We start from the raw sequence: 57,671 nt of genomic DNA, 5'->3' as shown, positions 1-57,671 counted from the left end.
ATTATTATGTTTTTTGACTGCTTTACGAATTTGATTAATTTTAGCGCGCTTATCTTTGCGTTTTTCAGGCATAACAGATAATTTTGTTTGCGTTTCACGGCCAAGCTTAACTGTTTTACGTAAGTAATTTACAGTCTCTAAATCTAGCTCAGCCCAACCACCTTGTGGTAGACGTTTATCGAGCTCTAATTTACCATAACGAATACGAATAAGGCGAGAAACCTCAACGTCTTGAGACTGCCATAAACGACGAACTTCACGGTTACGCCCTTCAGTCAGCGTTACATTATACCAGCGGTTAATACCTTCGCCGCCCAGTGGTTTAATAGTAAGAAATTTTGCCATACCATCTTCAAGCTCAACCCCTTTGGTTAAATTTTTGATAGTTTCTGCTGTTACTTCACCAAATACACGTGCTGAATATTCACGCTCTACTTCGTAACTTGGGTGCATTAAGCGGTTAGCAAGCTCACCATCATTGGTGAACAACATTAAACCTGCTGTATTTATATCTAAACGACCAACAGCAATCCAACGTTCACCATCAACGCGCGGCAGGCGGTCAAATACCGTTCTACGTCCTTCAGGATCTTTACGTGTACATAACTCACCTTCAGGTTTGTTATACATAACAACGCGACAGATACGTTCAGCTTTTTCTTCAATTTTTACCGTATGGCCATCAACACGGATCTGGTCGGTTTCTTCAACACGATCACCCAGCTTTGCTACTTTACCATTAACACTGACACGATTTGCATCAATGTATTTTTCCATCTCACGTCGCGAACCTACGCCCGCTCTTGCTAAGACTTTTTGTAACTTTTCACCTTGTATACTCATTCGGATAGTTCTCTCACAGAAGGATCACTCAATAACTGGTCAATTTTACTTTGCTGCTGTTTTGGCAGTGGCGGTAAGTTATCTAAACCTGTTAACGAAAAATAATCTAAAAATTGTTTGGTTGTGGCATATAAAGCGGGCCTACCTGGCACCTCTTTATGACCAACAACATGTATCCACTCACGCTCGAGCAGACTTTTAATAATAGTTGAGCCTACGGTCACTCCACGTACTTGCTCTATCTCGCCCCGAGTTATCGGCTGACGATAAGCAATAAGCGAAAGAGTTTCTAATAGTGCACGGGAATATTTAGGCGCCCGTTCTTGCCAAAGGTTATTTAACCAAGGGGCTAAGCTGGCACACGCCTGAAATCTAAATCCACTACCGACTTCAACTAAGCGAATACCACGGGTTTGATAATGAATTTGGATCTGTTCAATCGCGAGGTTAATACGTGTCATAGACACACTTAACTCAGTTAATACGGTGTCTTTTAAATGCCGTTTACTGACTGGTTTTCCCGCAACAAAAATCGCCGCTTCAATGATCTCAACAAGCTGCTCATCACTGATTCGTTTCGTAGCCATTTTCGTAGCAGATTTTGTCACCATAGGCACCAAGACGTTGCGGTATATTCAGCGCGCTATTATGCCAGATCAATACAAAGGTTGGAAAAGTTATTCTATAAAAATGTAAAATAGCAGCGATTAAAGCGCTGCTATTGTAGATAAACGAGCTAGTGCGTTACATTTTTAATCAAATTGTCGCACCTTGATATCGTTTCACAAACTCAGTAACCACTTCACCATTACAAATCAATGAGTTTAAGTTTGCTATTTTTTCTTTCACTGGAGCCAAACCTTGCTTCAAGGCAGTAATACATAGCTGTGTTTCTGCCTGTGAGTTTTTAGCAAACACTTCAATTACTTTTTCTTGGCGAACTTTATCATCCACTTTTTTTGCAATATCACGAATATCATCACCATTACACAAAATACTTTTTGAATAACGTGATAAATACACCCCGTGCTGGGCTGCAACTTTGCGTGCTGCAGTAAATCCTTCGTTAGCACTGATTGAGCATAATTTAGATTCAATTTTATGATCAGCATTATAATAATGTGCTGCACTGGCAGTCTCAGAGAAAGCAGTCGCTGCGACGAATAATGCTAATAATTGTAGTTTCATGATTTACCTTTAAGTGGAGTTATATTGTGAGCAATTTTTGCGCATTATATAGACCGAAGTTTACAAATCAACCGAATTATCTATTTAATTTTTTATTTAAAAAAGCGTTAACAATGTTTAATCAAAATTCATACTTTGTTCAACAATTGAGCGGCTTATTATTATAAATAAGCGCATGTACCATACGCTAATTGATGGTAGAATTTGCCATAATCTGCAAAAGATAACTCTAATTAAAGGTCAAGCCATGAAAGTAATTTCATTTAACATTAACGGGCTGAGAGCTCGTCTGCACCAATTACAAGCAATCATAGATAAACATCAGCCTGATATAATCGGCTTACAAGAAATAAAAGTACATGATGAAGCTTTCCCACTCGAAGATGTTCAAAATATGGGTTACCACGTTTATTTTCATGGTCAAAAAGCACATTATGGCGTAGCTATGTTATGCAAAACTGAACCTAAGTCTGTGGTTAAAGGATTCGCAACAGATACTGATGAATCACAAAAGCGCATGATCAGCGTCACTGTTAGCCAAGAAAATGGCCGTGATCTAACCGTAATGAATGGCTATTTTCCACAAGGCGATAACATTACTCATGAAACAAAATTTCCGTATAAGCGACAGTTCTACCGTGATCTAATGACTCACTTACAAAGCCACCACAGTAACGACGAGGATGTCATTGTCATGGGCGACATCAATATTTCTCCTACTGATCTTGATATTGGCATTGGTGAGGTTAATCGCAAGCGTTGGTTAAAAACTGGCAAATGTTCATTCCAGCCTGAAGAACGTCAATGGCTTGCAACCTTGCTAGATTGGGGATTTACAGACACCTTCCGTGAACTTCACCCAGACACAAGCGAACAGTACTCTTGGTTTGATTATCGCTCTCGCGGCTTTGATGATAATCGTGGTCTACGCATTGACGTTGTCCTAGCGACTCCATCTTTGGCTGCTCGTTGTATTGACGCGGGAATTGACTATGAATTACGTGGTATTGAAAAGCCATCAGATCATGCGCCAATATGGTCAACCTTTAGTTAACGCTAATGGATAAGCTAACGACAATCCCGATAATAAGCATTGAACTTCAGGCAATTACCTGGCTTGTTATCGGCTATATTTTTTGGTCGAGTGTCAATAAGTCACACTACCAACATTTAATAACCACGCCGGCCCGTCAAACAGGCCTATTTGTCTGTGCGTTAGCATTTGCCTTATTGTGGCGAATTAAAGCCGGCATATTACCCGGTCTTGAACTGCATATTTTAGGTGTAACTGCCATAACGCTTATTTTAGGCTGGCGCTTTGCATTATTGAGCGCCACCTTAGCCAGCCTGCTGTTAACGGCTTTTAATCAAATAAGCATTGCGCAATTACCTATCCACTTATTGTTAACCGCTTACTTACCCATTTTAGTCAGTTATGGGGGATTTATACTGTGTTATAACCTATTACCACGGCATTTTTTCATTTACATTTTTGTATGCACTTTTATTTGCGCCGCTTTCGTCGCCTGCTTTAAGATTATCACTATTAGCTTATTTTATTATTTAACCGGCAATTACAATTGGTTTGAATTAAGTGAAAATTATCTCTATTTATGTGTCATTATTTGCTTTCCTGAAGCGATGTTAAACGGCATGGCTATTACCCTATTGATCATCTATCGCCCACATTGGGTAAAAACATTTTATGATAAGGATTACCTAGACTCATGAGTCTCGATTACCAATGCCCGCTCTGTCAGCAGTCACTTGAATTACAGGCCAAAGTGCTAAAGTGTATTAACAACCATAGCTTTGACACTGCAAAAGAAGGCTATGTGAATTTATTACCTGTGCAACAAAAGAACTCTAAGCAACCTGGTGATAATCTTGACATGGTACAAGCAAGACGTGCTTTTTTAAGCACTGGGCACTACCAGTTTTTACAACATGCCGTTGCACAGCGAGTTGCTCTGCAAGTACCACAACAGGTAATTGATTTAGGGTGCGGGGAGGGTTTTTATACTCATGCGATTGCCAATGCATGTACAGCACACGTTTATGGCGTCGATATATCAAAATCAGCGGTTAAATATGCTGCAAAGCGATACAGTAACTGTAATTTTAGCGTTGCATCAATCAGCCAAGCTCCATTTAATGATGGCTCAGCAGATGTATTAGTGAGTATTTTTGCCCCATTATTTGATGCTGAATTGGCTCGATTAGCAAAAGTAGACGCTACATTGGTAGTTGCAAGCCCTGGCCCTTGGCATTTAAAAGAACTCAAGCACTATATTTATCGAGACGTCAATGCGCATACACCGATTGCTGCGCCTGAAGGGTTTGAGCTTATAGAGCAAACATTGTTAGAACAACAGATAAGTTTGCCATTTAAAGATGTGAAGAACTTGATCACTATGACTCCCTTTGCTTGGAAGTTTCGCCCTGAACATTGGCAACAACTAGAACAACAAGGTGAGCAAGCTGTCACCCTGTCATTTTATGTTAGTCAATTTAAACGTGTTACAGATTCTCTCGGGTAAACGCGCGGTCCATTTTATCAAACATATCATTGAGTAAATGGGCCAACTCCGCATAACGTGGTTTGTCTTTTGGAACATGCCCTTGGTAGCCATTGGCTACCATTTTCGTATGGAGCTCTTTATACCAATGCTCCATCGCAGGCTCAAGTACAGTATCTGCACGCTTGCCTAACCACAGCAATCCCTGTAGCGGTAGAGATAAAAAAAACAACGCGATAGCGACTGCTTGAGGTAAAAAACTGCTGCCTAAATAATTAATTTGCATAAATAAAGTGAGCATTGCCAAAATCGGCATTACTGTAATTGCCAGCTCGGTGGCTTTGATCACTCTAAACTCCGTGAACAGAGGCGCTAATTCTTTACGCATAGGCCATTTTTTTGCATATTCACGACCAGTTTGGACTTGTGACATCACACTTTTTTGCATCATGACTCCTAGGTGTCGCTGGTATATTTATTAATGTTACCGCAATGAGTGTATCATATTCACGGTAACATTCCTGTGTAAAATCCCTTCCACCTTTTTCGTCCAAAACGTGTTTTTGATCATGGTTTAAACTTACCTTAAAACAATTAATGAGTTAAAATAAGCGCACGTTAAGTCAACTAGACTTTAGTATAGTCATTACAGATATCCATAGCAATTTATCGACCAATGACTCTTTTACTTTAATCACTATGCTCGAGTACTTGGTTATATAACAACTAAGCTTAATGCGCAATTGTCAAAAAATGGGATCCTGTTATGTCTTCGCAATCATCACCTCATCATGTTCTTGTACTGAACTGTGGAAGTTCGAGTTTAAAATTCGCTATTTTAGATGCCACCACATCTGAAGAAATCATTTCAGGTCTTGCTGAACGCCTAGGCTCATCGTCGCCATCTGTGAAATACAAGTACCTTGGCAAAAAACAACTGATTGAACTTGCGCCTAATCAAGCTCACAGTGCAGCAATCGATACCTTAGTTAGCCTTATCAACGAACACCATTTAGCTGAAAACCTTATTGCAGTAGGTCATCGCGTGGTTCACGGCGGCGAGCACTTTACTAAATCGGTACTGATTGACGATGATGTAATTAAAGGAATCACCCAAGCCGCTACGCTTGCGCCATTACATGGGCACGCTAATTTATTAGGCATTGCTGCGGCGCAAGCATCATTCAAGGGACTACCGCAAGTTGCTGTGTTTGATACCGCGTTTCATCAAACCATGGGCAATGTTGCCTATTTATATGCCCTTCCTTATAAACTTTATACTGATTATGGTGTTAGACGTTACGGCTTTCATGGTACCAGCCATTATTATGTTGCAGGTCAAACAGCAGCCCTTTTAAACCAGCCTATTGAGCAAAGTAATTTTATCAGCGCTCACTTAGGTAATGGCTGCTCTGTGTGTGCAATTAAAAATGGCAAAAGTGTTGATACCAGCATGGGCTTAACTCCACTAGAAGGCTTAATGATGGGCACCCGCAGCGGAGATATTGATCCGGGTTTATTTAACTTTTTAACCACCCAACTTAACTACGATGCACAACAAATTGATGATTTATTAAACCAGCAAAGCGGCTTACTGGGTATCAGTGAACTTTCTAATGACTGTCGCACGATAGAAGAAGCTGCTGTCGCAGGAAATGAAAAAGCCATTTTAGCATTGGAGATGTTTTGCTATCGTTTAGCAAAACAAATAGCCGCATTTATGGTGCCATTGCAACGCCTTGATGCGTTAATTTTTACCGGTGGTATTGGTGAAAACTCCGATATTATTCGTGATAAAGTAATAACACAGCTGAGCTATCTTGGCCTTGATTGCGACAGTACAGCCAACCTTGCAGCCCGATTTGGCACACAAGGGGTTATCAGCAGTAATAATGCAAAAACAAAAGCAGTAGTAATGCCAACAAATGAAGAGTGGGTCATTGCTCTTGATGCCGCCTCAATTGCACAGGAGTTATAATTATGGCACGTCGAATTATGCTAGTACCTATCTCTACTGGGGTTGGTTTAACATCGGTCTCAGTCGGGTTAGTGCGTGCGTTAGAACAAAAAGCGGTAAAAGTTAATTTTTTCAAGCCCATAGCCCAGCCTCGCTCAGGTGAAACGGGCCCTGAAAAATCAACACAAATTGTCACCCAAGGCTCACCTATTACACCCCCTACTCCTTTTGCACTAAATTATGCAGAGCAAATGATCGGGGATGGTAAAGGTGATGATTTACTTGAAGAAATTGTTGAGCGCTTTGAAAATGCCATAGGCAACGATGTAGTCGCAATTATCGAAGGTATGGTCCCTACTCGCCGCCAACCTTATGCAGGTAGAGTAAACCGCGAAATAGCACAAACTCTCGGCGCTGACATTGTGTTTGTGCTCACTCCTGGTAATGACAGTAACGATCAAATTGAAGACCGCCTAGAAATTGCAGCCGGGTATTATGGCAGTGTTGACCATGCCCGCGTATTAGGCTGTATTTTTAATAAAGTAAATGCACCACTGGATGATGAAGGCAGAGCACGCGCCGATCTCGTGGAAGCACATAAACCCGACGAGCTTGACAATGAGCTCAATCGCTTAGCATCTTTACCTATTTTTAGAAAACATCCGTTTATGTTGCTTGGCTCGATCCCATGGGATTTTGAGCTGGTTGCGCCGCGTGTTAAAGATTTATGTGCGTATTTAAAAGCTGACGTGATCAACGAAGGTGATATGGCTCACCGTCGTCTACGCCGAGTAACATTTTGTGCCAGAACAGTGTCAAATATCTTAAATCATTTTACCCCAGGCGCACTGCTGGTGACCCCAGGCGATCGTTCAGATGTGTTAGTTGCGGCCTGTTTATCAGCCATGAATGGCACTAAATTAGGAGCTATCTTATTAACTGGTGGTTTTAAACCTGAGCCACGGATCATGACCTTGTGCGAACAAGCGATGGCCACCGGCCTGCCAATCCTCAGTACAGATGCTGACACCTGGCGTACTTCATTGCTACTGCATAACTTTAATATGGAAGTACCGTGCGATGACGTACAACGAATTGATAAAGTAAAGCATCATAATGCCAGCCATATTGATTCTGACTGGTTAGATACGCTTGCTAAAAGTGTCGGCAAAACTCGTAAAATGTCGCCTCCAGCATTTCGTTATTTACTCACGGATAAAGCCCGCCAAGCCGCAAAAACTATTGTGTTGCCTGAAGGCAATGAGCCTCGCACAATAAAAGCCGCCGCTATTTGCGGTCAACGTGGTATTGCGAAGACCATTCTATTGGGCGATCGAGAAGAAATTGAACGTATCGCTATACAACAAGGTGTTGAGCTAAACGAAAATGTAACCATTATCGAACCTCTTGATGTGATCAACGACTATGTTGCGCCTATGGTTGAAATTCGTAAAAGCAAAGGCCTGACTGAAGTGGTTGCCCTTGAACAGCTCCAAGACAACGTTGTGCTTGGCACTATGATGTTAGAGCGTGGTCAAGTTGATGGTCTGGTTTCGGGTGCAGTAAATACAACTGCCAACACCATTCGTCCGCCGCTGCAATTAATAAAAACCGCACCAGGGTCATCATTAGTCTCGTCGGTGTTTTTTATGTTGCTGCCTGATCAAGTACTGGTATACGGAGATTGTGCCATAAATCCTGATCCAACCGCTGAGCAATTAGCCGATATTGCCATTCAATCCGCAGACTCAGCCGCCGCATTTGGTATTGAGCCACGAGTAGCGATGATAAGCTACAGCACCGGCACGTCAGGCACTGGGGCTGATGTAGAAAAAGTCCGTCTGGCAACAAAGTTAGCGCAACAAAAACGCCCTGATCTGATCATCGATGGCCCTTTACAATATGATGCGGCGATTATGGAAAATGTCGCACTTAAAAAAGCACCAAATAGCCCAGTGGCTGGTAAAGCGACGGTGTTTATATTTCCAGACTTAAATACCGGTAATACCACTTATAAAGCGGTGCAACGAAGTGCTGATTTGATAAGTATCGGCCCAATGTTGCAAGGTATGCGCAAACCCGTCAATGACTTAAGCCGCGGTGCTTTGGTTGATGATATTGTCTATACCATTGCGCTGACTGCTATCCAAGCGGCACAAGCCGAAAACATTTAACACCATGGGTAAAGTGATTGCATGATGATCACTTTACCCTGTGCATTTCTTTAGCTAATAATAATTATAAATAAAATAAATAACTTAGCGTTGTTATACCTCCCTATTCCCAACCTTATCCACAGAAATTGTGGACAACATTGCTCTTTTATTTAAGTAAGATAATCTATACTATTGATCAGTATACACAGATGGGAAGTCTCACAATTAAAAAAGGGGTAGCAATGTCTAAGCAAACGTTACAACTGCATAGTACGGCCTTTACCATTCATAGCCTTGATGTTGATAGCGAGATCCCCGCTGCTTTATTCAAACAATCAATGTTTATTATCGCCAAAACCAATGATGAGTTATCTATTGTTTGCCCTAGCCAGTTCGCCATTGAAAGCCTTGATGCTGAGCACGATTGGCGCGCGTTAGAAGTGATCGGTCCACTTGGTTTTTCCTTAACCGGAATAATGGCAAATATTTCTGGAGTTTTAGCCAGAGCTAATATCTCTATTTTTGCTATTTCAACCTACGACACCGATTACGTTTTAGTAAAACAACAGCGTATTAAAGATGCCATCAGCGCGTTAAAAAAAGATGGCTATCAGTTTCTCAATGAGCCCAAATTAACATAATGAAATACACGGATATTAGTTATTTACCACAACGTCAGTTAGCGGCTAACAGTATTGCAATTTGTAGCCCTTTTAGTGGTAAAGTTGCCCCATTAAGCGAGCACCCAGAACCCTTCTTTAGCTACGGCACACTTGGCCCAGGGATAATGGTTGCCCTGAGCAATCATAAAATATTAGCGCCCTTTGATGGTACATTAATGCAAGTAAAAAATGCCGGTACTGAATTTATTTTACAAGCCAACAATGGCTTAAAAGTGCTTCTAAATTTATATTTAGACCAACAGCAACACATTAAACACACTCATATAGCCCAACTCAACGGCAGTAAAATAACCAAAGGGCAACGGCTCGCTTATTTTGATCTTAGAGATCTCAATAGCCCCTTACTTGCCAGCCTTATTTTACTTAACGGGCATCAACTTAAACCAATACATTATTCTTTATCTCAGGTTACAGCTGGGGTAGATACTCTTTTAACACTAACTAAGAAGTAATTAATATGACGACTCTTTACGGCATTAGTAACTGCGACACTATAAAAAAAGCCAAAAAATATTTAACCGATAACAATATTGACTTTAATTTTCATGATTACCGTAAAGACGGCATAAGCCTTGATATGATCACTGAGTTTGCAACGCACATCGACTGGCAAGATCTGGTCAATAAACGTGGCACAACCTATCGCCAATTATCAGATGAGCAAAAACAGAACCTTGATAAAGACACTGCCTTGGCAATTTTGGTAGCACAACCGGCAATGATCAAGCGCCCAGTGCTTATTCACAACAACAGCTATCATTTAGGTTTTAAACCAGCGCAATACGATGAGATTTTTGCATCATGAATCATCCCGTCATCGAACTTGCGCAAGCCTTAATACAGCGTCGCTCAGTCACCCCTGAAGATGCAGATTGCCAAACTATAATGAATGAGCGATTGGCACAGCTTGGTTTTAATATTGAATCACTATTTTTTACTGACACCCAAAATACATGGGCGCGTAAAGGCGACAGCTCACCGCACTTTTGCTTTGCAGGTCACACTGATGTAGTACCAACTGGACCAGAAAAGAACTGGCAGCACCCGCCTTTCTCTGGCTTTCTAGCCGATGGCATGTTGCATGGCCGTGGTGCGGCTGATATGAAAGGCTCTTTAGCTGCCATGGTGGTAGCAACCGAGCGATTTGTAACTAAACACCCCGATCATAAAGGCTCAATTTCTTTTTTAATTACCTCTGATGAAGAAGGCCCTTTTATCAACGGCACCACGCGAGTAATCGATACGCTGGAAGCCCGAGGTGAAAAAATAGATATGTGTTTGGTTGGCGAGCCTTCATCGCGTGATGTACTGGGTGATGTCGTTAAAAATGGCCGCCGAGGCTCACTGACTGGCTTTTTAACTGTCAAAGGCATACAAGGTCATGTGGCTTATCCGCAACTTGCTCTAAACCCGATTCATATTGCAGCGCCAATGCTTGCCCAGTTGACTCAAACGGTATGGGACAACGGCAATGAATTTTTCCCTGCTACTAGTTTTCAGATTTCAAATATTAATGGCGGTACGGGAGCTGGCAATGTGATCCCAGGCGAGCTTGAAGTGCAATTTAATTTTCGCTTTAGTACCGAAGTAACTCATCAGCAACTCCAGCAACGAGTTAACGACATTCTGGCTGAATATGATTTTGCATACGAGCTGAGTTGGATTGTTAACGGTCAGCCATTTATCACCGAAGGCGGCCCGCTTATTGATGCGACGGTTGCAGCCATCAAATCAATAACTGGCTTAAATACCGCACTTGAAACCACTGGCGGTACTTCAGATGGACGTTTTATAGCACAAACCGGCGCTAAGGTTATTGAACTTGGACCACGTAACGACACCATTCATAAAGTGAATGAGTGCGTTAATTGTGATGATCTCATTGCACTTGCTGATATTTACGAGCAAATTCTAGAGCAACTTTTAACATGATCCCTGCTAAGCTCACATCGCAACAGTTGGCTGAGTGTGCCTGTGGTAAAGACGAGCTGCTGCTTGTTGATTATCAAGCTCATAAACTGCATAAAGACATTATTGATGACTTTATGCAGTTGCAAAATGCAGCTCGCGATGCAGGCTTTGCTCTGACTATTGCATCAAGCTTTCGTAACTTTGAACGTCAAGCATTGATTTGGAATGCTAAATTTAATGGTCATCGACCTGTGCTCAATAAGCAGCAACAGCCCGTTGATTTAGCCTCCATGACAGACATTGAAAAATGCCATGCCATTATGCTTTATTCAGCCCTACCGGGAACCAGTCGCCATCACTTTGGTACTGATCTGGATATTTTTGACCAAGCCAGTGTTTCTGATGACTATCAGCTGCAGTTAGAGCCGCACGAATACCAAGACAATGGCCCTTTTGCAGCGCTGACCAAGTGGCTTGATAGTCATATAGAAAAGTATGGCTTTTATCGCCCTTATCAACATGATTTAGGCGGCGTTGCGCCTGAACCTTGGCATATTAGCCACATAGTGCAATCTGACATTTTACTACAACATCAGAGTTTAACCGTATTAGCTAATACTATAAATAACAGTCAGCTTGCCGGCAAAGCAGCTATTTTGGCGAATTTGCCGCAACTGTATCAGCGTTACGTGCTGAATGTCAGCCCTGCGGTTGTTTAGCCAGTAAAAAAACCAGCACAGCGCCAAGAATAACGGCGCTGGCAATAACAAACTGAATGCTTAGTTCTTCCGCTAAAAATAACATCCCTGCCAGTGCAGCTATCACTGGCACACAAAGCTGAACCACTGCGGCTTGACTGCTTTTTAATAAGGGTACGGCAACATACCAAACACTATAGCCAATACCCGACGCAAGAGCACCTGATGCACATGCAAGCGCGATCCCCTGCCAACTGATCCCCGATAAATAACCAAAACCCACGATCAACAATATCGGTAATGCAAATAAACTACGCACAAAATTAAACGTTGTGGTTTTCAGTGGGGATAGGCACACTTTTCCGCGAATACTGTATATCCCCCACGCAATACCGCTAATCGTCATTAATAATGCAGGGCTCATTGACGGCATCGTTGCCGATGGCAGCATTAAATACACAAAACCAATGACAGCGATAATAAATGCACACCACTGTACAGTTGTGAGTCGCTCCTTGTTGAAAATCCCCCAGCCAATCATAGTTAATTGAACAGCTGAAAATAAAATCAACGCGCCAGTTCCAGTGTCCAATTCTACATAGGCAATTGAAAAACATAACGCATAAACCAGTAAGCTAACACTGCTGCGCCAACTACCACGTTCATGCTCTGTATTATTAAGATTGTTACCTTCCCTAGCTAAAGACTCTGTTGGTACTGCTTGTATAAGGAAAATAAATCCTAAACACAATGCGCCACTGAATAGCCGCAAAGCTGTGAAATTCCATGGATCAATGTAATTTTGTGCTAATGCCATACGACATAAAAGAGAATTAGCTGCAAATGCCACTAGGGCGAGTACCGTAAACAATGTTGCTTTCAAAGTGATCCTTAGTTTTAATATTGCTAAGCATTAAACCCTATGAGGTGAGTTATTCTGTCGTTTAGTAGTCGGCAAGAACTCGAGCCATTAATTAATCAACATAATAAGAAAATCAGCTACCTGTTTGCCTGAAGTATCTATTTATACAGGATTGCCATAATAGCGCAAAGCTTACCTATTGTTTTGATCATTCGAATGTATCGTGCAACAACTCAGTGACCAATGATCGCGTAACTATTTCTTATAAACACGGTGATTGCTACGCTTTTTTACATTGTTTAACATCTCCTCTGGATTAGATTATGCTAATCTGTATTAACGCTTATAAAAGGAGTGCCATGTGCAACGCAGTGTTATTTTTGGCTTTTGTGTCATGCTAAGTGGATGCAGCACCATTGGGTTTAGTGATCTGTTTTCAGATTACGCTACCCAAATGACGCCTGTACGCCAAGCTATTAAGACCAACAATATCGACCAAGCCCAACAGCTTTTGCCGACTAATGGGCAGTCACATAGTAACTACTTGCTCAATCAATTAGAGCAGGCCCGTTTAAGCAATTTAAATAATCAAAATGAGGCTGCAAAACCACAGTACGAAGCGGTATATCAGCAAATGGAAATAAAACGCCAAGCAGCAAAAATACAAGTAAGCGCAGGGCTTGAACAAAGTAACGCCCTTTTAACCAATGATTCAGTCATTAGCTATACGCCAGCGGCTTATGAAATGAGTATGCTGCACAGTTACCAAGCACTTAATTATATATATCAACATAATATCGAAGGCGCATTAGTCGAAGTTCGCCGTGCAAATAAAGTACAAACAGATGCGTTAACGGCTAATCAAGACGACATAGATGCTAGCGTAAAAGCAGCACAAAAACATTACCCAAGTATGGATGAGGTGATCAAAAACGTAAAAAATGGCTATCAAAATGCGTTTACATTTTATCTGTCAGGTTTGCTCTATCAAAGTAATAAGCAATACGATGATGCATATATAGATTATAAAAAGGCATTAGAGATCAATCCTGAAAATACCTATTTGCAGCAGGTTGTGCTGCAATTAGCAAAACAGCAAGGGTTTGATCAAGATTTTTCCGAGTATAAAAAACGCTTTGCTGAATTACCAAAACAAGTCGCCAACAGCGGTGACGTTGTGGTCTTGATCGAACAAGGTTTAGTGCCAGAAAAAGATGAATTTGTGTTGCGTCTGCCTATTTATACATCCGGTGGTGATGCCCGTTTTTATAGCTTAGCGATGCCCGTTTATAAAGATAGAGCTTATATACCAGCGGTTAGTGATATTAGTATCGGAACACAGATTTTACCTTTGAGTCCATTGGTAAGAATAGAAGCGTTAGCGGCTAAAACACTTGAAGAGCAAACACCTGCAAGAGTATCGAGGCAAATATTGCGGTTAGTCGCTAAAGAAAAAGTACGGGCAGAGCTGGCTAGAAGTGGCGGCGATGTGGGTAATATACTCGCTAATCTATACAACCTAGCCTCTGAGCAAGCAGATACCCGCAGTTGGTTAACTTTACCTAATCAAATAAGTGTTGCGCGCACCCAGTTAACAGCAGGAGACCATGTTTTAAAACTTGCCAATCAGAAAGACATAAACTTTACGGTTAGTAAGCAAGGGTTAACCTTGATTTATCTAACCTCTATTAACAACTATTTTAATTCCCATGTAGTGCAACTTTAGGAGCTATCATGAAATATTTAGTGCCATTATTAACGGTCTGTCTACTTGCTGCCTGTACCAGTAGACCGACTACATCAGGTATAAGTGTTGAACAAGCTTCAGCGCAATACCAACAACAGCTAAAAGTCGATAATCCTGCACTAGGTAAAAAGCTGGCCATTAGTGATGTAAAGACTCGTCAAACGAATCAATTAACTGATGTCGTTGTCACACTTTCGAGTCAGTATAAAAAATCACAATATTTACAGTATCAATTTACCTGGTATGACGGCGATGGTTTTGTGATCAAAGGCAATCATTCTCCTTGGCAATCATTGACTTTATTTGGTTTTGCTAACGTGCAACTGCCAGGCCTTGCACCTACATCTGATGCGGTTACATTTTCATTAGCGGTACGCGAAGTATCGACACAAGCACAAGAATTTAAAGATTAAAGGACACCATTATGAATACAGTAAACACAACTAAAAAACCAACGCTTAAAACACTCTCGGGTTTTGCGTTGTTAGGTTTGAGTGCGCTTGCCCTCAGTGGCTGTGCCAATAAAGCCGTAGTCAGCTACGGAGACGCACAAGCTGTAGAAACAACTGATATTAACTTCGGTTCAACTGACTTACAAAAAGTCGCCAGCCAAATGACGGATTCACTGCTGGCATCACCTGTGGTCGGCACATTAACAGCTAATACTCGACCAATCGTATTTGTTGAACGTATAAAAAACAAAACCAGTGAACACATTGATACTGAATCAATTACCGATTCAATTTCAACACAATTATTGCGCAGTGGTAAATTTCGTTTTGTTGATATGGGTCGCGTAGAAGCCGCTCGAGAACAATTGAACTTTCAAAATGATGATGCCCTAGTAGACCCAACTAAAGCGATTGCATTTGGCCAACAAGTTGGCGCGCAGTATATGCTTTATGGCAACCTGTCGAGCATCGTAAAATCGAATGCTGATAAAGCCGACGTATACTATAAATTCACAATGCGCTTAATGGATTTAAAAAGTGGCTTAGTAGAATGGGCGGACGAAACAGAAATTCGTAAAACCCGCGAAAAATCAACCTTTGGCTGGTAATTCAGCTGAGGAGGTAAATGATGAATAAACTCATACTTGGGCTGTGTACAGCCCTGCTCATCAGTAATCCAAGCTTTGCCGCATACGAACGCAATAAAGCCGTTCCTGTCCAGCAAGTACTATTTGGCAGTGTTCAATCTGTACGTAATATTACCGAGCAAGAACTTGTTCAAGACAAAAATAGTGGCTGGAAAACCTTTGGCGGTGCATTACTTGGTGGCGTTATTGGTAACCAATTTGGCGGCGGCAGTGGTCGCACCGCAGCGACTATTCTAGGCTCGGTCATCGGTGGCAGTGTGGCGAACAACAGGCAACAAAGCAGCCATTATAATCAATACCACTTAGTCGAGTTAATGATCAAAGTTGAAAACGGTGAACAATTTATGGTGGTACAAGACAAAGACAATCAAATGATATTTAGAACTGGCGACAGCGTGCGCTTAGTATATTTATCAGATAATACAGTCCGCGTTGATAAAGCCTATTAAGCTATTACATTAAACTAAAAAGCGAGCAGTATTAATGCTCGCTTTTTAGTATTTATAACTTTATTACTACGTTAGCTTTGTCTGTAATCGCTGAAAAAGCGTTGCATCTTACTCATAGCAGTCGTTAAATCATCTTTGTTAGGTAAAAATACCAATCTGAAATGATCTGGATTTGGCCAGTTAAATGCTCTTCCGTGAACCAGTAAGATCTTTTCTGCTTTGAGTAAATCTAAAATCATTTTTTCATCATTTTTGATATTAAAACGCTCAGTATCTACTTTGGCAAATGCGTACAATGCTCCTTTTGGTTTTGCACACGAAATACCTTCTATCGCATTTAAACCACGCCATGCAATATCACGTTGTTCGTATAAACGCCCACCGGGATTTATTAAATCATCAATCGACTGTACGCCACCTAATGCTTGCTGGATCGCATATTGTGCCGGCACATTGGCACATAAACGCATAGAGGCTAAAATATCTAAACCTTTACGTAAATCATCCATCAATGCAGTACGGCCACTTAACACCATCCACCCCATACGCAAACCTGCTGCGCGATAGGTTTTTGCTAAGCCATTAAAAGTAATGATCGGCACATCATCACACAGTGCACCAATGGAGCTGTGCGTGATCCCATCGTATAAAATCTTCTCATAGATTTCATCACTCAATAACAATAATTTATGTTCACGTGCAATATCAATTAACTGCTGTAAAAGTGCGTCGTCATATACTGCACCCGTCGGATTATTAGGGTTGATCAGCACTAATGCTTTAGTTTTTGACGTGATTTTACTGCGAATATCAGCAATATCAGGGAACCAATCTTGCTCTTCATCACATAGGTAATGGACTGGATTACCACCCGCAAGTTTGACTGAAGCGGTCCACAATGGATAATCAGGTGCTGGGATCAACACCTCATCATCATTATTCAGCAAAGCTTGGGTCGTCATTTGAATTAATTCACTGACCCCATTACCAATATAAATATTATCGACGTCTAGGTTATATAAACCACGTTGTTGGTAGTGCTGATAAATAGCCACACGGGCTGAGTAGAGGCCTTTGGAGTCACAATAACCTTGGGCTGAATACAAGTTTCGAATAATATCGCGGTGCATATCTTCAGGCATATCAAACCCAAATGCCGCAGGATTACCAATATTCAATTTTAAAACTTTTTGGCCTTCATCTTCCATTTTGCGAGCCTGAACTAACACCGGCCCACGAATGTCATAACAAACGCCTTGTAATTTATGACTCTTTTTAATTTCTGACATTTTTACCTCTACTAGTGGAACAGCTAGATTAACCTAGTAGAGGGGCTAAATACCAGTGGATTTAATACCTCAAAACTGAAATAAATTCACGTCTGGGTATAGCTAACTAACGGCTTTGTAACCAATCAGTTAACTTAGCTGCTGATCCGGCAACTTGGTTGTCAAGCTGCTGAGCTGCCGCAAGCGCCTGAGAAACATCATTATTATTTAAGCTTTGTTCAATTTCTCTGGCCACCTGAGATAGACTGCTAGCACCAAACTGCGCGGCATTTGATTTTAAACTATGAGCATGGCGACTTGCGACTTGGATATCACTATGTATTGTAGCCAATACTTCAGAGCCTAATCGTTCAAATTCAGCACAACAAAAAGTCAGCGTATCGCTAAATTGCTCGCCTAATAACGATTCCATACTTTCCAATGCACTTTCATCAATGACTATTGTGTTCATTATTTATCCTTTTGTATTTAGCAACACTAAACCAGTAACTTATACTATTTTTATACTTTATCGTTCTATAGAAAAAAAACCAACTAATTGTCTCATTAAGCGTATAATTAGCGGGTTTTTCAACTTATTGCTATTAAACAAGATTCTTTTATGTCCCGTTCTTTGTGTGTTAATTGTAAATTTAGTCTACAAACGTGTCTTTGTGAAGATTTGTCGATACTGGAAAATAAACTCAAAGTTATAATTTTGCAGCACCCTAGCGAAGTAAAAATCACTAAAAACACCGCCCGTTTACTCACACTGTGCCTAACGCAATACGACATCATGGTAGGAGAAACGCAGGCTGATTTTGCACAACTAAACACACTACCCGTTGCCACAACTGCCTTACTCTACCCTGATGATAATGCCATCCTACTGGATGATGAAAGTACCGCAGCACAACAATTTAAAAGCCAGTTAAGTCATCTAATTGTACTCGATGGCACCTGGAAAAAAGCATTTAAGATCATGCAGCTTACCCCAGCCCTTGCGGCTTTTAAAAAGGTCAGCTTTACGACGATCCCACAAAACCGATATCGTATTCGCAAAGCTCCCCGTGCAGATAGCCTCTCCACATTAGAAGCGGTTGCACATAGTTTAGCCTTGATTGAACATATTAACCCTGAGCCTTTATATCAGGCACTGGAAGCGCTCAACAGCAAACAAACCCAGTTTATGCCTGAGCATGTTAAAGCGCGTTATCAAGCCAAATGAGTGCCAGCAATCGCTTAAAGCGCGGGTTTTACCGCCAAGGACCGGATTACCGATTTGATGACCAAGTTGACTTTAGTGATATCCGCGATACATTTGGTTTTCGTACTATGGTGGTGGGTAAATGGGTCACCAAAGAAGAACGCTTTATTAGTGCTAATTTAATTTACGACGCACTAGCCGATTTAGCGCAAATACTGCAAGTGCCGCCGAAGACCATTGGTCTGAGGGGGAAACTCAATTTTGCTTTTGGCCATGGCGGTCAACAACACGTCCAAGCACATTATAATAGCCGTACTCGAACTCTTGCGCTGGCAAAAAATGCAGGTGGTGGCGCGCTGGCGCATGAATGGTTTCATGCGTTTGATCATCACATAACTAAGCACATATTTCCCCAGCATTCGCCACAGCATTTTGCCTCTAAACTTTGGCTGGAGCACACGATTGAGCAAAGTCACCCACTAAACTTAGCATTAAATAAGTTTTACCAAGGAGTATTTCTAGAGCCAACCGGTCAACACGCTAATCAATATGTTTTAGACTGTATAGAATTTGATAAACAACAGCAGCAGTTTTATATGAGTATGCCTGAAGAGCTAGCTGCGCGTAGTTTTGAAGCATGTATTGCTTGTAATGAGCAGATCGTTAATCACTTTTTAGTCTCCGGGCTCAATAGCTCAGCACTTATTTATCCTAAACACGATAGCTTGAAAATTTGTAATCACGCACTTAATAATTATTTTTCCCAATTAGGTCAACGACTTTTTCAAGATCATTAACAAATACAGTGGTGGTTTCAAGATTTTCTTCAAGCCACTGCATGTAATCGTCAAACGGCAATGGTCGTGAAAAAAAGTATCCCTGACCAACTTCACAGCCATAGCTTTGTAATTTAGCCATACTTTGGCTGTCTTCTATCCCTTCAGCCACTACGTATGAACCCAGTGATTTGGCAATATCACAGGTAGCACGACAAATTGTTTGATCATTTTTAGAGTATTCAATATTCATTACAAATTGCTTATCTATTTTTATTTCATCAAAGCCCATTTTGCTCAAATACGCGAGTGACGAATACCCCGTGCCAAAGTCATCAATTGCTATTTTAACGCCAATTAAACGGTAATCATTCAGGGCATTTTTTATATCAACCCCCTCAAAGAGTGTTGCCGATTCCGTTAGTTCTAACATTACATTAGCCGGGTTGAGTTGATGCTCATTCAACAACGTTATAAATAACACGGGTAAATCTTTACGCAGCAAATCTTTAGCCGAAATATTGATAGATACAATATGCTCAGGCAATAATACAATCATTTTCTTTTGATATTGCAGTGCTTGCGTAATAACCCATTCGGTTAAATCTGAAATTATCCCTGATGATTCAGCAATAGGGATAAATAAATCAGGGGGAACATTACCCAATTGTGGATGCTCCCAACGTAATAAAGCTTCCGCGCCGTACACTTTACCGGTGTTTAGATATATCTGTGGTTGAAAAAATAAACTAAGCTGATCGCATTCAATGGCTTCTTTTAGAGCTGATGCAATCGCAATGCGCCGTTGCGATAACGTCACATTCTCTATATTAAACATATGCCAGCGTTCACCATGAAGGGGTTTAACCGCCAGTGCTTGCAGCCCTCGCTGGACTAGTTGTAATGAGGTACTGGCATGTAAGGGATAATTTGCTACACCGATTTCAACTTTATCAATTAAGTGAATGCGTTGATGAGTGAGACCCTCAGCAAAAACGCTATTGATCACACATACAAACTGCTCTACTTGGCTTAATTCTAACTTGCCGACTATTACAACCCCATAGGTGCTGTCATCTAACCTGGCAATACAACGGCTATGCTGATGGTTAGCTTCAACACACAGTACATTCATTGACGCTAATTGCTGGGCTAATTTGCCCATGGTTAATTTTATCTGCTCATTTACATGTTCATAGCCAAAATTTGCTCGAGCATTAATCAGTACAGCAGGCCTAAATAACAGTAAAGAATGCTCTGTTGATAATTTCACCTGACTATCAAGACGCTCTATTAGTAACTGTTTATTAGGTAGTTTTGTATCATCGTCGTGAGTGAGGCTGTAGCTATATTGCATAACACACTTACGCTCGTGAATGAGTAACACCATCACAAAAGTAATTACATTTAGCACCAGTAACATATCATTAAGTTGCTGTATCTGTGCACCAGCCACCAGCGTTGCTTGCCAACATAAAGTTTGTAAAGCCACTGCAAACCAAACCAGTACAAACTTAAATTGCATCGCTTTTTTGGTATTACTAAGCCAATAAAAAAATAAATAACTCAGCACCACCAACATAGAACCCAAACACACGGTCACTACAGCAAACTGCACTGATTGCTTCGTAAAACAGCTAAATAGTGCTGCAACACAAAATAAGCTTATATAAACTGTTAACTTATCTTGTCGAGCGTTTAAAAGATTTTGCGACTGTAAATAATGAATAAAGTAAAAGTTGACCACCCCTAAGGCTATAACTTGAAATGAAAACTGTAACTTTGTGTACCATAAAGACGCAAATTCAATATTAAAGTAATTCAACACCCCTTTTGCTATTAAAAACTCACTTAATACACACACTAGGTAAGCAAGTAAATAAAGCGATTTTGCTTGATGAGATAAACCATATACAGTGCCAACAACGGCAAGACACAGCAGTAATAGCCCGGTAATTAAAAAGAAATTTCGCAGTTTCTTGTTTATCAAATTGGCAAATTCATTACCAGTTGCAAGGCCAATGCTCAGCCTGTCATCTTCACTATGGCGAGCGTAAATTACAGCCCAACGAGCCTCACCTTTAGGTAACAGTGCGTGTGGCAGTACTTTATCAACATAACGGTATGCATCATTTTTTACTTCAACTAACGGGTTGAAACTCTCATCAAGAATATAAAAATTAAGCTGCGCTAAATGGGAGTTGTCTGCATAAATCACCTCAACTTTTGATTGCGACCGTTTATTTAAATCAACAATAAACCAATAACCTTGCTCTGCCTTGATACGAACATGTGATAAATCTGTTTTTGAATCGGTAGTTACAACTTGTTCTAGTAAAGGTTTGGTAGTTTGAAAGGGCGTATTTGCTGGCACTAACCAGCCACTGGCAGGCACTTCATCAGCCATGACAGACGCTGTAGCAGTAATGCTTAACAGTATTAAAAAAATCTTTATACAATATGCTCGCGCTAATATGCTTGCCTGATCCACTGTCACTCCATGTGCATTGAACAAATAGTAAATTATAAAAAGATAATTAAAGTATGGAGGTATTAAATGAAATAGCCAGTAAATAACCTGAACCGTGGATAATATATCAATAAAATGCTTAAGCAGTGTTTATGGTAATAAAATCGAGTGAGTGTATTTCCAAGCAATAAAAAAGGCCTATCAAGTGATAAGCCTTTATTTTAAAACTATATTTTAATTAGTTACTATCATCACTAATACGACTTGCAACTGCGCTGGTTTGATCTTTATATTTGGCATCTTTGCGTGTATTGTACGGATTTTCAGCAGGACCTGACATGGTCTCAAAGCTCATAGCGCCGATTTTCATCATAGGTCGTAATGCCAACGGCAATTTACCGGAGTTATAAAACTCTAACACGATATTACCAGACCAACCGGGATCAATCCGATGGGCCGTCACATGCACCATTAAACCTAGACGTGCCAAAGATGAACGGCCGTCAAGCCAGCCAACGATATCTGCCGGCAACGTGACTTTTTCATAGGTCATCGCAAGGGCTAATTCACCTGGGTGTAAAAAGAATGCATCGCCCTCTTTTAACACGATTTCATCGCTCATTATTGATTCCATTGCTTTATTAAGCTGATCTTTTGGACCACTTAAATCAACATAAGCTGCTGTATGATCTTGAAATACACGAAACTTATTACCTAAACGTAAATCTGCCGTTACCCCAGAAATCATTTCATCGGTCGGACTTGGCTCAATAATAATACGCTGTTGGGCAATATATTCTTTAATATGGGTATCTGATAATCTCATTAGTTAATCATCCGTAATCACAATTGCGACTGAATTATGATGGGGTTGTTGATAGTAAAGCATACTGGCAATCAGCCGCGCAGCGTCAGCATAAGTTTCACTCACCGCAGCCTGATTATCCATGGCGATTAATTTGCCTTGCTCTGAGTATTCGCGAATATCAATCGCCAAAGGAATTTGCGACAACACTGGCACACCATGACGCAGAGCTAATTTTATTGCGCCATCCTTACCAAATACATGGTTTGGTTCGCCGCAGTGTGAGCACAAAAAATGACTCATATTTTCAATCAAGCCCAATACTGGCACATTCACTTTATTAAACATGGCAATGCCTTTTTGCGCATCAGCAAGTGCTAAATCTTGCGGAGTCGTCACAATCACCGTGCCACTGGCAGGTACTTTCTGACTCATAGTAAGTTGAATATCCCCAGTTCCTGGTGGCATATCTACAATCAGGTAATCAAGCTCACCCCATGCAGTTTCATTTAACAGTTGCGTTAATGCGCCCGACGCCATCGGTCCGCGCCAAACTGTGGCATCATCACTAGGCACTAAAAAGCCAATTGATTGTGCTTTGATGCCATTAGCGTCAAATGGTAGCAATTGCTTGTCATTTTTAGCCGTGGGTGTTGCTCCTTCAAGGCCTAGCAACATTGGAATAGACGGGCCATAAATATCCGCATCTAAAACTCCCACTTTTGCGCCTTCAGCTTTGAGTGCACCCGCTAAATTTACCGCGGTGGTTGATTTACCCACACCACCTTTGCCTGATGCAATCAACACAATATGTTTTATCGCTTTGAACTTACATGCTTCAGTCAGCTCAATGCTTGCGTTAATTGTCACTGCTTGATTAAGTTGTTGGCTTACAAACGCTGCTACCTTTGGCATTTCAGATAACGCAGCAAATGGCAGCGTTAAATGAAGCAATATTGATTTATCATTTTTTGATTCAATGCTTTTAATGAATTTTTCATCAATGCCGACAGCAAAAGCGGCACTGCGATACCCTGCTAAGGCAGTAAGAATCGGTTGTTTTTGCACCGATTTAGAGGAGAATAGTTTCGACAATCCAAACATAACAATAAAATAGTGTTTCTTTGATGAAAATTGCCTCGGAATTATGTAACATTCAGGGCATTAACACCAGTCAATTAATGAAAATCGGCCAACCACGAAGGTGTTTCCTTTAGGTTTGCTGATAATATTATGATTTTCATCCGTTCCTTAACAGGAACCGTCAATTCGGAATGATTATGGCACAGCGAAAGATCCTCATTACCAGTGCATTACCTTATGCCAACGGCCCAACACATTTAGGCCATTTATTGGAATATATTCAGACTGATATCTGGTCACGTTTTCAAAAACTACAAGGCCACGAAGCTTATTATGTTTGCGCCGACGATGCCCATGGCACGCCAATTATGCTCAATGCACAAAAGCAAGGGATCACGCCGGAAGAAATGGTAAAAAATGTCAGCATTGAACGTCAACGTGACTTTGCAGACTTCAATATTAAATTTGATAACTACCACAGCACACACAGCCAAGAAAACAAAGAATTCAGCGAGCTTATTTATAATCGCTTAAACGATGCCGGTCATATCAAAAAGCATACTATTTCACAGTTATTTGACCCTGAAAAAGGCATTTTCTTACCCGATCGCTTTGTAACTGGTACGTGCCCAACTTGTAAGTCTGAAGACCAAAATGGCGACAGCTGTGACGCATGTGGCGCAACATATAGCCCAACAGAGCTTATCAACCCGCGCTCTGTGATGTCAGGTGCTGAGCCAGTACTTAAAGACTCTGAGCATTACTTTTTTGACCTGCCAGCATTTGAAGGCATGTTAAAAGAGTGGCTTCACTCCGGCACTATTCAGCAAGAAATGGCCAACAAACTAGACGAATGGTTTGCCGATGGCCTGCAACAATGGGATATCAGCCGCGATGCGCCCTACTTTGGCTTTGAAATCCCTGGTGCGCCTGGTAAATATTTTTATGTCTGGCTTGATGCGCCAATTGGTTACATGGCCAGCTTTAAAAACTTATGCGACAAACAAGGCATCGACTTTGATGCATTTTGGCAAGAAGGCTCTGACGCTGAGCTTTACCACTTTATCGGTAAAGATATCATCTACTTTCACAGCTTATTTTGGCCAGCAATGCTTGAAGGCGCAAAATTCAGAAAGCCAACCAATGTATTCGCGCATGGTTTTGTAACGGTTAATGGCGCTAAAATGTCTAAATCGAAAGGCACGTTTATTAAAGCGCGTACATATTTAGACAACCTCGACCCTGAGTTTTTACGTTATTACTACGCTGCTAAACTTAACAGCGGCATCACCGATCTTGACTTAAACTTAGAAGACTTTGCACTACGTGTAAATTCAGACTTAGTTGGTAAAGTGGTTAACATTGCCAGCCGTTGCGCCGGTTTTATTACTAAAAAGTTTGACGGTAAATTAAGTGACACTGTCATGGAGCCGCAATTATTAGCTGAATTCCAAGCAGCTACCGATACCGTTGCTCAGCACTATGAAAACCGTGATTATAGCCGTGCTATTCGTGAAATAATGGCGCTTGCTGATAAAGCAAACCAATTTATTGATACCTCAGCACCATGGGTATTGATCAAAGACGAAACGAAACAAGAACAAGCTCACCAAGTGTGTTCGCTTGGGCTTAACTTATTCCGCGTGCTAATGACTTACTTAAAACCAGTATTACCGGGTATGGCGGCAAACGTAGAAGACTTCTTAAATGATGATCTATCTTGGCAAGGCGCGCAAACTGCGCTTGTTAGCCACCCGATCAATAAATTTAAACCGTTAATGCAACGTGTAGAAATGGATAAAGTAAATAAAATGGTCGAAGAATCAAAAGAAAGCTTACTCGCTGCAAAAGACAAAATCGATCCAAACAGCCCTTTGGCAAAAGAGCCTATTGCAGCTGAAATCGAATTTGACGATTTTGCCAAAGTAGATTTACGTGTAGCGAAAATAGCCAAAGCAGAGCACGTTGAAGGCGCTGATAAGCTACTTAAACTAACGCTCGACTTAGGCGGCGAAACACGCCAAGTATTTGCAGGTATTAAATCAGCCTACGCCCCTGAAGACATTGAAGGCAAACTTACGGTTATGGTTGCCAACCTGAAGCCTCGCAAGATGCGCTTTGGCATGTCAGAAGGCATGGTACTGGCAGCAGGCCCTGGCGGTAAAGAAATCTATATTTTAAACCCAGACGACGGCTCAGAGCCAGGTATGCGTGTAATGTAATTCGACTTTAACTAGTTAACACTAAAAAAAAGCCCTTGTTTTAAACAACGGCTTTTTTAATTGCCACAACAAATTGTTTTTCCAGCCAATTTTGCAACACATTCAGCGTCAGAAAAAACGAAAGGACGCAATAACAATCTATTTGATTCTATTTCCTGCTGCATACTTTACCTAATTGTAGTTCTTAAGCTAGACATTACAAAATTTAGCATGAGTGCCTATGTAATTAAAATTACTTGCCTTTTATAATTTTAAAAAGAAGCTGACCTCCAAGCCTGCGCTCAAAACATAAATGAGTTTATTATTTGCGGGTAACCATTTCCATGGCTATTATCAAATAATGCAGCATAAGAATAATTAAATTTAGGAGTGCATGTGAAAATATTGTCCATCGACGATAACCCTCAAAATAGAAATATCATGGAAATGGTGCTATCTAAGCAATATGACATTACTTCATCTGATGGGAGTGAACCCATCTTAGCTTTGATGGAAGAGCATCAGCCACAGTTAGTACTGATGGATATCTTACTTAGTAATGACTTCACGGGTTACGATTTAGTTAAAGAGATAAAGGAATGTGGTGCGTACGACGAGTGTGAAATTATATTTATCTCAGCCTTAACATCGAGTGAAGACAAACTCGCCGCTTATGGATATGGAGGCGATGACTATATTGCTAAGCCAGTCGATTTCAAAGAACTTTGTGAAAAATTAAAACGTGTTGAGCTGCGTATTTCAGAGCGTAACAACTTAAAAGAAATGTTCGAAGTAGCTTCATCTACCGCTTTCACATCGATGCAACAGGCAAGTGAACTTGGAGAGTTAGTAACATTTTTTACCGACAATCTTGAAGTAACGGATCTGAATACCTTATTTAGCAACATCCAACGCTATTTTACCAATGTAGGCGCGAGCTGTTGTGTAGAGTTTCGAGTAGCAAAGCAATATCACCAATTTCCACAACACACTATTACTGGCTTAGAAAAAGAAATTCTTGAGTTAGGCCGAGGAGCCAAGCGAATAGTGCCATTTAGTTCCAATTTATTATTTAACTCGCCTACTTGCTCAATGATAGTAAAAGGGATCAATGCAAGAGATGAAGACTTACTTGGCCGTCTTCGCGATAACTTTGCTATCTTACTTACCATTGTAGAAAGTAGAATAGATTTTATTGAAGAACAATTAGAAAAAAGCAATATACGGCAAAGCGCATTAAATAACCTTAAAAGTCAACTTGCTGAAGATTTTGGCACGATAAAAAAGTTATGTTTAGATCAAGATAAACAAATAAGAATACTCGTTAATGATTTATCTCAAGCGGTGCAATCAAAAATGATTATCTTAGGATTGGATGAAGAACAAGAATCGGAGCTGATGGGGTTAGTAGATGAGACAAAAGAAGTTGTTGAAGAAACATTGGTACTATCTTTCACTCTAGAAGATAAACTTCAAGCTATAACAAAACGCCTTAAAGCTGTTAAATAAGCCAAGCGTTTGAAGTCATTTCTGATGCGTTTATTATACCTTCTTTATCGGTAATTCACTTATTTTATAGACTCGAAAAGGTCCCATACAAAAAGTGATTAAGCCATCATTTTTCTGAGGAGCTCGGTAATTCACAGTAATATAAGCCTCATTTATCGTATCAGTCTTAATTGTAAAGGTTGATACTTTATAATCAACTAGCTCATGATTGCTTTCAAAAGCATATGGTTCAGAAATAATTGTAGGAACATACAAGGTTACCCTATCAATTTCACCTAGAGAGATTACAGCTCTTACAGCCTCAGCAACACCATAATTAACAGGGTAATAAACCGTTATTTCTGATAAATCAGCGAAGTTATCTTGAGTTATAAACGCCAATACTTTCTTTATTTCGCTTTTTTTATCACAAGAAAAAGTTGATATTGAAGTAAATAAAAATAACAAAACTAAAAGTTTCACTGAGCTTCCTTAAAGGTATAACAATTTTATCTACGACATTTATCTTTTTACAAACAGAAAAACATCCATATATTACAATGCATTTATCTTAGCTATCAAACAAATACCTGTAAACAACGAGTTAACTTTACCTCATTTTTTATAAATGCAGCAATATACAAAAATGCTAGAGATCAGTAACATCTGACAAAATCATAAACACTATTTTTATATACAGTTTATTGTTAGGTGAGAGTCAACAACGCTAAATTTAATCGCTAAGCTATTTTAAGTTTTAGCGCTGTTATTTTTTGCACTACTATCTTTTATCAGTGCTATCCTTTACCAGACTATAACAGCGCTTACTATTACTGTAATTCTTTTAGAAGCCTGTTTTTACGTGGTAAATAATAGTCATCGTAATCCAGTGAAACTATCACTCGCTTTGCCCTTCCGAGCAATTCAGCTCTTGGTACTAAGCCTATTACTCGTGAATCAGCACTGTTATCACGGTTATCCCCCATTGCTAAATACATATCTGTAGGGATGATAAGTGGATCAAAATTTTGCATATAAGAGCGCTGCTTAGCGAGTTTTACGGTATGTTTTATGCCATGCAAATTCTCTATTTCCACTCGGTTTATGGCGGTTTCAGCTACAGTTTCGTAATCAAGCTTTTCACCATTAATAATAAGTTGATTATTAACTAAAGCAACAGTGTCGCCCGGTACACCTATCACTCTTTTTATTAGGCGATTTTGTGCCGCAACAGAATCAAATACAATAATATCGCCGGCCTCTGGCTCGGCTAGTTTAACCAGCGAAATTTTAGTAAAAGGCACTCGTAGGTCATACGCCATTTTATCTGTCAATATACGGTCGCCCTCAACAATGGTTGGCTGCATTGAACCTGTGGGTACTTCGTACCAGTCAGCCACTGCACTTCTAAAAACACACATCAGCGAGATAAATACTATTAATGAGCGGTTATTTTTCCATATTTTGTAAATGTATTTCACAGTTTTGTTCCATAAGTTAGTATGTTATTTAATAGACAAAGCAGATATTTATCAGTTCAATCAACTTTGTAACAAGGCGTGTATTACTTTTATTAATTAAGGCTAATAAACTAATACCAGTCGTTTTTCGTAGTGATTTTTTAGTTCTTTTGATGGATACTATTTGGAAACAAATAATAATAACTTCGCATATATGGAAATTACACAAGACAGACCAGCGCAAGCTAGCAAAGCTAAGTTTTGCTTAGACTTACTGCCAGGTAAATTAATCGACATTCAGTTCACCAACCCATTAAGTGTCAGATTTAAACTCTCTTTAGTTGGCTATGAAGCTGGTAAGTATTTAATTTTAAAGTACCCTGTGCAAGCAAAAAAAAGCCAATATGCTGATGTGTTGAAAGAAGGCAATGGCGCAATTGTACGCTATATAGTCGAAGGTGAACGTGGGGAGTGCGTCGCTTTTTCGACCACTATATTAGCTATTTCTTTTCGACCAGAAAAGTTACTTTACCTTGCTTACCCTAAGAATATTGAGAGTAGGCAACTGCGTGAAGTCAGCCGTTTACAAACCCATATACCAGCAAAGATTAGCATTAATAAATCGCATACTTATGACAGTGAAAATCTATTGCAAGGTTTGATCATCGATATTTCACCGACTGGTTGTCGCTTTACTGTGCATGTTAATTCAGGGTTTTTAGCGCTTAAAAAACGCCCCGTGTTTGTGCATGTTCTATCGCCTATCGACAACAGTGCCGTAGTGATCAGTGCGCATGTGCGCAACAATCAAATGCAGGGAGATCGTTTAAGTGTGGGCATCGAGTTTGCCGCACATGAACAACAAAAAATGCAAAACTTATTGGCCGCTTACACGATAGACATTGCTTAATAATTGCATGCTTAACAAATGAGAGTAACTAAATGTACTCTCATTGATAGCTCGTTATTGGTTTTTCAACTGCTGCTTAGCTTTTTCAAGCTCACCTTCACCAATACCAAGTGAATCAGCGGCTTCTTTGATTAAATGAGGCTGAGTCATTACTAAGCCCATTAGTGCTTGTAACTTCTCTGGTGGAATACCGAGTTGCTGCACAAGTGCCATTGCCATCATTGGGTTTTGAGTAAATGCTTGAAAAAGTTCGTGTACTTTTTCATCGCTAACATTGTGCTCTTTTAATGTTGCTATAATTGGGTTCATGTTTTTGCCTTAAATCGCTTTATAGTTGCCCATAGTTATATGGGCAAATATTGGTTTTTAAACTACTGAACTAATAATACAACTTTTCCGGCATTTTCGTTTCGTTCAAGAATCGCGTGAGCCTCACCAGCGTCTTGCCAAGGCAACGTTTTATAAATATTAAAATCAAACTGTTGATTTGCTATTTCGTCATAAAATTTTGCTACAAACTCATCGCGTAGTTGGCGTTTAAACGCTTGACTGCGATTGCGCAGTGTTGAGCCATGAAATGAAATCCGCTTTTGTAACAAGAGTGCAAAATCTACTTCTGCGAAGCGACCATCTAAAAATGCCAGCATAATTATTTGGCAATCCATTGCAGCGATTGCTGCATTTTTACTTAAATAGCGCCCAGATACCGGATCAACAATCACGTTCGCCGTTAAACCATGGTTTTGCATGTAAGCAACAAAATCGTCGGTTTTGTAGTTGATTACATGATCGGCACCAAGCGCTTTGGCATGTTCGCACTTTTCATCGCTACCTGCGGTAATAACAACCGTTGCCCCAATACGTTTAGCCATTTGTATAGCTGCCCCACCCACGCCACTTGCGCCTGCATGGATCAGTGCTGTTTGCCCTGCTTGTAATTTACCAAGTTGAAATAACGCACCAAACGCGGTTAAGTATACTTCGCTGATCGCTGCACCTTGCGCCATAGTTAAATCACTTGGTAAAGCCATTAATTGTGCTGCATCGACCGCCACATATTCGCTATATGCACCGCCTGCACACAAAGTAAATACCGCTTTATTAAGCCAGCTTTGATCAACCTCGGTGCCAAGCTCAATCACAGTGCCTGCACATTCAAGCCCTAGAATGGGGCTGTCGCCCTGTGGCGCTGGATACTTACCTTGACGTTGCATACAATCAGCGCGGTTCACGCCGATAGCAGCAACTTTAATTAACACTTCATTAGTTTTTAATTGCGGTTTAGCGGTGTCGCTTAATGTTAAATGCTGATCTTGATGAGAAATAAATTGCATTGCAGCTCCTGAATTGATGAGTTAATCGATTTTACGCCACACTTCGGCTTCAACTAACTTACCATTTTCTGTTAAAGAATGATGCCACAAATCTCCTTCAATTTTGTAATCAAAAGCCATGGTTTTGCCAAGCAACGATTCAATGTTACCGTAAACAAAAGTCTCTACAAATTGTTGGTTTTTTAAGGTGTACTGCCCGCCACCTGCATAATGAAACTGGCCATTTTTTTGGGTGATGTAATTAAAATGAGTGGCGGTTATTAGTTTAACTGAGGTCAACTCTGGCGCTTTGGCAGTCACAAACCCTTGTTCAACTGCATATTTCCCTTCCACAAACTCCCAACTACCTAATAGCGGGTTAGCTAAAACCAGCGGTGAGGTGATGAGTAAACTTGCTAATAATAGAGATTTCATGATTTTCCTTGGTTTTTGTTTTATGAAACTTTACCTTTTTACACGCCCAAAATTAATCAGACTTATGGGTAATAACCCCCGGCTAAAATCGCCAACTTTGTTTGTATGGATACACATCAGCCAATTGCCCAGCATTGATATCAGCTTGGCACTGCAGCCAAAAATCAGGACTAAATAAGTCTTGATGTTGCTGGCAAAAATGACTAAATGCTTGCTGATCAGCACTAAAAAACACTTTAAACTGACTCGGGAATACATCATTTTCGGCAACATCAAAGTAGCTTTCGCTGCTTAGTTCATCAAAACTATTTTCACTGCTCGGTAAGTCTCTAAAGTTACAATCCGTTAATGGGCAAATTTCATCATAATCATAAAATACCACGCGCCCCCAACGGGTCACACCAAAGTTTTTCATCAACATATCACCGGGGAAAATATTAGCCCCGGCTAACTCTTTAATCGCCTTGCCGTAATCAAGCATTACATTATTCAGTTGTTTATCGTCACATTGATTGATGTATAAATTAAGTGGTGTCATTTTGCGCTCAACGTATACATGCTTAAGCACTAAGGCTTTATTTGCAATAGCCATACTTGAGCCGATACTCGCTCGCATATGGGTAAGCAATTCATCGCTAAAACGATTTAAATCAAATGCTAAATAGCGAAATTCATGAGTGTCGACTAAACGGCCGACTCTATCCGCTTGTTTTACAAAGTCGTATTTTGCCATCACCTGTGCTTTGGTTGATGTTTTAGGCGCGCTAAATTTATCTTTTATTACCTTATAAACATAATCTGAGCCAGCAGTGGTAAATACTAGCATTACCATGCCTGGCGTGCCGGGGGCAATAATGTACTTATCATCTATTGGACTATTGTTGGTGGTGTCGACCTTATAGCGATAAAACTCTGTTTTGGCATGTTTAATAAAGCCAATGGCATTGAATAATTCAAATCGTTGCTTATGTGGCATTAGCACTGATAAGTAATCTACGTAGCGCGCGGGTTGGTCGGTATCAACCATAAAGTAGGTGCGAGCAAAGCCGAATAATAAACTCAGTTGATCTGCACCCATCATCACCGCATCAAGCTTTAAACCGCTTTGGGTATGTAAAATAGCGACAGCAAAGGGCATGTTATCGCCATTTTTAGCGATACAACGACCTATTAAGTAGCAGGCTTTATTTCTAAAAAACAGTGAATTAGCGTATTCAATATAGCCATCGTTTAAATTCATCAGCTCATACACTTGACGACATTGCTGCTGCGCACCTAACGCCAAAGTACGCTGCAAAATATCAACATCATGAGCTAAATCTGTAAATCCAACCCGAAAAGCTTGTCGATAAATAAGTTGCTCCACCGCCTGGCTAAAGCCATTTTGCAATGAAATACGACTTACTAAATTATCAAATGGCCGAGATTTAGCGCGGTATTTGGCTTTTAAAACAAATAAGTGCACGGTGCGAATTTTTTTATCATCCCAAATCGAGCCAAAAGTTGAATTAAAAAATGTATGCGCAATCGGTTGGTTTTCATGATCTTGCACCATTTGGCCATAAATATGCTTTGCCTGCTGCCACAGTCGCGGATCGTTGAGCTCTTTAAATGCAATGACTCGCACCGCTTCACTAACATTTTTAACTTGCCTTTCATATACTTGTAAACGCTCACGCATTGCCGATTGTACATTTTGCCATTGCCGTTGCTCAAAACGACTTTGTGCACCTAAGGTAATATTTAAAAACTCAGCAAACATCGCTTCAAAGCCTGCGAATACGGCACGCGCTAATTTGGTCGCAATGACTTGCTCAATTGCGTTGCTAGTTTGAGTCGATAACGTATTTGCTGTTTTTAGCTCTAGCATATTTCTATCACTTATGATGACTATGTCTATTTAGTGGTTTACACACCTTAGCAAGCACGCTTTAATTTAGATAATTAATACAGCGAATGAATAAGATTGATCAAATGAATATAAGAAATGTCGATCTCAACTTGCTTGTGTACTTAAATGTACTGATAGATGAGCGAAATGTCTCGAAAGCGGCAAATAAATTAGCATTAACCCAACCTGCAATGAGTAATGCACTAAAACGTTTACGTGATTTATTTGACGATCCGCTCCTAGTTCGTGCCGCAGGCTCTATGACTCCTACTGCAAAAGCGCTGAGTTTAAAACCTGAAATAGAAGCGCTGTTAAAAATGGCTGAGGCAATAACCCAACCCAGTGATATGTTTGATCCAACCACTGGCGAACTCACCTTTAGAATTATGGCGAATGATTATTTAGAATCAACGCTAGTCGCGCCTTTTATTACCCAGCAACTCAATAAACATCCAGGACTTAATTTTGATGTGCTTAGCCCCAGCGATGTTAGCCTGCAAGATATGGAAAAGGGCAGCATTGACTTAGCCATCAATCGCTTCAACGGCCTACCACGGTCTTTTCATCAGGCCAGTGTCTGGCGCGATAACTATTGCTGTTTAATGCATCCAGCTAACCCATACTTAAAACAGCCTGATCTAGAGCAATACTTAGCGTCAGAGCATATTTGGGTAAATCGTGCAGGCTGGGGGGCTGAAGCTGCCGTCACGAATAAATCAGGTAGCCAAAAGCTGGGATGGGTAGACGAAGCTCTTTGGCAGCTTGAACAAACCCGTCATATTCGGGTGTTTACTCGTCATTACATGGTGGCAAGTTTGCTATGCCAATCGCCACAACTGATCGCCACACTACCAAGACGACAAGCAATGCTGCTAACTAAACATACCGAGTTAGTGATTAGTCCTGTGCCGTTTCAAATTGTCCCAATTGAAGTAAAAATGCTATGGAGCCCATTACTGCATCATGCCAGCCCACACCAATGGTTACGCCGCGAACTGCAAGCGTTCGCTAATACGATTGCTGATCGCTAGAAAGCTCTAATTAAAATGGAGCTCTCTCGTTATTATTGATTAAATCAATATCAGTTATTGAAAACAACAATTTCATAAATAGTGTGCTTAGGGCTACAGTGAAGTCATACCAAATGAGTTAACCACTAACACTGAGAGACAACATTATGATGCAAACTACAGCAAGCTTCACCCAACAAGACGGATTATTTATCGACGGCCATTTACATGCGTTCATCGAACAACAACTTTGTAAGCAAACCACCCTTGAGTGTAATGATGTTTACCAAGCATTGGCGACTCTGGTTGATGAATTTGGCTGTCAATGTCGTAAAAACAAACATTTTGACAATGACAGTTTAGATGTACAAACGTTATTGCATGCGTATCAAGTTGAGCATAATCACCCGCATTGTCATGTTGATGCACAAACAACAACTGCGGTATTAGATGAATATTGCTGTCAGGTGCCAGCTATTATTGTTGTTGCTTTAATGGATACATTAAGCGGTACACCAAGCGATGAACACAATGCAAAAGCAATTTATCAACGTGCTGCAACACTGACTAATCGCCCTTGCATGTATCGTGCAAAGCTCTACAACGCCAATGCAGCGTAGCTCATGAAACTTTTAAACGCTCGATTATCCTTTGTGTAAAATCACTGCAACTGAGGATGGTCGAGTTTTGCTGCTCTGCCTGTAAATCAAAGGTCACTTCACCGGCTATGAATGTCTGTTGCAAAGCCAGCTCTATACTGTTGGCCGCTTCGTGCCAATTCATAAACCGTAGCATCATCACCGCACTTAAAATACTACTGGTAGGATTTGCACTATCTTGTCCAGCAATACGCTCAAACGTGCCATGAGTTGGTTCAAAAAAAGCCACTTCATTATTTAAATTTGCTGCGGGCATAATACCAATACCACCCACTTGTGCAGTCAACATATCTGCTAGATAATCGCCATTTTGGTTGGTTGTTACCACTACATCAAATTGCTCAGGATTCATTAACGCTTGCTGGAGCATGTTATCTGCAATCACTTCTTTAATAACTAACGGTGCCAAGCCCTCACGTGGTATTTCTAGCCAACGGCCATTACTGTGTGGTATTGCTGAGAACTCAGTTTGCGCCACGGCAAACCCCCAACGCTTAAACGCACCATCAGTAAATTTAAGTACATTGCCTTTATGCACAACCGTTACCGAGTCACTATTTTGTTCAAGCGCATACGCTATTGCATAGCGCACTAGCCGCTCTGACCCTTCTTTAGAAATATTTTTAATGCCAATACCACATTGTTGATCAAAGCGCAGACGGGTTACGCCCATTTCTTGGCATAAAAAATCCAGCATTTTTTCGGCTTCGACACTGCCAGCTTGCCATTCAATTCCAGAGTACACATCTTCAGAGCTATCGCGGATCACAACAATATTGGTATTTTCAGGTTTTTTTAACGGTGACGGTAATGCGCAATAGCCTTTAATCGGCCGCATATTTACAAATAAATCCATTTCATGACGAAGAGCAACATTGAGTGAACGAAAACCTCCGCCAATCGGCGTGGTTAAAGGCCCTTTAATCGCTATTTTAAATTGCCGAACCGCATGAATCGTCTCTTGCGGAAACCAATCCCCATCATATAGCTGCGCAGCTTTTTCACCGTTAAAGACTTCCATCCAGTGAATTTTTCGCACTCCTTGATAACATAACTGCACAGCATGGTTCACAATGTCACGCATACAAGGGGAGATATCCTGCCCTACTCCATCACCATCAATATAAGCAATGATCGGCTGCGCCGGAATATGCCACACGCCTTTATTATCAATGCTAATTTGTTCACCCTGAGGTGGGATTTCAATGTGTTGATAACCCATAACCTGCCATATTTTTATTATAAAATATCATATAAACATTAAACCATGGTTGGCAGTGAGTGTCGTGGTTTTAGCATCTATACTTATCATTCAACAATAAAATAGTGAACGGATTTTATGCTTTACTCGGTCTTTTGTGAGCAATTAAAAACCATTAAGTACCAGATATGAAACTGTTTAATCGAATTTTATTCGTTACTTGTTTAGCGAGTACATCTGTTTTCGCAGCCCAGCTTGATCCTCAAGGATTAACCGAGCTGTCAAAAAGCAAGCAGCAGATAATACTGCAATGGCTGAATTTTAGTCTTGAGCAAACTCAGGCAACTTTAGGCCCACTGCCATACTCTAATTTACCCATTTATTTACACCCTCGGTATATTGCATTTGAACCCGTGCCTTGGGGAAGTGTGCGCCGTGGTGATCCAGATGGCATAGAGTTACATTTTGATCGCTTTGCCAGTTTTACACAATTACGCGATGACTGGACCCTCTACCATGAAATGGCACACCTTTACTTACCGTTACTACCCTATTCGGGCTTCTGGTTAAGTGAAGGATTTGCAACCTATATGCAAAATATAATAATGCGTGATAGTAAAGTGATCACTAGGAAGCAATTTATACAACGACTATCTGCAGGGCTTGAACGCGGACGTCAGCAAACTCGAACAAAGCAACAGCCATTAAGTGAACTTGCCGACGATATGTGGCAACAAGGTGCACAACAAAGAGTTTATTGGAGTGGTAGCGCATTTTTTATTGAAGCAGAGCTGGCTTTACAGCAACAAGGACAAAGCTTGACACAATTAATAAAACGCTATCGCGAGTGTTGTTATAGCTCAAAAACAACAGCAAAAAAACTGATCACAACATTTGATCAGCTTTCACGCAGCGCCATTTTTTCAACCTTATATGCCCGTTATACACAGCGTACTGATTTTCCGGACATTACCCGTGAGCAGCTTATTTTACTGAGGTGAGTGACATAAAATATCATCAATTTCATCAAACACTTGATAAACTAAATGGCTATCTAACATCACGCTATCGGCTTTAAGGGCTTTGTCTAACTTGATTGCATGTTGGTACAATGTTTCGCACTCAAACATTCCAGCAGTTCCTTTTAGCATATGAACACTTTGTGCAAACCCTGTCATATCGCCATCTGTATATTGCTTGGTTATTGTTTCTCGCTGCTTTTTAAGCCCTTCTATGTACACCTGTTTAAGCACCTCAAATTCATGCTCTGGCAATTTTACATCTTCAAGCATTTCGATATCTAAATAACTAGCAATTTTATGACTAAATTCACTGCGGTCAATTGGTTTGCCTATATGATCAATAAACCCTTGTTTTAGATAGCGATCAACTTCATGCTTCATAGTATTTGCTGTAAGGGCAACAATGGGTGTAGTTAATCCTGTTGCCTGCATAATATGAATCGCTTGTTCACCATCCATTACTGGCATTTGAATATCTAATAAAATCAAATCAAATTGATGATCTAGGGTAGCTTGCACTGCATCTTTGCCATTTTCTACCGCAGTAACCGTTAACCCCATTCGCTCTAAAATACGTTTGATCAGTTCACGGTTTTCAGGATGATCTTCCGCTACCAGCACTTCACCCACGAGATTTCGCTGATCTTGACTTGGCAGCTCTTTTTCTTTGCTTATAGAGATCTCATCAAAACTATTGATCCAACGCACTCGTTCAGGCATATATAGCGCGATATTGAGGCTAAACTCACTGCCACTGCCAACATGGGAATGAGCGGTGATATTACCATCTAACTTTTCGGCTAAACTTTTTGAAATATTTAAACCGAGTCCTGTACCGCCATATTTACGTGAGATCGATGAGTCAGCCTGATAAAACGGCGTGAACAAGTCTTGTTGCTCAGCCTCTGTCATCCCAATGCCGGTGTCTTTAACTTTAATGATAAGCTGCTCTTTAGTGCAACTCACCACTAATTGAATATGCCCTACCGTGGTAAATTTTAATGCATTAGCTGTTAAGTTTAACAATATTTGTCGTAATCGGGTTGGATCAGAAATAATCCAATCAGGCAGTGGGAATTGGTAATCAACTTTAAATTTAAGACCTTTATCACGAATTTGTTTGCCTAATAGCGATTCTATATGCGCAATGGTTGCAAATAAGTCAGTCTCGACTAAATCAATTTCAAGGCGATTGGCCTCTATTTTTGACATATCAAGTATGTCGTTTATGAGTCCTAAAACATGGCGGCTGTTTTGTAAAATAACCCGAATACCATGATTTCGTTCGTGAGGCTTAATATCGCCTAAAATAATACCATCTGCGTAGCCTATAATAGAGGTCATTGGCGTACGTATTTCATGACTCATATTTGCTAAAAAACGGCTCTTAGCTTCACTGGCATCAGTGAGTTCTGACGCCAATTGTTGTAACTCCTGCGTACGCAATTGCACTTTTTGCTCGAGGTTTTTAGTAAGCTCAACATTCTCATCATGTAAAATACTAAATTTATTTGCCACTGCAAACGCGAGTAACATCGCATCTAAGGCGGTGCCAATCAAACCTAATAGGTACAAATCGATTGCAATCGGCGTCAGTACACCTAAATTAGTTAAATTTCCCACCATATTAGGAATTGCCATCGCTAGGTAAGCAAAGACAAAGTATCGCGCGGGTTTAAAACCACTCATCCAACTGCGAACCCCTATATACATGCCTAAGCATAAGGTGCACCCCGTTACTATTGTTGCCCAAATAAACCCAAAACCTGGCCACATAGCAGCGAAAGGCAAACCTGCGGTTGCCACCACAGCTAATATAATTGATGCTTTGGCTAATTGTGGAAAACTGTCTTTTAGCTTAAGCAAATTATTGAAAAATAATATGTTAGTTAATGGTATTAAAACAAACCCTAGCCAATGAAAATGGGCATTATAAAAACCAAATAGTTGATCTGGAATATGGAAAAACTGGCTCCAGGCAAATACCCAGCATGCTGTAAATAAGGCGTAATAAAGGTGGGTTACATCCCGTGCGCCAAAATATATTAATAAGTTATACAAACCCAGCGCAATGCCTACTCCAAAGCACAACATCATCACCATATTTTCGATGGTGACCTGAGTAAAGAAGTCTGCATAGGGTTTTAATACCAGTTTAGGAGGAGTGTAAAAGTAGTCACTTTCATACTTGGTGATCAAAAAGTAACGCTTGCCTGGTGTAAGGGCTATTTTATTGCCGTAATGAAAAGCAAATTCGTTTTTTTCAATCCCCCCTGTTACGTAACGCGCGGCCTCAGATGTGGGATCGGCCATATCATATACACGTGTTTCAATACGCGATACTAAGGTGTTGTAAGGGAACAACACTAATTCAGCTAGCTGAGTCTGATTTTCAAGTTCGACAACTAACCAATAACTTCCGCCATAATATGTGGTACTTGTTTGTGGTTTTTTATTGTCAAGCCACGTCGCAATCTGAGTACTGTTATCAGGAAACCCTTCATAACTTGCCGCTAATAAGGTACCAACTTGAAACAAATTTATATCTTGTTGTTGCTCTGTATAAACAAACACATCCGCTGACTGTGTTGCACGCACTTCGCAGACATATATTGTTAGCAAGCCTAAAAAGACTACATAGCAAAAACCTTGTATTGCTTTTAACAGCATACAATACGCCTCAGTTTAATGACAAAAAGATTAGAACTGATAACTGATATCCAAACCATAGCGGCGACCTTCCCCTTTAAAATCTTCCAACATGCCAAGGAAAGAGCTCAAATCAAACTTCAAATTACTGTACTCACTGGCAAATAAATTTTTGCCCCACAGTACAAAACCTAGGTTATCTAATTGATAACGAATATTACCATTGACTAAACTGTAACCATCTTGCATAGCATACGGATTTTGGTTTTGATCAAAATAATAGTCTGATTGATAATCCACTAGTAATTGTGTTGTTAAGGGATTACCAGCAAGCTCTAAACGATATTCTACGCCTGCACTCACATTCCACTTTGATGTAAATGGCAGCCGATTATGAGTCAAACTGTTACCCAAAGGATCAACAAATTCTTCAAATTCCGCATGGGGAATGTAACCCATCGCAAAACGCATTGAAAGTGCTTTAGTCGCTTGATAATCGAGTTCAGCTTCAAGGCCATAGATCACTGAATCACCAACGTTCTCTAATAATTGCACGGGTGGCTTTTGTGGTGAGTCTGATGGTTGGTTCATAAACACTTGCTGATCATTATAATCATAATAAAAAGCAGCCCAATTAAACCGCACACCTTGCTCAGGCCACCATGATTTAGTACCAATTTCATGCGCATTGAGACGCTCTTTGCCATAGTCAGCTAATTCGGCTTGCTCAGGGGAAGATAAAAACCCGCCATTATAACCCCCACTTTTAATCCCATTTGCAAAACGGTAATAGCCATGGGTTGTATCGTTAATAAGATAGTTCACAGCAAACTGACCAGAAAAACCATTATCGGATTGCTCGCCTTGCACATGATAAAATGGCACTAAAACCCCTGCTAAATCACTCGGATCAACTACCATATTTAATTGTGCCACTGAGTCATAATCAAGTGACTCATAGGAATAACGTAGTCCAACACTTAGCAACCAATCTGAATTAAGTTGATAGTCTAACTGGCTGAAAGCGGCAATATTTTGCGTGTCAATTTGGTTATCATAGAAGAAGGTTGCGGTTAAGTCGGTGGCTAATATACCGCGATAATCTCTTAAAATATCGTTAATATTATCTTGTTTGATTGATTCATCTGCGTAATATAAACCACTGGTTAAAGTATGTTTGTTCCATTGCGTTTGCAAGCGTAACTCTTGGCTAAATAAGTGAGTATCTAAACCTAGATTTCCTTCGCATAATCGCGCTGGTGAGCCATCACAATTAAATGCATGATCGCGCTCTAATTGATTATAACTACTAATCGAAATAATTTCGTTAAACTCATTTAATTGCCAATTAATATGTGCACTAAACCCTTTACCATCCGTTTTATGCGGAGAATCGTTATTCACTTTAACCGTGTAAAAGTCGTCACTGGCATCATTGAAGCCAAAGTTATCATAGCAATTTGTCGAACCAGCTTCGCTAGGACTACATAACTGACCTGTTAATGGATCCGCCACTACACCGATATTACCGACAGGCTGCACAATACCCTGCCAATCTTCGAGGTGCGCTTGTAACAATACCTGTACAGTATCAAAATCACTTAATAGTGATAACCGTGCATTGGTTTGTTGCATTCCAGCGGTAGGTGATTGTGCAAAAGTATTGCTGGTTGAATAGTCATAGTCTTGATGATTTAAAGCAACACGAAACGCGCTGTTATCACTTAATTGATTGTTATACATAGCATCAATACTAAACGCGTTATTATTTGCTATACCCGCTGTTAAATACCCCGACTCGTTAAATTCAGGGCGTTTAGTGCGAATTAAAATTGCTCCGCCAGTTGAATTACGGCCAAATAAAGTCCCCTGCGGACCACGCAAAATATCCACTTGCTCAATATCAAAGAAGTTAACGATCTGATTACTTGCAGATCCTACGGCAATGTCGTCTACATAAATAGCCACAGGCGAGGTGTTCGCCGTATTGTAGTCAACTAAACCAACCCCTCGGATATTTACCGCCGGTGGCGTGCCTTCAGCCGCATTTTGGCTGATTTTTAAATTAGGCGCGAATACCGATAACTCTGTTGAATCTTTATAATGTTGGTTTTTAAGGCTGTCACCTTTGACCTGACTAATGGCAATACTAACATCTTCTATTGCCTGCGCACGTTTTTGTGCATACACCTCAATGACTTCGAGGCTATGACTTGAGGCACTCAAATCATCATTATTTGCCTGTGCAGTCACAGATAAAACGAGGCTCGACGAGCACAGCAGCAATATATGATTTGAAAGAGAATAACGTTGGCTTTTCATTAGATGTGAACCTTAATACCGACAATGTAAAGATATTGTAATTATTTACGATTATAGACTAATTTATTGATTAAAGTCGCCAAGTTATCCATTAATTAGCTAGTTTTACAGCGCTTCAAAGGCATTTTCACCACTGATCTGCTGCGGATACCCACACAGTGCCCGTGCTGTTTGCATTCCAGCCATAACCGCCGCTTCAACACAACCTGCATTAACTCCTGTTTTGATCCAATCTCCGGTAATAAATAAATTACTAAATTGCGTGCCATCAGTTGCTAAACGATATTGACTGGAACCTGAAACCGACAGCACATAACGCTCACTTGGATCAACATTCACTCGCCAGTACTGTTGATCTAAGCGCGCTGATTCTGGCACGTCATCTTGTGTATATAAAATGGACCAATCAAAGTCATTATCGTTATAAGCTAACGGCCATAATGGCTGCATATTAGTTGTTAATAGTTGTGTTAAGTTAGTTTTTACTTGTGCTTTTGCCCGTGCGGGGAAACCATGATCACTCTGTGGTGGGTACTCTTGACAAGGAAATGCACTACAAAAATAGGCAATATTCTGCGGACTATTGCTTGCAGGCCACTGCTCTTTATCAATTAAGTTTTGCATTGCAGCCCAAGTATCAAACGGTTCGCTAAAACCACTCAAAATAGGCCCTTCTTCACTTGGCGGCATATATTGCCAACCTAACTGTTGATCTGTTTTATTTAACCAAATCTGACTGGCTTGTGTTGCTACCGAAAGAACATTTTTAGCCTGAGCAGCAAAGTTGTCGTCTATTGCTAATAATTGTGGGCAAACATGCTCTAATGAAGCAACTGAGACCCCAAGGATCAACCGGTCAAAATCATCTTTAAACTGCAGTGTTTTAGTTGGTAGTTGTGCGCCAAAATGTGCTTGGTAACAGCTGGGCCAATCACTCCAAAATGATTCTAAATTAATATTATTCTGCTTTAGTAACAGGGCCTGCTCGTGGTTTATCTGCTGATAAAGAGGCTCACTTGGCCAGCAAGCTAAGTTTTTCACATCAATTAATGGCTGATACTCTGATGAGTTATTTAAACTCACTTGCTGTTGTAATAACACAGAAGCAACACATTTTTGGCCACTTTCATCAATCCCAGGTGTAAGTTGCTGCAGTTGATGGAAGAACTCAAAGTTGACGCCTCTTTGTTTTAATAGTTCATACAATGGCGCAAAAATAACATCGCCCATTCCCGCCTGCATTTTCCACATTACCCCACCGCGATAACATAATGCGATTCTAAGCATGGCAAGTGCAGCAACTCCAGCTTCTACACTTGGTTTTTTAAAATCACCTTGTGGGTAGGCAAACACTAAATCATAAAAACCACGCACGGGCGCAGAATCGACACTGTATTGTTTATTCGCACCATTTTTTAATAACCATTGACGAAAATCATACTTGTTAATAACCCCAAAACCATCGCGATAAACTTTATCTTTAATCAATCCAACCAGCATCGCTATCGCTAAATCGGCACAAATATAAATACGCCTCAACTCTGCATTGTCATCCAGTAACTCGGTTAACTCTTGGTTAATCCAGCGTTTTAGTTTTCTGACAATATACCAAATCACTAAACTATCTTTCTTCTCAGAAATTTGTGGCTGCAGTGTGTTGTTACTTTGCACAAAGCTATTTAATTTATCGACAAGTAAGCTAGGTGTTGAAGTGATTTCTTGATTGAGATTTTGTATATCGTTGGTAAACGTTTGCCATGCCTCACTGCCATCAGAAACCAAGGTCTGAATTTGTTTATGAAAATGGCGTAGTAGGTATCTATCTCGTGGTTTTTTTGTCGTTAATTGTGTGCTCTTAGCTTGGACTCTGGCGGCCAGTTCAAATTGTGGTATCCATTCTTTCAGCCATGCAAGGGTCATTTTCACAAAGTCCCATACAGTAATATCTAAACTCCCATTCGCAGGATTGCCAGGTAAAACAGGAAACTCTATAGGCCACGTTTGCCACTGATCATCAATGTGCTCTTCAAGGGCAATAAAACTATGCGGTTTAAGTGCTTGTTGCCAAGTACTTAGTGCACTCGTTGGTGGTCGCTGTAGCTTGTCGTATACAGTTTCAATGGTTTTAAAGCTATTAACATAGGCACCAAACCAGACATGTAAACCATGCTCTTCTATGCGCTGCCCCATAACAGCATTACGGCCACTGGCTCCTTTTCCTCCTAAACGCCAACCTTGTTGGTACACTGTAATATGTCTTTTTTGCTGCCAATTAGGTTGTTCAGTCAGGTATAAAGCAGCCGTCATTGCGGCAACACCACCGCCTATAATAACTATTTTTTCTTGCTCCATAATGGATCCTTACTTAGGGAGTATTTGTGTAGCTTGAAGTTGGTCAAAATCCATCTTGATATAAAACGGCAAATACACAGCTTGCGCTCCTAGCTGTAAACCAAACATTTGCGCTAAAGGAAAACTATCTAGTTGCTGTAAATGTAGCTGATAAGCACCACTGAGTAGCTTAAATTGATGGATTTTCTTTATTTCTGAAGGAGAGTGCATAACCGCTTGAAAAACAGCCTTATCGCCTTGCCCGTCAGGAAATTGCTTAAATAGTATTTGATCCATCTGTGGATTCACAAAACCCTGTAACAGCTGCTTTAATAGCGAAAAATCAATACCAATATGATCCCCATCAAACAAATTGGCGACATGCTCGCCAAAGTCCTCTAATACAGATAATAAGCCATCGCTTTGCGTCTTGACGTTTTTGGTGACTGAAAATAAATGCTGTGATTGTAATTTTGACGTTGGCGAAAAATGCTTAAAACAATCCAGTGAAACTGAAAAGTCGGTTATATCAATTACCGAACTGGGCATCTGGTAATCACATAAATATTTATTGTAACCCCATGTTTCTCTGCCGTTTATTAATGCATAAACATTATTTACGCAAATAAACGCCGGATACCAATAAAGATGAGTGATATCTTCATCATTGCCTTGCTTTTCTACCTTTGCAACTGGCAACCAAATAATAATATCAGTCTCTTGCATCCAACCGTGCTCACTAAAAGGCGGCGTTAATGAGGCAATTTTTTCTATGTCGGTAAAGGTTAATAATGCATATTCGCCTATGCCTTTAAAATATAACTCATCCGTTGCAACAATATTAAGCGTTGTATCGATATACTGTTGAACTTTATCCTGATCTATTTTTGCAAAAAAACCATACATATTTGCATTAGTCATTCGACATGGTGGCTTTGCAACAGGGTTTGATAAAAAGTGACTATAAGGAGGTAGTTGTACGGTCATGATTTATAATTATTTTATTGGATAAAAAAATAAGTATAGCCAAGATTTTTTACAAGGTAGTAATTTCAGTTAATTATTTTCAGTGAGCAAGTATTGGCTATATTGTTGATAACCAAAGCTATCGAAGCCTTTTGACAAGGGATTCATAAACCCATGACCGTAGTCTGCACGCTGGCATTGCACTTTGATTTGCTGCTCTAAACAAGCGAGCACAGGATGAATATCAAAGTGCACTTCTTGCTTCGCAAAAATAAACTCGCAGGCCACGCTGGCAGACAAATCTAAATAATGACGAACTTGATTTGGATAAAATGCCACTAATCTTTTTATCTGTGAATTTTTCACAGTTGCTTGGCTTCGCCACGCAGCGGCTCCACCAGCACTAAAACCGATTACCGTAGTTGGTTTAGTTACTCTACTAAGAATGGTATTAAGCTTGTTGAAATAGTTATCGTGACCACACTCAGTGATAAATAAATCATACTGTAATTGCTCATCAATCACTGGCTGCAATTGCCCATCGTACGGATCGACAATTATGCTTTTAGCGTTAAATTGCCGTGCAAAGTGACTCAAATGAGCGGTTTTACCAAAAATATCACTAACGATAATGTATTCCATAGCCAAATCTTATTATTTACAGTTAAATTACCGCACAACAGTTAAAATACCGCTAAACGCCTTTTTCAGATTAGCTAATTAAAATACAGCAGTTAAAATACAATGGCTAGAATAAAGTTAAAATAATGCTTGCGTAAATAAAATTACTGGGGTAAATTGTCCTCTTGGTCCTAAAAAAGCCTCGCGGTTAACCTCTTTACCCTGATCCAGTAATCCCCGCAAAACGTATATTATAGAGCTAAGTTATTGTACGGCGAGAACCCCAATTCAGACTACGGCATATTTTTAAATAGTCGCATAAATGTCATAAAGATCGTCAACACTGTAATGAAGCTAAACACAACACGGTCTATCTAATTGTGCTTTGAAAGCTAATAAAGAAATTAGCGCACATTAAAGATAACAAGAAAAAAGTGAGTTTTATTATGTCTTATAGTTACAACGGATCTATGATCCAAATCGCACATCCAGTGCAATCAATTTCAGTAAATAAACAACGTGTTATTTTTTCTGATACGCAAGGTTTAAAAAATGCCTTGTTCACTAAAGCAAGTGACGCACGTCAATTTGTTAAATGGTTAAAAGCCAATTAATCGATACTGATTTGCTTCCTCGCAATTTAAATGACGCCAGCTAATGCTGGCGTTTTGCTTTTTTTAAGCTAACTATTCAACAGCTGCTACACTTAGTATATTAATAATTTATCTGTGGTTGAATTAATGCATTATGCCTTTCGTTATGCTTTTTTATCATTGTTAATTAGCACTCCTTTGCATGCTAAAACAATTGATTGGATAGTCACTGACTTTGCCCCTTATTATATTTTTAACGATCAATACGCAGGAACAGGCCGCGATGAAGGTGTTATCGCCTTATTAGAACAACAGCTTCCTAGCTATACATTCAACCGTACTATTTTTCCATCAAGTCGCACAATACAGGAGCTGTCTAACCCAAATCATACTTACTGCATGCTCTCGCTATACCAAAGCCCGCACCGCAAACAACACATCAGCTTTAGTGAACAGACTTCGACGGTTGGCTTATCGCCTTCTATTGCTATTCCCCAAGAGCTTGTGCAACATCTCAAGCTTGAAACAAGTACACCTGTATCATTGAAAACCCTACTCAATCAATACCAACTTGCACTGGGGATTTCTATGAGCCGATCATACGGTAATGCTATTGATGCAGTAATTAATAATAGTGCCGACGCATCCATAATTATTCGACCTGGTCGCGATACCCTTGCCAGTTTGACTTACATGTTAAAGAAAAAGCGCATTGATATTTTATTGGGCTACCCAAGCGAGCATTACTATTTAGCAAAATCGATGGGGTTTGAAGATCAGTTAATGCAATTGCCTCTGACTGAAGCTCCCGATCTGAGTTATGGCTATATTGGCTGTACTAATACCGAGCAAGGTATCGCACAAGTTGAAGTGCTTAATGCAGCACTGAAAGAAATAAAACAACAACCAGCCTACCATGAAGTGTTATTACGTTGGTTACCAGATAATTTAAAACCGTTACTAGAGCAACGTTTACAAGCAAACAAAAACGCCCCAACTGAGTGAGGCGTTTATCAATATTAGCATATTTATTTAACCTGAATTCAGGTTAGGTTTTACTTACGCACACCTTCAATATATAAACCAATATCAACATGTGTAGATGCAGGACCTAGGTTGTAATCAATACCAAAATCAGCAAGCTTTAAACTGGTTTCACCTTCAAAGCCAACTCGGTAACCACCCCATGGATCTTTACCTTCACCAATTTTATCGATTTCAAAGGTAATCGTTTTTGTTACACCATGAAGGGTAAACTCACCTGTTACATCAGCTTCATCACCCTCTTCATCAAACTTAATTGACGTACTTTTGAAGGTCGCTGTTGGAAACTTATCAACATTTAAAAACTCTTTACCACGTAAATGCTTATCACGTTCAGCATGGTTCGAATCGATACTTTTAGTATCAATATTAACCATGATCTGTGATGCATCTGGGTTAGCTGCATCGTAGCTAAAGCCGCCGTCAAAAGTATTAAAACGACCGTGTAACCAGCTATAACCTAGATGCTTAATTTTAAAATTTACAAATGCATGGGCACCTTGAGTGTCAATAACATAATCTGCAGCGTGTGCAGTATTAGCACCAAACAATGTTGCTGCTACTGCAGCTGAAAGTAATATTTTTTTCATTTATTAATCATCCTTTTGTGGTTTTATCATTCTAACTAAGGTTTTATCTTTATCGATAAAGTGATGTTTTAACGCCCCAAGAGCATGTAAAACCACTAATCCTATGAGGCTACACGCCACATAGTAGTGAACTTTACCTGCAATATCTGCTTGATTAGCTACTGAAAAATCAATTGCGGGAATACTAAATAAGGTAAACACCTCAATTGCACGACCATCCGCAGTAGAAATCAAATACCCTGAAATCACAATGACGCTAAGCAGTAAATATAAAAATATATGTACTGTATGCGCTACATTATTTAACGCTTTACTGCTGCCCGCTACTGGCTCAGGCTGCGTGCCCAATGCACGCCAAGCAAATCTAAAAATTAATAAAGCAACTAAGGTGATCCCTACGCTTTTATGTAAATCCAAAGAACCTTTATACCAACTATCGTAATAAGTAAGTTCAACCATGTACAAGCCAAGGCCAAATAAGCCAATCACCATTACCGCCATTAACCAATGTAATAAAATGGCAACCACACCGTACGAAGATTTTGTATTTTTAAGCATGTGTTATTAATTCCATTATCGAATGACATCAGAATAGCGCGTACCTGGATAGAAGAAAATAGCTAATAACAAACAAGTTATGTGCGTATATGCACAAGTAAGATTAAATTTAGCAAGTTAGCAAGTTAGCAAGTTAGCAAGTTAGCAAGTTAGCAAGTTAGCAAGTTAGCAAGTTAGCAAGTTAGCAAGTTAGCAAGTTAGCAAGTTAGCAAGTTAGCAAGTTAGCAAGTTAGCAAGTTAGCAAGTTAGCAAGTTAGCAAGTTAGCAAGTTAATCAATGATAAACATCATCACCCTAATAATTGTTTAATTATTTTCAACCAAACCGATATAAATTTGTGTTGTAGGATCGACTTGCAAGCAAGTGATAAGGTTTTCTTTGATGAGCTCTAGCATAGCAATAAAGCTAACCACTACACCACTGCGGCCTTCGTCAAGAGTGAATAAGTCAGTGAAAGGAAGTTGCGTGCCGACTGTCGATAACTTTTGCAAAATTAAACTCATTCTTTCGCGAGTTGATAAAGCTTCAGCGGTTATTTGATGATGCTCAAAAGTTTTAGCTCGCGCCATCACATCACTGAGCGCAAATAGTAAATCTTTTAAATCAACATCCGGTAACAATTGAGCATGCTCGCTCTGCTCAGGCACTAATGCGTGGGCAATAAAAATATCACGGCCAACACGTGGAATATCATCAAGGTTCTGCGCAGCTAGCTTAAATTGTTCATACTCTTGTAAACGACGAATTAATTCAGCCCGTGGATCTTCTTCTTCCTCAAGCTCTTCATGTTTTGGCAGTAATAGTCGTGATTTTATTTGTGCAAGTAATGCCGCCATCACCAAATATTCACCAGCAAGCTCCAATTGAAACTCGGTCATCATTTCAACATAACGGACGTATTGTTCAGTAATGCTAAAAATCGACAATTCCAGAATATCTAACTTATGTTTTTTTATTAAATATAGTAATAAATCAAGTGGCCCTTCAAAGGTTTCTAAAATTACTTCTAGAGCGTCTGGCGGAATATACAAATCTTCCGGGGTATTCATTACTTCTTTGCCATGCAAAAAAGCCAGCGGCAACTTTTGTTGCGCCGGCTCTCGTATTTGAGCTACATCATCAGTATGTAGTTCGTTCATGGTTTATCGGCGTAGTTATTCAAATGGAGCTGTATCGCCACAGCCTACACGCAGCACCTCAACTGTATCTTCTGACAGGTCGATCACTGTGGTTGCTTGCTCAGCTAAATAGCCGCCATGAATAATTAAATCAACTTGATTACCTATGCGATCACGTATCTCGTCCGGATCAGACTCAGTAAACTGCTCACCGGGTAAAATTAATGAACACGACATCAATGGCTCACCTAACTCGGCTAGCAATGCGCAGGTAATTGGATGTTCTATTACACGAATACCAATGGTTTTTTTCTTGTCGTTTAACAAACGTTTTGGTACTTCTTTAGTGCCTTTAAAGATAAACGTATAAGGCCCGGGTGTATTGTTTTTAATTAATCTAAATAGTTGGTTATCTACTCGCGCATAAGTAGAAAGCTCAGATAGATCACGACATACTAAGGTAAAGTTATGGTGTTTTTCAATACCACGGATGCGCTCAATACGCTCTTTTGCTTGTTTGTTACCTAAATTACAGCCTATTGCATAGCCTGAATCGGTTGGGTATACCACCACTCCACCTTGTTTGATAATGTCGACCGCTTGATTAATTAAGCGTGGTTGTGGATTATCTGGATGAATATGAAAAAAATCACTCATTTAGTTCTCCTGTTTGCCCTTCCCAAGTTTGCCAAACGCCTTGGCAATCTTTTGGCAAATATAAGTTTTTTCCTAATTCTAGCCAACTAGTAGGAAAATGAAAATCAGATCCTTGCGAACACAGTAAATCGTATTCACGGCTCAATTCGCCTAAAAACTGTCGCTCAGTCGGTGCTTGTTGTGGTTGTGCAACTTCCATTGCATCGCCACCGGCATCTTTAAACTGACTCAATAATTTGCGCAGCCATTTATTTGACATTTGATAACGCCCAGGGTGGGCAATCACAGCAACGCCACCTGCGGCATGAATGGCGGCAATGGCGGTTTGCATATCACACCAATCGCTTGGTACGTAACCCGTTTTAGCGCGGCCAAGGTATTTTTTAAACACCCCAGGAATTGTGGTTGCAACGCCACGAGCAATAAGTGCTCTTGCATAATGTGCACGGGTAATTTGTGCATCTGCGGCAAGCTCTTGCGCTTGTTGATAAATGCCATCAAAGCCATTTTTCTCTAAACGACGACCAATCTCGACAGCTCTATCAGCACGTTTTTGCTGTTGGATAGTCAATAAGCTGGTCAGTGTTGACTCGTCAATATCTACGTTTAATGCCACGATGTGGATCTCAAAACTTTCCCACTTAGTGGAAATTTCAACCCCTGATATCAAGGTTAATGGTAGAGATTCGCTTTCTATATATGCTTGTGCAGGTTTAACCGCAGCAGTGGTGTCGTGATCAGTGATCGCAAACACATCTATATTTTTTTCAACTGCACGCAATAATAATTGCTCAACAGTTAATTGCCCGTCAGAATGTGTGGTATGACTGTGTAAATCGTATTTTATCAAAAGAGAAGACTGCTCATATTAAATGTGCGAAAGTTGTTATTAAGTATAACAAAATTTTTTAATAAATTGTTTTAAATAAATACTTGACACTAACGCCGTTGATACGGTTTACTGTAGTCACTTGAGACACATATAGAACTACTAACAATGATCAATTCAATCCAAAACACTATCTGGTGGTGGCACTCGTAAATTATCGGGTGACGAATTGTCGTGTCTAACACATTCTAAACCCGCTTATTGCGGGTTTTTTTATATTTAAATTTTAGGGTAACAAACATGAATAACGTAGCAACTTTTACACATCATTGGTGGTGGCGCCTGGTATAGCGGGACGGTAATGGTCTATCTGAAACATAGGTATCGTTATTCAAACCCCGCATAGCTTAGCTTGCGGGGTTTTATTTTTTTGAGGGAATGAGGTTTGATTTTTAGTCATATAACAACAACGCCAGGTGAAGTTACTAGCATCACCGAAGTGCGAGAATATATACATAGCCCATTGGCACTATATGGATTGCTTGATAAAAATAATTCATTACTCTTAGAGTCAGCAGAAATTGATTCTAAAGACAGTGTCAAAAGTTTAATTTTGGTAGATTGTGCACTAAAAATAATCTGCACAGGTAAAACAGTCACAGTAACGGCGCAATCTAATAATGGTCAGCAATTACTGCCTTATTTACAAACTAAATTAGAAAACTGCCATACTCAATTAAACAAGCAAACTCTCAGCATCGAATATCAAGGTATCGATCATAATATTGATGAAGCCTCAAAGCTGATTGCCGATAATGCTTTTAGTGCCTTGCGCTGTTGTATAAATAGTATCAGCAGCACCACAAACAATCCATTTTCGTTATTTTTAGGCGGTGTGTTTGCTTACGACATGGTAGCCAACTTTGAACAACTGAGTGATGTACCAGATGGAGAAAATAGCTGTCCTGATTACGTATTTTATTTAGCTGAAACCTTAGTGGTAATTGATCACCAAGCTAAAACCACTGAGCTGATTGGTAACGTTTTTAATGGCCCTGATGTGCATGCAAACTGTTTTGAAGTGGGTAAAAAGCTCGAACGTTTAAATACCTTATGCGACCAAGCCGATAGCTATAGTGCGCAGCAAAGTGCTGGCAGCAGTGACGTCAGTGTTGATATTAGTGACGAGCTCTATTGCCAACAGGTCAATAGTTTGAAAAAACACATTGTCGATGGCGATATTTTTCAAGTTGTGCCATCGCGTACCTTCTCGTTAGCTTGCGCTAACCCATTACATGCCTACAGCCAACTAAAAAAACAAAATCCAAGCCCGTACATGTTTTATATGCGCGACAGTGAATTTGCGTTATTTGGTGCCTCTCCTGAGTCAGCTTTAAAGTTTTGTGCTACATCACAACAAGTTGAAGTATATCCAATTGCAGGAACTCGCCCGCGAGGAAAGTTTGCTAATGGCCAAATTAATCCTGATTTGGACAGTCGTATTGAACTGGAACTGCGCAACGATCAAAAAGAGCGTGCTGAGCATTTAATGTTGGTTGATTTAGCACGAAATGACGTAGCTCGTATCAGTGTCCCGGGAACTCGCCACGCAAAAGAGCTATTAAAGGTCGACCGTTATTCGCAAGTAATGCATTTAGTGTCACGCGTTGTTGGCACATTAAAACCTCAGCTGGATGCCCTACACGCTTACCAAGCCTGTATGAACATGGGCACTTTAGTTGGTGCGCCTAAAGTCAGCGCGGCAGAGTTGGTAAGGCAAACTGAAGGTAAGCGCCGTGGTAGTTACGGTGGTGCGGTAGGTTATTTAACCGGTGACGGCGCCATGGACAGTTGCATTGTTATTCGCTCGGCCTTTGTTAAAAATAATACCGCGTATGTACAAGCCGGTGCCGGAGTTGTGTTTGACTCAGACCCTCAATCTGAAGCTAATGAGACTCGTGCTAAAGCACAAGCGGTTATTACAGCCATTCAATCGACGTACCAAGGACACTAAAATGAGTGAAAACATCAACAACTTAACGGACTTAAAAATCTACTTTTTAGATAATTTTGATTCATTTAGTTATAACTTAGTCGATGAACTTTCTATGTTAGGCAGCGATTTAGTGGTATATCGTAACAACATAGACGCGCAGGTGATTTATGACAAAATGTGTGCGGAAACTAAACCAGTGATCTTAGTACTGTCGCCGGGTCCAGGCACCCCCTCTGCGGCGGGCTGTTTAATGGCATTGATTGAACTATGCAAAGGCCGTTTTCCAATGTTGGGGATTTGCCTTGGTCAACAAGCACTAACACAAAGTTATGGCGGTATTATTGGCCATGCTGGAGAAACCGTACATGGTAAATCATCAATCATTGAGCTTAGTGAGCACCCAGTATTTGCAGGTATGGGAGAACGTATGCCTGTGGCACGTTATCATTCACTGATGGCCACGAAAGTACCCGACAGTGTTGCAGTGATAGCCCACTATGAGTCAATACCGATGGCAATTTATCATCGTGACGATAAAGCCCTTGGCTATCAATTTCATCCTGAGTCTATTTTGACGCCCAATGGCGCCGCGCTACTTCAACAAAGTATGCAATTTTTAGCCAGTGCACAGCAGTAGAGGATAGTATGTCAGTAAACCAACAATCAGCCAGTGAGGCGAGCATTGGCTCAATGATTGATGTGTTATTAACGCAAACATCATTAAGCTTTAGTCAAAGCCAACAGTTATTTGATGCCATTATGCAAGGCAAAGTAAATGACATCGAACTGGCAGCCATCTTAGTGGCACTGAAAATAAAAGGTGAAGTAAGCGACGAAATCGCAGGAGCTGCCGCATCGATGCGTGCTAATGCGATACCTTTTATTACTCACTTAACAAACCTTGTCGATAGTTGTGGCACTGGCGGCGATGGCTCAAACACTATTAATATTAGCACCACCGCCGCCATCGTTGCTGCAGCTTGCGGTATAAATATGGTCAAACACGGTAATCGCAGTGTTTCGAGTAACTCCGGCTCCGCTGATTTACTCAAAGCATTGGGCATCAATATAGACATGAACCCAGCACACGCGGCGCAGTGTTTAGAGCAAACCGGCTTTACATTCTTGTTTGCTCCGCATTATCACAGCGGCGTACGCCATGCTATGGGTGTGCGAACGACCTTAAAAACCCGTACTATTTTTAATATTTTAGGGCCATTGGCAAATCCAGCAGCACCGGATGTGCAATTATTGGGGGTATATGATGAAAGTTTATGCTTAGCGATGGCACACACCTTAAAAACGTTAGGTACACCGCGCGCAATGGTCGTTCATGGCTCGGGTACCGATGAAATAGCCTTGCACGGTGAAACGACCGTCGCAGAGCTTAACAACGGAAAAATCAGCCAGTACACACTTACCCCTGCTGATTTTGGTCTTGCAAACTATTCACTTGAACAACTTGCCGGTGAAGGGCCAGAATATAACGCCAAGGCTAGCATGGCTATTTTAGCTGGTAACGGCACCGACGCGCACAATGCGGCCATTATTGTTAACGTTGCTGCGTTGCTTTATTTAACCAATAAAGCCGACGATTTTAAAAGTGCCGCAATGCAAGTTAAAGAGGTTTTACAAAGCGGCCGTGCATTGAATACCTTAAATGCCATTGTCATAAGCAGTAATAAAGAATACGCAAACTCCGAGGTAAGTAATGGCTAATGTATTAGACAAAATAGTTGCAGATAAAAAAATAGAGCTCATTGAACGCAAATCCAAGCGCCCTCTTGAGAGCTTTAAGCATCAAGCAATACCCACAAATCGTGATTTTTATAAAGCCCTTGCAGCGCCTGGCACTCAGTTTATTTTGGAATGCAAAAAGGCCTCGCCGTCAAAAGGCCTTATTCGAGAGCCGTTTGATTTAGCCGAGATCACCCGTGTTTATAAAAACTACGCTAGCTGCATCAGTGTGTTAACCGATGAAAAATATTTTCAGGGTAGTTTTGATTATCTCGAATTTGTGCGCAGTCAAGTAGAGCAACCATTGATCTGTAAAGATTTCTTTATTGATGAATACCAAATTTATTTGGCCCGTATTTATGGCGGCGATGCTATTTTATTAATGTTGTCAGTACTCGATGATACGCAATATCAATCGCTTGAAAAAGTTGCAAAAAGCCTAAACATGGCAATCCTCACCGAAGTGAGTAACGAAGCTGAAGTACATCGAGCCCTGGCACTCAATGCGCAAATTATTGGTATTAATAACCGTGATTTACGTGATTTGAGCACAAACTTAGCTACCACAGAGGCACTAAGAAAGCTTATTCCTGATAACAAAGTGGTTATTTCAGAATCAGGTATTTACACACACCAAGATGTAAAACGCTTGGCCCCGTTATGTAATGGCTTTTTAATCGGTAGTTCACTAATGGCTGAGCGTGATTTAGAGCGCGCTTGTCGAAGCGTAATTTTAGGTGAAAACAAAGTTTGTGGCTTAACCCGTAGCCAAGATGCCATTGCCGCTTATGAAAGTGGTGCCGTTTATGGGGGGCTAATTTTTGCACCTAAATCCCCTCGTTTTGTTGATTTAGATTGTGCAAAACAAGTTATGCAAAGTGCCCCGCTTGCCTATGTAGGCGTATTTGTAAACGCAACAATCGCAGACGTTGTCAATCATGCTCAGAGCTTAAAGCTTGCAGCAGTGCAATTACATGGCCAAGAAGATGCAGTCTATATTAACGAACTGCGTCCTTTGCTACCAAGTAATTGTCAGATTTGGAAGGCGCAAGCTGTGAAGGATAGCTTGCCAACACCTGTCAATGGCGCTGATCGCCACTTATACGATACTCACAGCGATACGCAAGCCGGCGGTACCGGTAAGACCTTTGATTGGGCAATACTCAAAGAGACTAAGCAGCCATTTATGCTTGCTGGTGGCTTAAATCCAGAAAATATTCAAGGTGCATTATATCAAGGTGCGCATGGACTCGACCTAAATTCAGGGGTTGAGCAAAGCGCCGGTAAAAAATGCCCAAACAAATTAAATGATGCATTTATTAGCATCCGTAAATATTGAGGTTAATATGAATAATCCAGCTTATTTCGGCGAATTTGGCGGCATGTTTGTCCCAGAATTGCTAGTACCAGCACTTAAACAACTCGAAAACGAATTTAATAAATCGCAAACAGATCCGGCTTTTCAAGCTGAACTGGAAAAGTTACTTAATGAATATGCAGGCCGTCCTACGCCGCTGACATTAACGCGTAACTTAATTAAAAACCCAAAAGTAAAATTATACTTAAAGCGTGAAGATTTACTGCACGGTGGCGCGCACAAAACGAATCAGGTGTTAGGCCAAGCACTATTAACTCAACGCATGGGTAAAAAACAAGTTATTGCTGAAACAGGCGCAGGCCAACACGGCGTTGCAACGGCACTTGCGTGTGCATTACTTGGTTTAAAATGCCGTATTTATATGGGCGCTAAAGACGTGGCACGCCAACAACCAAACGTATTTAGAATGAAACTAATGGGCGCTGAAGTGATCCCGGTTACTGCAGGCTCTGGCACATTAAAAGATGCCGTAAACGAAGCGCTTCGTGATTGGTCAGCAAATTATAAAGAAGCGCATTACTTACTTGGTACTGCTGCAGGTCCTCACCCATTCCCTACCATCGTTCGTGAGTTCCAAAAAGTGATTGGTGAAGAAGCGAAACAACAAGTATTAAAAGCTGAAGGTCGCCTACCTGATGCGGTGCTTGCTTGTGTAGGCGGTGGCTCTAACGCCATTGGTATGTTTACAGATTTTATTGACGAGCCAAGTGTAAAACTCATTGGCGTAGAGCCCGCTGGCAAAGGGCTTGATACCCACGAGCACGGTGCAACAATCTGTAAAGGAACTAAAGGTATTTTGCACGGTACTTATACATATATAATGCAAAATGATGATGGTCAGATTGAGGAATCATATTCTGTCTCAGCGGGTCTTGATTACCCAGCTGTTGGCCCACAACATGCGTTTTTACATGAAACTGGCCGTGCGCAATATGTGGGTATTACAGATACCGAAGCATTAGAAGCATTCC

Annotated in this window: 56 protein-coding genes (2 of these 56 running past the window's edge); 29 read left to right on the top strand and 27 right to left on the bottom strand. The window is 40.4% G+C overall.

The window, feature by feature from the left end:
- The 3 genes from rluB to PSR9079_RS07845 form a co-directional block, all read right to left on the bottom strand.
- Positions 1-843, bottom strand: the 5' portion of a protein-coding gene (gene rluB / locus PSR9079_RS07855; protein ID WP_145233749.1) for a 23S rRNA pseudouridine(2605) synthase RluB. It extends 27 nt beyond the left edge of the window; 843 of the gene's 870 nt are visible here — the first part of the coding sequence; it begins with the start codon at positions 841-843; its stop codon lies beyond the left edge, outside the window.
- The gene (scpB, locus tag PSR9079_RS07850; protein WP_149981032.1) at positions 840-1,430 is read right to left on the bottom strand and encodes an SMC-Scp complex subunit ScpB; all 591 of its coding nucleotides are present in this window, start codon (positions 1,428-1,430) and stop codon (positions 840-842) included. The genes rluB and scpB overlap by 4 nt, the downstream gene beginning before the upstream one ends.
- 169 nt (positions 1,431-1,599) lie before the next feature.
- Positions 1,600-2,031: an exonuclease III gene (locus PSR9079_RS07845; protein ID WP_145233745.1), complete on the bottom strand. Its 432-nt coding sequence runs from the start codon at positions 2,029-2,031 to the stop codon at positions 1,600-1,602.
- A 247-nt stretch (positions 2,032-2,278) separates the two neighbouring features.
- Between PSR9079_RS07845 and xthA the strand changes: the two genes are divergently transcribed.
- Genes xthA through rlmA form a run of 3 tightly spaced genes read left to right on the top strand, consistent with a single transcriptional unit; the run spans position 2,279 to position 4,571 of the window.
- Complete coding sequence (xthA, locus tag PSR9079_RS07840; RefSeq protein ID WP_149981031.1) at positions 2,279-3,085, top strand: exodeoxyribonuclease III; 807 nt, start codon at positions 2,279-2,281, stop codon at positions 3,083-3,085.
- A 29-nt stretch (positions 3,086-3,114) separates the two neighbouring features.
- Positions 3,115-3,762: an energy-coupling factor ABC transporter permease gene (locus PSR9079_RS07835; protein ID WP_149981189.1), complete on the top strand. Its 648-nt coding sequence runs from the start codon at positions 3,115-3,117 to the stop codon at positions 3,760-3,762.
- Entirely contained in the window at positions 3,759-4,571 is an 813-nt protein-coding gene (gene rlmA / locus PSR9079_RS07830; RefSeq protein WP_149981030.1) for a 23S rRNA (guanine(745)-N(1))-methyltransferase, read from the top strand. Before PSR9079_RS07835 ends, rlmA begins: the two co-directional genes overlap by 4 nt.
- On the opposite strand, the gene yfbV is transcribed toward rlmA, so the two are convergent.
- The gene (yfbV, locus tag PSR9079_RS07825; RefSeq protein WP_145234096.1) at positions 4,552-4,998 is read right to left on the bottom strand and encodes a terminus macrodomain insulation protein YfbV; all 447 of its coding nucleotides are present in this window, start codon (positions 4,996-4,998) and stop codon (positions 4,552-4,554) included. The genes rlmA and yfbV overlap by 20 nt on opposite strands.
- Before the next feature lie 318 nt (positions 4,999-5,316).
- Here yfbV and PSR9079_RS07820 point away from each other — a divergent pair, with 318 nt between their 5' ends.
- The 7 genes from PSR9079_RS07820 (at position 5,317) to PSR9079_RS07790 (ending at position 11,976) form a co-directional block, all read left to right on the top strand.
- Positions 5,317-6,528, top strand: a complete 1,212-nt coding sequence (locus PSR9079_RS07820) for an acetate kinase (RefSeq protein WP_149981029.1) — start codon at positions 5,317-5,319, stop codon at positions 6,526-6,528.
- A 2-nt stretch (positions 6,529-6,530) separates the two neighbouring features.
- Positions 6,531-8,681 carry a phosphate acetyltransferase gene (gene pta / locus PSR9079_RS07815; RefSeq protein WP_149981028.1) on the top strand — a complete coding sequence of 717 codons (2,151 nt, stop codon included), beginning with the start codon at positions 6,531-6,533 and terminating at the stop codon, positions 8,679-8,681.
- A 224-nt stretch (positions 8,682-8,905) separates the two neighbouring features.
- On the top strand, positions 8,906-9,304 hold the full coding sequence (locus tag PSR9079_RS07810) for an ACT domain-containing protein (RefSeq protein ID WP_145233734.1): 399 nt from the start codon (positions 8,906-8,908) through the stop codon (positions 9,302-9,304).
- Entirely contained in the window at positions 9,304-9,798 is a 495-nt protein-coding gene (locus PSR9079_RS07805) for a PTS sugar transporter subunit IIA (RefSeq protein ID WP_145233732.1), read from the top strand. The genes PSR9079_RS07810 and PSR9079_RS07805 overlap by 1 nt, the downstream gene beginning before the upstream one ends.
- Before the next feature lie 5 nt (positions 9,799-9,803).
- Positions 9,804-10,151 (top strand): ArsC family reductase, encoded by a 348-nt coding sequence (locus tag PSR9079_RS07800; RefSeq protein ID WP_149981027.1) that lies wholly within the window; start codon positions 9,804-9,806, stop codon positions 10,149-10,151.
- On the top strand, positions 10,148-11,278 hold the full coding sequence (gene dapE, locus PSR9079_RS07795; RefSeq protein WP_149981026.1) for a succinyl-diaminopimelate desuccinylase: 1,131 nt from the start codon (positions 10,148-10,150) through the stop codon (positions 11,276-11,278). The genes PSR9079_RS07800 and dapE overlap by 4 nt, the downstream gene beginning before the upstream one ends.
- A complete protein-coding gene (locus PSR9079_RS07790; protein ID WP_149981025.1) occupies positions 11,275-11,976 on the top strand; it encodes a M15 family metallopeptidase in 702 nt (233 codons plus the stop codon). The genes dapE and PSR9079_RS07790 overlap by 4 nt, the downstream gene beginning before the upstream one ends.
- Here the strand turns inward: PSR9079_RS07790 and PSR9079_RS07785 are convergent.
- Positions 11,957-12,838 carry a DMT family transporter gene (locus tag PSR9079_RS07785; protein ID WP_149981024.1) on the bottom strand — a complete coding sequence of 294 codons (882 nt, stop codon included), beginning with the start codon at positions 12,836-12,838 and terminating at the stop codon, positions 11,957-11,959. The genes PSR9079_RS07790 and PSR9079_RS07785 overlap by 20 nt on opposite strands.
- A 340-nt stretch (positions 12,839-13,178) precedes the next feature.
- Between PSR9079_RS07785 and PSR9079_RS07780 the strand changes: the two genes are divergently transcribed.
- From PSR9079_RS07780 to PSR9079_RS07765, 4 genes are read left to right on the top strand one after another with little or no spacing between them, the layout of a single operon-like run.
- Positions 13,179-14,543: a COG3014 family protein gene (locus tag PSR9079_RS07780; protein WP_149981023.1), complete on the top strand. Its 1,365-nt coding sequence runs from the start codon at positions 13,179-13,181 to the stop codon at positions 14,541-14,543.
- 8 nt (positions 14,544-14,551) lie between these two features.
- Positions 14,552-14,977: a YcfL family putative periplasmic lipoprotein gene (locus PSR9079_RS07775; RefSeq protein ID WP_145233718.1), complete on the top strand. Its 426-nt coding sequence runs from the start codon at positions 14,552-14,554 to the stop codon at positions 14,975-14,977.
- Between the two features lie 11 nt (positions 14,978-14,988).
- Positions 14,989-15,624, top strand: a complete 636-nt coding sequence (gene lpoB, locus PSR9079_RS07770) for a penicillin-binding protein activator LpoB (protein ID WP_145233716.1) — start codon at positions 14,989-14,991, stop codon at positions 15,622-15,624.
- Positions 15,625-15,644: 20 nt separating this feature from the next.
- A complete protein-coding gene (locus tag PSR9079_RS07765) occupies positions 15,645-16,112 on the top strand; it encodes an outer membrane lipoprotein (protein WP_149981188.1) in 468 nt (155 codons plus the stop codon).
- A gap of 71 nt (positions 16,113-16,183) precedes the next feature.
- On the opposite strand, the gene PSR9079_RS07760 is transcribed toward PSR9079_RS07765, so the two are convergent.
- Both PSR9079_RS07760 and PSR9079_RS07755 read right to left on the bottom strand, forming a co-directional pair.
- Positions 16,184-17,401: a pyridoxal phosphate-dependent aminotransferase gene (locus PSR9079_RS07760; protein WP_145233714.1), complete on the bottom strand. Its 1,218-nt coding sequence runs from the start codon at positions 17,399-17,401 to the stop codon at positions 16,184-16,186.
- Positions 17,402-17,507: 106 nt separating this feature from the next.
- A complete protein-coding gene (locus PSR9079_RS07755) occupies positions 17,508-17,852 on the bottom strand; it encodes an Hpt domain-containing protein (protein ID WP_145233710.1) in 345 nt (114 codons plus the stop codon).
- Positions 17,853-18,002: 150 nt separating this feature from the next.
- Here PSR9079_RS07755 and PSR9079_RS07750 point away from each other — a divergent pair, with 150 nt between their 5' ends.
- Positions 18,003-18,608, top strand: a complete 606-nt coding sequence (locus tag PSR9079_RS07750; protein WP_149981022.1) for a tRNA-uridine aminocarboxypropyltransferase — start codon at positions 18,003-18,005, stop codon at positions 18,606-18,608.
- Positions 18,605-19,384 carry a CLCA_X family protein gene (locus tag PSR9079_RS07745; protein WP_149981021.1) on the top strand — a complete coding sequence of 260 codons (780 nt, stop codon included), beginning with the start codon at positions 18,605-18,607 and terminating at the stop codon, positions 19,382-19,384. The genes PSR9079_RS07750 and PSR9079_RS07745 overlap by 4 nt, the downstream gene beginning before the upstream one ends.
- Here PSR9079_RS07745 and PSR9079_RS07740 read toward each other — a convergent pair.
- The 3 genes from PSR9079_RS07740 to apbC all read right to left on the bottom strand — a co-directional run bounded on the left by PSR9079_RS07740 (position 19,335) and on the right by apbC (position 23,742).
- Positions 19,335-21,770: a putative bifunctional diguanylate cyclase/phosphodiesterase gene (locus PSR9079_RS07740; protein WP_149981020.1), complete on the bottom strand. Its 2,436-nt coding sequence runs from the start codon at positions 21,768-21,770 to the stop codon at positions 19,335-19,337. The genes PSR9079_RS07745 and PSR9079_RS07740 overlap by 50 nt on opposite strands.
- 301 nt (positions 21,771-22,071) lie before the next feature.
- The gene (gene dcd, locus PSR9079_RS07735) at positions 22,072-22,659 is read right to left on the bottom strand and encodes a dCTP deaminase (RefSeq protein WP_145233702.1); all 588 of its coding nucleotides are present in this window, start codon (positions 22,657-22,659) and stop codon (positions 22,072-22,074) included.
- Positions 22,660-22,662: 3 nt separating this feature from the next.
- Positions 22,663-23,742 (bottom strand): iron-sulfur cluster carrier protein ApbC, encoded by a 1,080-nt coding sequence (gene apbC, locus PSR9079_RS07730; RefSeq protein WP_149981019.1) that lies wholly within the window; start codon positions 23,740-23,742, stop codon positions 22,663-22,665.
- Positions 23,743-23,918: 176 nt separating this feature from the next.
- On the opposite strand from apbC, the gene metG reads away from it, so the two are divergent.
- Together metG and PSR9079_RS07720 are read left to right on the top strand one after the other, a co-directional pair.
- Positions 23,919-25,943 (top strand): methionine--tRNA ligase, encoded by a 2,025-nt coding sequence (gene metG / locus PSR9079_RS07725; RefSeq protein ID WP_149981018.1) that lies wholly within the window; start codon positions 23,919-23,921, stop codon positions 25,941-25,943.
- Between the two features lie 375 nt (positions 25,944-26,318).
- Entirely contained in the window at positions 26,319-27,431 is a 1,113-nt protein-coding gene (locus PSR9079_RS07720) for a response regulator (protein WP_246175508.1), read from the top strand.
- Between the two features lie 33 nt (positions 27,432-27,464).
- On the opposite strand, the gene PSR9079_RS07715 is transcribed toward PSR9079_RS07720, so the two are convergent.
- Both PSR9079_RS07715 and lepB read right to left on the bottom strand, forming a co-directional pair.
- The gene (locus tag PSR9079_RS07715; RefSeq protein WP_149981017.1) at positions 27,465-27,893 is read right to left on the bottom strand and encodes a hypothetical protein; all 429 of its coding nucleotides are present in this window, start codon (positions 27,891-27,893) and stop codon (positions 27,465-27,467) included.
- A 347-nt stretch (positions 27,894-28,240) separates the two neighbouring features.
- Positions 28,241-28,891: a signal peptidase I gene (lepB, locus tag PSR9079_RS07710; protein ID WP_149981016.1), complete on the bottom strand. Its 651-nt coding sequence runs from the start codon at positions 28,889-28,891 to the stop codon at positions 28,241-28,243.
- A gap of 163 nt (positions 28,892-29,054) precedes the next feature.
- Here lepB and PSR9079_RS07705 point away from each other — a divergent pair, with 163 nt between their 5' ends.
- Entirely contained in the window at positions 29,055-29,780 is a 726-nt protein-coding gene (locus tag PSR9079_RS07705; protein ID WP_246175507.1) for a flagellar brake domain-containing protein, read from the top strand.
- A 54-nt stretch (positions 29,781-29,834) separates the two neighbouring features.
- Here PSR9079_RS07705 and PSR9079_RS07700 read toward each other — a convergent pair whose 3' ends face one another.
- The 4 genes from PSR9079_RS07700 to aceK form a co-directional block, all read right to left on the bottom strand.
- Positions 29,835-30,089, bottom strand: a complete 255-nt coding sequence (locus PSR9079_RS07700; protein ID WP_149981015.1) for a DUF2999 family protein — start codon at positions 30,087-30,089, stop codon at positions 29,835-29,837.
- Between the two features lie 62 nt (positions 30,090-30,151).
- Positions 30,152-31,114 (bottom strand): zinc-binding dehydrogenase, encoded by a 963-nt coding sequence (locus PSR9079_RS07695; protein WP_149981014.1) that lies wholly within the window; start codon positions 31,112-31,114, stop codon positions 30,152-30,154.
- Positions 31,115-31,135: 21 nt separating this feature from the next.
- Positions 31,136-31,528 (bottom strand): hypothetical protein, encoded by a 393-nt coding sequence (locus PSR9079_RS07690; protein WP_179959156.1) that lies wholly within the window; start codon positions 31,526-31,528, stop codon positions 31,136-31,138.
- An 82-nt stretch (positions 31,529-31,610) separates the two neighbouring features.
- A complete protein-coding gene (aceK, locus tag PSR9079_RS07685; protein ID WP_149981013.1) occupies positions 31,611-33,398 on the bottom strand; it encodes a bifunctional isocitrate dehydrogenase kinase/phosphatase in 1,788 nt (595 codons plus the stop codon).
- 104 nt (positions 33,399-33,502) lie between these two features.
- Here aceK and PSR9079_RS07680 point away from each other — a divergent pair, with 104 nt between their 5' ends.
- Together PSR9079_RS07680 and PSR9079_RS07675 are read left to right on the top strand one after the other, a co-directional pair.
- Positions 33,503-34,450, top strand: coding sequence for a LysR family transcriptional regulator (locus PSR9079_RS07680; protein WP_145233680.1), 948 nt, complete (start codon positions 33,503-33,505; stop codon positions 34,448-34,450).
- 149 nt (positions 34,451-34,599) lie between these two features.
- Entirely contained in the window at positions 34,600-35,049 is a 450-nt protein-coding gene (locus PSR9079_RS07675; RefSeq protein WP_149981184.1) for a hypothetical protein, read from the top strand.
- Position 35,050: 1 nt separating this feature from the next.
- Here PSR9079_RS07675 and icd read toward each other — a convergent pair whose 3' ends face one another.
- Entirely contained in the window at positions 35,051-36,310 is a 1,260-nt protein-coding gene (gene icd, locus PSR9079_RS07670; protein WP_149981012.1) for an NADP-dependent isocitrate dehydrogenase, read from the bottom strand.
- 167 nt (positions 36,311-36,477) lie between these two features.
- On the opposite strand from icd, the gene PSR9079_RS07665 reads away from it, so the two are divergent.
- Positions 36,478-37,290: a M61 family metallopeptidase gene (locus PSR9079_RS07665; RefSeq protein WP_149981011.1), complete on the top strand. Its 813-nt coding sequence runs from the start codon at positions 36,478-36,480 to the stop codon at positions 37,288-37,290.
- Here PSR9079_RS07665 and PSR9079_RS07660 read toward each other — a convergent pair.
- The 5 genes from PSR9079_RS07660 to PSR9079_RS07640 all read right to left on the bottom strand — a co-directional run bounded on the left by PSR9079_RS07660 (position 37,279) and on the right by PSR9079_RS07640 (position 46,221).
- Positions 37,279-39,981, bottom strand: a complete 2,703-nt coding sequence (locus PSR9079_RS07660; protein ID WP_149981010.1) for a 7TM diverse intracellular signaling domain-containing protein — start codon at positions 39,979-39,981, stop codon at positions 37,279-37,281. The genes PSR9079_RS07665 and PSR9079_RS07660 overlap by 12 nt on opposite strands.
- A gap of 30 nt (positions 39,982-40,011) precedes the next feature.
- A complete protein-coding gene (locus PSR9079_RS07655) occupies positions 40,012-42,282 on the bottom strand; it encodes a TonB-dependent receptor (RefSeq protein ID WP_149981009.1) in 2,271 nt (756 codons plus the stop codon).
- Between the two features lie 105 nt (positions 42,283-42,387).
- The gene (locus tag PSR9079_RS07650) at positions 42,388-44,634 is read right to left on the bottom strand and encodes an NAD(P)-binding protein (RefSeq protein ID WP_149981008.1); all 2,247 of its coding nucleotides are present in this window, start codon (positions 44,632-44,634) and stop codon (positions 42,388-42,390) included.
- 9 nt (positions 44,635-44,643) lie between these two features.
- Positions 44,644-45,600: an acetoacetate decarboxylase family protein gene (locus PSR9079_RS07645; RefSeq protein WP_149981007.1), complete on the bottom strand. Its 957-nt coding sequence runs from the start codon at positions 45,598-45,600 to the stop codon at positions 44,644-44,646.
- 69 nt (positions 45,601-45,669) lie between these two features.
- Entirely contained in the window at positions 45,670-46,221 is a 552-nt protein-coding gene (locus PSR9079_RS07640) for a dienelactone hydrolase family protein (RefSeq protein WP_149981006.1), read from the bottom strand.
- 449 nt (positions 46,222-46,670) lie between these two features.
- Between PSR9079_RS07640 and PSR9079_RS23635 the strand changes: the two genes are divergently transcribed.
- Both PSR9079_RS23635 and PSR9079_RS07635 read left to right on the top strand, forming a co-directional pair.
- On the top strand, positions 46,671-46,814 hold the full coding sequence (locus PSR9079_RS23635) for a hypothetical protein (RefSeq protein ID WP_167542961.1): 144 nt from the start codon (positions 46,671-46,673) through the stop codon (positions 46,812-46,814).
- Between the two features lie 126 nt (positions 46,815-46,940).
- A complete protein-coding gene (locus PSR9079_RS07635) occupies positions 46,941-47,798 on the top strand; it encodes a TIGR02285 family protein (RefSeq protein ID WP_149981005.1) in 858 nt (285 codons plus the stop codon).
- Positions 47,799-47,848: 50 nt separating this feature from the next.
- On the opposite strand, the gene PSR9079_RS07630 is transcribed toward PSR9079_RS07635, so the two are convergent.
- The 5 genes from PSR9079_RS07630 to rnm form a co-directional block, all read right to left on the bottom strand.
- Positions 47,849-48,427, bottom strand: a complete 579-nt coding sequence (locus tag PSR9079_RS07630; protein ID WP_145233661.1) for a YceI family protein — start codon at positions 48,425-48,427, stop codon at positions 47,849-47,851.
- Between the two features lie 3 nt (positions 48,428-48,430).
- Positions 48,431-48,985 carry a cytochrome b gene (locus PSR9079_RS07625; RefSeq protein WP_149981004.1) on the bottom strand — a complete coding sequence of 185 codons (555 nt, stop codon included), beginning with the start codon at positions 48,983-48,985 and terminating at the stop codon, positions 48,431-48,433.
- Positions 48,986-49,290: 305 nt separating this feature from the next.
- Positions 49,291-50,124 (bottom strand): segregation and condensation protein A, encoded by an 834-nt coding sequence (locus tag PSR9079_RS07620; protein WP_149981003.1) that lies wholly within the window; start codon positions 50,122-50,124, stop codon positions 49,291-49,293.
- 15 nt (positions 50,125-50,139) lie between these two features.
- A complete protein-coding gene (locus PSR9079_RS07615; protein ID WP_145233655.1) occupies positions 50,140-50,760 on the bottom strand; it encodes an L-threonylcarbamoyladenylate synthase in 621 nt (206 codons plus the stop codon).
- Positions 50,753-51,610 carry an RNase RNM gene (gene rnm, locus PSR9079_RS07610; protein ID WP_145233653.1) on the bottom strand — a complete coding sequence of 286 codons (858 nt, stop codon included), beginning with the start codon at positions 51,608-51,610 and terminating at the stop codon, positions 50,753-50,755. Before rnm ends, PSR9079_RS07615 begins: the two co-directional genes overlap by 8 nt.
- Positions 51,611-52,034: 424 nt before the next feature.
- Here rnm and PSR9079_RS07605 point away from each other — a divergent pair, with 424 nt between their 5' ends.
- The 5 genes in view from PSR9079_RS07605 to trpB are tightly spaced (at most 53 nt apart) and all read left to right on the top strand, a layout consistent with a single transcriptional unit that may run on beyond the window.
- On the top strand, positions 52,035-53,603 hold the full coding sequence (locus tag PSR9079_RS07605) for an anthranilate synthase component 1 (protein ID WP_149981002.1): 1,569 nt from the start codon (positions 52,035-52,037) through the stop codon (positions 53,601-53,603).
- A 1-nt stretch (position 53,604) separates the two neighbouring features.
- The gene (locus tag PSR9079_RS07600; RefSeq protein ID WP_149981001.1) at positions 53,605-54,222 is read left to right on the top strand and encodes an aminodeoxychorismate/anthranilate synthase component II; all 618 of its coding nucleotides are present in this window, start codon (positions 53,605-53,607) and stop codon (positions 54,220-54,222) included.
- Between the two features lie 53 nt (positions 54,223-54,275).
- Positions 54,276-55,304, top strand: a complete 1,029-nt coding sequence (trpD, locus tag PSR9079_RS07595; protein WP_149981183.1) for an anthranilate phosphoribosyltransferase — start codon at positions 54,276-54,278, stop codon at positions 55,302-55,304.
- Positions 55,297-56,661: a bifunctional indole-3-glycerol-phosphate synthase TrpC/phosphoribosylanthranilate isomerase TrpF gene (trpCF, locus tag PSR9079_RS07590; protein ID WP_149981000.1), complete on the top strand. Its 1,365-nt coding sequence runs from the start codon at positions 55,297-55,299 to the stop codon at positions 56,659-56,661. Before trpD ends, trpCF begins: the two co-directional genes overlap by 8 nt.
- A 7-nt stretch (positions 56,662-56,668) precedes the next feature.
- Positions 56,669-57,671: the 5' portion of a tryptophan synthase subunit beta gene (trpB, locus tag PSR9079_RS07585; protein WP_145233645.1), read on the top strand. It continues 182 nt past the right edge of the window; the window shows 1,003 of its 1,185 coding nt (coding positions 1-1,003); it begins with the start codon at positions 56,669-56,671; its stop codon lies off the right edge, out of view.

The sequence above is a fragment of the Pseudoalteromonas rhizosphaerae genome, assembly GCF_902498845.1.
In the GTDB taxonomy this organism is placed as follows: domain Bacteria; phylum Pseudomonadota; class Gammaproteobacteria; order Enterobacterales; family Alteromonadaceae; genus Pseudoalteromonas; species Pseudoalteromonas rhizosphaerae.
Note: the sequence above shows the minus strand (reverse complement) of the source record. Positions and strands in the feature narration are given on the sequence as shown.

Bases quoted from the DNA above. Each gene is read 5' to 3' on its own strand.
- scpB (WP_149981032.1), bottom strand. From the start codon at position 1,430: ATGGCTACGAAACGAATCAGTGATGAGCAGCTTGTTGAGATCATTGAA.
- PSR9079_RS07845 (WP_145233745.1), bottom strand. From the start codon at position 2,031: ATGAAACTACAATTATTAGCATTATTCGTCGCAGCGACTGCTTTCTCT.
- xthA (WP_149981031.1), top strand. From the start codon at position 2,279: ATGAAAGTAATTTCATTTAACATTAACGGGCTGAGAGCTCGTCTGCAC.
- rlmA (WP_149981030.1), top strand. From the start codon at position 3,759: ATGAGTCTCGATTACCAATGCCCGCTCTGTCAGCAGTCACTTGAATTA.
- yfbV (WP_145234096.1), bottom strand. From the start codon at position 4,998: ATGCAAAAAAGTGTGATGTCACAAGTCCAAACTGGTCGTGAATATGCA.
- PSR9079_RS07820 (WP_149981029.1), top strand. From the start codon at position 5,317: ATGTCTTCGCAATCATCACCTCATCATGTTCTTGTACTGAACTGTGGA.
- pta (WP_149981028.1), top strand. From the start codon at position 6,531: ATGGCACGTCGAATTATGCTAGTACCTATCTCTACTGGGGTTGGTTTA.
- PSR9079_RS07810 (WP_145233734.1), top strand. From the start codon at position 8,906: ATGTCTAAGCAAACGTTACAACTGCATAGTACGGCCTTTACCATTCAT.
- PSR9079_RS07805 (WP_145233732.1), top strand. From the start codon at position 9,304: ATGAAATACACGGATATTAGTTATTTACCACAACGTCAGTTAGCGGCT.
- PSR9079_RS07800 (WP_149981027.1), top strand. From the start codon at position 9,804: ATGACGACTCTTTACGGCATTAGTAACTGCGACACTATAAAAAAAGCC.
- dapE (WP_149981026.1), top strand. From the start codon at position 10,148: ATGAATCATCCCGTCATCGAACTTGCGCAAGCCTTAATACAGCGTCGC.
- PSR9079_RS07790 (WP_149981025.1), top strand. From the start codon at position 11,275: ATGATCCCTGCTAAGCTCACATCGCAACAGTTGGCTGAGTGTGCCTGT.
- PSR9079_RS07775 (WP_145233718.1), top strand. From the start codon at position 14,552: ATGAAATATTTAGTGCCATTATTAACGGTCTGTCTACTTGCTGCCTGT.
- lpoB (WP_145233716.1), top strand. From the start codon at position 14,989: ATGAATACAGTAAACACAACTAAAAAACCAACGCTTAAAACACTCTCG.
- PSR9079_RS07765 (WP_149981188.1), top strand. From the start codon at position 15,645: ATGAATAAACTCATACTTGGGCTGTGTACAGCCCTGCTCATCAGTAAT.
- PSR9079_RS07760 (WP_145233714.1), bottom strand. From the start codon at position 17,401: ATGTCAGAAATTAAAAAGAGTCATAAATTACAAGGCGTTTGTTATGAC.
- PSR9079_RS07755 (WP_145233710.1), bottom strand. From the start codon at position 17,852: ATGAACACAATAGTCATTGATGAAAGTGCATTGGAAAGTATGGAATCG.
- PSR9079_RS07750 (WP_149981022.1), top strand. From the start codon at position 18,003: ATGTCCCGTTCTTTGTGTGTTAATTGTAAATTTAGTCTACAAACGTGT.
- PSR9079_RS07745 (WP_149981021.1), top strand. From the start codon at position 18,605: ATGAGTGCCAGCAATCGCTTAAAGCGCGGGTTTTACCGCCAAGGACCG.
- PSR9079_RS07740 (WP_149981020.1), bottom strand. From the start codon at position 21,770: ATGGCTGATGAAGTGCCTGCCAGTGGCTGGTTAGTGCCAGCAAATACG.
- dcd (WP_145233702.1), bottom strand. From the start codon at position 22,659: ATGAGATTATCAGATACCCATATTAAAGAATATATTGCCCAACAGCGT.
- apbC (WP_149981019.1), bottom strand. From the start codon at position 23,742: ATGTTTGGATTGTCGAAACTATTCTCCTCTAAATCGGTGCAAAAACAA.
- metG (WP_149981018.1), top strand. From the start codon at position 23,919: ATGGCACAGCGAAAGATCCTCATTACCAGTGCATTACCTTATGCCAAC.
- PSR9079_RS07700 (WP_149981015.1), bottom strand. From the start codon at position 30,089: ATGAACCCAATTATAGCAACATTAAAAGAGCACAATGTTAGCGATGAA.
- PSR9079_RS07695 (WP_149981014.1), bottom strand. From the start codon at position 31,114: ATGCAATTTATTTCTCATCAAGATCAGCATTTAACATTAAGCGACACC.
- PSR9079_RS07690 (WP_179959156.1), bottom strand. From the start codon at position 31,528: ATGAAATCTCTATTATTAGCAAGTTTACTCATCACCTCACCGCTGGTT.
- aceK (WP_149981013.1), bottom strand. From the start codon at position 33,398: ATGCTAGAGCTAAAAACAGCAAATACGTTATCGACTCAAACTAGCAAC.
- PSR9079_RS07680 (WP_145233680.1), top strand. From the start codon at position 33,503: ATGAATATAAGAAATGTCGATCTCAACTTGCTTGTGTACTTAAATGTA.
- PSR9079_RS07675 (WP_149981184.1), top strand. From the start codon at position 34,600: ATGCAAACTACAGCAAGCTTCACCCAACAAGACGGATTATTTATCGAC.
- icd (WP_149981012.1), bottom strand. From the start codon at position 36,310: ATGGGTTATCAACACATTGAAATCCCACCTCAGGGTGAACAAATTAGC.
- PSR9079_RS07665 (WP_149981011.1), top strand. From the start codon at position 36,478: ATGAAACTGTTTAATCGAATTTTATTCGTTACTTGTTTAGCGAGTACA.
- PSR9079_RS07660 (WP_149981010.1), bottom strand. From the start codon at position 39,981: ATGCTGTTAAAAGCAATACAAGGTTTTTGCTATGTAGTCTTTTTAGGC.
- PSR9079_RS07655 (WP_149981009.1), bottom strand. From the start codon at position 42,282: ATGAAAAGCCAACGTTATTCTCTTTCAAATCATATATTGCTGCTGTGC.
- PSR9079_RS07650 (WP_149981008.1), bottom strand. From the start codon at position 44,634: ATGGAGCAAGAAAAAATAGTTATTATAGGCGGTGGTGTTGCCGCAATG.
- PSR9079_RS07645 (WP_149981007.1), bottom strand. From the start codon at position 45,600: ATGACCGTACAACTACCTCCTTATAGTCACTTTTTATCAAACCCTGTT.
- PSR9079_RS07640 (WP_149981006.1), bottom strand. From the start codon at position 46,221: ATGGAATACATTATCGTTAGTGATATTTTTGGTAAAACCGCTCATTTG.
- PSR9079_RS23635 (WP_167542961.1), top strand. From the start codon at position 46,671: ATGATCCAAATCGCACATCCAGTGCAATCAATTTCAGTAAATAAACAA.
- PSR9079_RS07635 (WP_149981005.1), top strand. From the start codon at position 46,941: ATGCATTATGCCTTTCGTTATGCTTTTTTATCATTGTTAATTAGCACT.
- PSR9079_RS07630 (WP_145233661.1), bottom strand. From the start codon at position 48,427: ATGAAAAAAATATTACTTTCAGCTGCAGTAGCAGCAACATTGTTTGGT.
- PSR9079_RS07625 (WP_149981004.1), bottom strand. From the start codon at position 48,985: ATGCTTAAAAATACAAAATCTTCGTACGGTGTGGTTGCCATTTTATTA.
- PSR9079_RS07620 (WP_149981003.1), bottom strand. From the start codon at position 50,124: ATGAACGAACTACATACTGATGATGTAGCTCAAATACGAGAGCCGGCG.
- PSR9079_RS07615 (WP_145233655.1), bottom strand. From the start codon at position 50,760: ATGAGTGATTTTTTTCATATTCATCCAGATAATCCACAACCACGCTTA.
- PSR9079_RS07600 (WP_149981001.1), top strand. From the start codon at position 53,605: ATGAGTGAAAACATCAACAACTTAACGGACTTAAAAATCTACTTTTTA.
- trpD (WP_149981183.1), top strand. From the start codon at position 54,276: ATGATTGATGTGTTATTAACGCAAACATCATTAAGCTTTAGTCAAAGC.
- trpCF (WP_149981000.1), top strand. From the start codon at position 55,297: ATGGCTAATGTATTAGACAAAATAGTTGCAGATAAAAAAATAGAGCTC.